Source organism: Streptomyces sp. NPDC048484 (assembly GCF_040651415.1).
Taxonomy (GTDB): domain Bacteria; phylum Actinomycetota; class Actinomycetes; order Streptomycetales; family Streptomycetaceae; genus Streptomyces.
Window position 1 is genome coordinate 1 of record NZ_JBEZJY010000039.1, and the last position, 56373, is coordinate 56373.

General features: G+C 70.6%; 64 protein-coding genes, 1 tRNA gene and 1 pseudogene (1 of these 66 only partly in view). 38 read left to right on the forward strand and 28 right to left on the reverse strand.

The genetic code is table 11. From position 1 onward, the window contains the following. The first annotated feature begins 546 nt into the window (after positions 1–546). The 4 genes from AB0D14_RS32465 to AB0D14_RS32480 all read left to right on the forward strand — a co-directional run bounded on the left by AB0D14_RS32465 (position 547) and on the right by AB0D14_RS32480 (position 6303). Positions 547–1206: a hypothetical protein gene (locus AB0D14_RS32465; RefSeq protein ID WP_362786277.1), complete on the forward strand. Its 660-nt coding sequence runs from the start codon at positions 547–549 to the stop codon at positions 1204–1206. Between the two features lie 7 nt (positions 1207–1213). Next, positions 1214–2734 carry a DNA polymerase Y family protein gene (locus tag AB0D14_RS32470; RefSeq protein ID WP_362786278.1) on the forward strand — a complete coding sequence of 507 codons (1521 nt, stop codon included), beginning with the start codon at positions 1214–1216 and terminating at the stop codon, positions 2732–2734. Beyond that, positions 2727–5876 (forward strand): error-prone DNA polymerase, encoded by a 3150-nt coding sequence (locus tag AB0D14_RS32475; RefSeq protein ID WP_362786280.1) that lies wholly within the window; start codon positions 2727–2729, stop codon positions 5874–5876. Before AB0D14_RS32470 ends, AB0D14_RS32475 begins: the two co-directional genes overlap by 8 nt. Before the next feature lie 352 nt (positions 5877–6228). Further along, a tRNA-Trp gene (locus tag AB0D14_RS32480) sits at positions 6229–6303 on the forward strand. Here AB0D14_RS32480 and AB0D14_RS32485 read toward each other — a convergent pair. Beyond that, positions 6294–6542 (reverse strand): hypothetical protein, encoded by a 249-nt coding sequence (locus AB0D14_RS32485; protein WP_362786281.1) that lies wholly within the window; start codon positions 6540–6542, stop codon positions 6294–6296. The genes AB0D14_RS32480 and AB0D14_RS32485 overlap by 10 nt on opposite strands. Positions 6543–7175: 633 nt before the next feature. Beyond that, positions 7176–7532, reverse strand: a complete 357-nt coding sequence (locus AB0D14_RS32490) for a hypothetical protein (RefSeq protein ID WP_362786283.1) — start codon at positions 7530–7532, stop codon at positions 7176–7178. Positions 7533–7714: 182 nt separating this feature from the next. Between AB0D14_RS32490 and AB0D14_RS32495 the strand changes: the two genes are divergently transcribed. Together AB0D14_RS32495 and AB0D14_RS32500 are read left to right on the forward strand one after the other, a co-directional pair. Beyond that, entirely contained in the window at positions 7715–8029 is a 315-nt protein-coding gene (locus tag AB0D14_RS32495; RefSeq protein WP_362786284.1) for a hypothetical protein, read from the forward strand. Between the two features lie 160 nt (positions 8030–8189). Further along, positions 8190–8879: an HNH endonuclease family protein gene (locus tag AB0D14_RS32500; protein WP_362786431.1), complete on the forward strand. Its 690-nt coding sequence runs from the start codon at positions 8190–8192 to the stop codon at positions 8877–8879. A gap of 47 nt (positions 8880–8926) precedes the next feature. Here the strand turns inward: AB0D14_RS32500 and AB0D14_RS32505 are convergent. The 5 genes and pseudogenes from AB0D14_RS32505 to AB0D14_RS32525 all read right to left on the reverse strand — a co-directional run. Beyond that, positions 8927–9218: pseudogene (locus tag AB0D14_RS32505) on the reverse strand (transposase); the annotation flags it as partial. A gap of 81 nt (positions 9219–9299) precedes the next feature. After that, positions 9300–10187, reverse strand: a complete 888-nt coding sequence (locus AB0D14_RS32510; protein ID WP_362786286.1) for a terpene synthase family protein — start codon at positions 10185–10187, stop codon at positions 9300–9302. 190 nt (positions 10188–10377) lie between these two features. Then, entirely contained in the window at positions 10378–11409 is a 1032-nt protein-coding gene (locus AB0D14_RS32515; protein WP_362786287.1) for a hypothetical protein, read from the reverse strand. A 247-nt stretch (positions 11410–11656) separates the two neighbouring features. Next, on the reverse strand, positions 11657–12595 hold the full coding sequence (locus AB0D14_RS32520) for a hypothetical protein (RefSeq protein WP_362786289.1): 939 nt from the start codon (positions 12593–12595) through the stop codon (positions 11657–11659). Between the two features lie 161 nt (positions 12596–12756). Further along, a complete protein-coding gene (locus tag AB0D14_RS32525) occupies positions 12757–13089 on the reverse strand; it encodes a hypothetical protein (RefSeq protein ID WP_362786291.1) in 333 nt (110 codons plus the stop codon). A gap of 1161 nt (positions 13090–14250) precedes the next feature. On the opposite strand from AB0D14_RS32525, the gene AB0D14_RS32530 reads away from it, so the two are divergent. Further along, positions 14251–14919: an isochorismatase family cysteine hydrolase gene (locus AB0D14_RS32530; protein WP_362786292.1), complete on the forward strand. Its 669-nt coding sequence runs from the start codon at positions 14251–14253 to the stop codon at positions 14917–14919. Positions 14920–15133: 214 nt separating this feature from the next. Here the strand turns inward: AB0D14_RS32530 and AB0D14_RS32535 are convergent, their stop codons facing one another. The 19 genes from AB0D14_RS32535 to AB0D14_RS32625 form a co-directional block, all read right to left on the reverse strand. Continuing rightward, positions 15134–15742, reverse strand: coding sequence for a hypothetical protein (locus AB0D14_RS32535; protein ID WP_362786294.1), 609 nt, complete (start codon positions 15740–15742; stop codon positions 15134–15136). Beyond that, positions 15739–15966, reverse strand: a complete 228-nt coding sequence (locus AB0D14_RS32540) for a SpaA isopeptide-forming pilin-related protein (protein ID WP_362786296.1) — start codon at positions 15964–15966, stop codon at positions 15739–15741. The genes AB0D14_RS32535 and AB0D14_RS32540 overlap by 4 nt, the downstream gene beginning before the upstream one ends. Positions 15967–16187: 221 nt before the next feature. Then, complete coding sequence (locus tag AB0D14_RS32545; protein ID WP_362786298.1) at positions 16188–16679, reverse strand: hypothetical protein; 492 nt, start codon at positions 16677–16679, stop codon at positions 16188–16190. A gap of 118 nt (positions 16680–16797) precedes the next feature. Then, complete coding sequence (locus tag AB0D14_RS32550; protein ID WP_362786299.1) at positions 16798–17286, reverse strand: hypothetical protein; 489 nt, start codon at positions 17284–17286, stop codon at positions 16798–16800. Positions 17287–17318: 32 nt separating this feature from the next. Next, complete coding sequence (locus AB0D14_RS32555) at positions 17319–18191, reverse strand: DUF317 domain-containing protein (RefSeq protein ID WP_362786300.1); 873 nt, start codon at positions 18189–18191, stop codon at positions 17319–17321. Continuing rightward, positions 18188–19417, reverse strand: coding sequence for an ATP-grasp domain-containing protein (locus AB0D14_RS32560; protein ID WP_362786302.1), 1230 nt, complete (start codon positions 19415–19417; stop codon positions 18188–18190). The genes AB0D14_RS32555 and AB0D14_RS32560 overlap by 4 nt, the downstream gene beginning before the upstream one ends. Positions 19418–19469: 52 nt before the next feature. Further along, a complete protein-coding gene (locus tag AB0D14_RS32565) occupies positions 19470–19772 on the reverse strand; it encodes a hypothetical protein (protein WP_362786303.1) in 303 nt (100 codons plus the stop codon). 32 nt (positions 19773–19804) lie between these two features. Beyond that, the gene (locus tag AB0D14_RS32570; RefSeq protein ID WP_362786304.1) at positions 19805–21037 is read right to left on the reverse strand and encodes an MFS transporter; all 1233 of its coding nucleotides are present in this window, start codon (positions 21035–21037) and stop codon (positions 19805–19807) included. Next, positions 21034–21552 (reverse strand): regulator, encoded by a 519-nt coding sequence (locus AB0D14_RS32575; RefSeq protein ID WP_362786306.1) that lies wholly within the window; start codon positions 21550–21552, stop codon positions 21034–21036. Before AB0D14_RS32575 ends, AB0D14_RS32570 begins: the two co-directional genes overlap by 4 nt. Continuing rightward, a complete protein-coding gene (locus AB0D14_RS32580) occupies positions 21549–22391 on the reverse strand; it encodes a winged helix-turn-helix transcriptional regulator (protein WP_362786308.1) in 843 nt (280 codons plus the stop codon). Before AB0D14_RS32580 ends, AB0D14_RS32575 begins: the two co-directional genes overlap by 4 nt. Before the next feature lie 41 nt (positions 22392–22432). Then, complete coding sequence (locus AB0D14_RS32585) at positions 22433–22846, reverse strand: hypothetical protein (RefSeq protein WP_362786310.1); 414 nt, start codon at positions 22844–22846, stop codon at positions 22433–22435. A gap of 10 nt (positions 22847–22856) precedes the next feature. Then, on the reverse strand, positions 22857–23300 hold the full coding sequence (locus AB0D14_RS32590) for a hypothetical protein (RefSeq protein WP_362786312.1): 444 nt from the start codon (positions 23298–23300) through the stop codon (positions 22857–22859). Then, positions 23297–23779, reverse strand: coding sequence for a hypothetical protein (locus tag AB0D14_RS32595; RefSeq protein ID WP_362786313.1), 483 nt, complete (start codon positions 23777–23779; stop codon positions 23297–23299). Before AB0D14_RS32595 ends, AB0D14_RS32590 begins: the two co-directional genes overlap by 4 nt. A 99-nt stretch (positions 23780–23878) precedes the next feature. Further along, on the reverse strand, positions 23879–24232 hold the full coding sequence (locus AB0D14_RS32600; protein WP_362786315.1) for an SH3 domain-containing protein: 354 nt from the start codon (positions 24230–24232) through the stop codon (positions 23879–23881). Between the two features lie 148 nt (positions 24233–24380). Next, complete coding sequence (locus AB0D14_RS32605; RefSeq protein WP_362786317.1) at positions 24381–25124, reverse strand: hypothetical protein; 744 nt, start codon at positions 25122–25124, stop codon at positions 24381–24383. A 17-nt stretch (positions 25125–25141) separates the two neighbouring features. Then, entirely contained in the window at positions 25142–25840 is a 699-nt protein-coding gene (locus AB0D14_RS32610; RefSeq protein WP_362786319.1) for a hypothetical protein, read from the reverse strand. 18 nt (positions 25841–25858) lie between these two features. Next, positions 25859–26344, reverse strand: a complete 486-nt coding sequence (locus AB0D14_RS32615) for a hypothetical protein (RefSeq protein WP_362786320.1) — start codon at positions 26342–26344, stop codon at positions 25859–25861. Then, positions 26341–26892 (reverse strand): DUF4913 domain-containing protein, encoded by a 552-nt coding sequence (locus tag AB0D14_RS32620; RefSeq protein WP_362786433.1) that lies wholly within the window; start codon positions 26890–26892, stop codon positions 26341–26343. The genes AB0D14_RS32615 and AB0D14_RS32620 overlap by 4 nt, the downstream gene beginning before the upstream one ends. 240 nt (positions 26893–27132) lie before the next feature. After that, on the reverse strand, positions 27133–27888 hold the full coding sequence (locus AB0D14_RS32625) for a site-specific DNA-methyltransferase (protein ID WP_362786322.1): 756 nt from the start codon (positions 27886–27888) through the stop codon (positions 27133–27135). A gap of 514 nt (positions 27889–28402) precedes the next feature. On the opposite strand from AB0D14_RS32625, the gene AB0D14_RS32630 reads away from it, so the two are divergent. The 16 genes from AB0D14_RS32630 to AB0D14_RS32705 all read left to right on the forward strand — a co-directional run bounded on the left by AB0D14_RS32630 (position 28403) and on the right by AB0D14_RS32705 (position 42274). After that, positions 28403–29530: a C40 family peptidase gene (locus AB0D14_RS32630; protein WP_362786324.1), complete on the forward strand. Its 1128-nt coding sequence runs from the start codon at positions 28403–28405 to the stop codon at positions 29528–29530. Between the two features lie 90 nt (positions 29531–29620). After that, positions 29621–29986 carry a hypothetical protein gene (locus tag AB0D14_RS32635; protein ID WP_362786326.1) on the forward strand — a complete coding sequence of 122 codons (366 nt, stop codon included), beginning with the start codon at positions 29621–29623 and terminating at the stop codon, positions 29984–29986. 164 nt (positions 29987–30150) lie between these two features. Beyond that, positions 30151–30468, forward strand: a complete 318-nt coding sequence (locus AB0D14_RS32640; protein ID WP_362786328.1) for a DUF6112 family protein — start codon at positions 30151–30153, stop codon at positions 30466–30468. Then, entirely contained in the window at positions 30468–31160 is a 693-nt protein-coding gene (locus AB0D14_RS32645; RefSeq protein WP_362786329.1) for a hypothetical protein, read from the forward strand. The genes AB0D14_RS32640 and AB0D14_RS32645 overlap by 1 nt, the downstream gene beginning before the upstream one ends. Before the next feature lie 37 nt (positions 31161–31197). Then, a complete protein-coding gene (locus AB0D14_RS32650; RefSeq protein WP_362786331.1) occupies positions 31198–32571 on the forward strand; it encodes an ATP-binding protein in 1374 nt (457 codons plus the stop codon). Between the two features lie 80 nt (positions 32572–32651). Continuing rightward, the gene (locus AB0D14_RS32655) at positions 32652–34124 is read left to right on the forward strand and encodes an SCO6880 family protein (RefSeq protein ID WP_362786333.1); all 1473 of its coding nucleotides are present in this window, start codon (positions 32652–32654) and stop codon (positions 34122–34124) included. A 92-nt stretch (positions 34125–34216) separates the two neighbouring features. Continuing rightward, positions 34217–34678 carry a DUF6238 family protein gene (locus AB0D14_RS32660; protein WP_362786335.1) on the forward strand — a complete coding sequence of 154 codons (462 nt, stop codon included), beginning with the start codon at positions 34217–34219 and terminating at the stop codon, positions 34676–34678. A gap of 28 nt (positions 34679–34706) precedes the next feature. Beyond that, on the forward strand, positions 34707–36221 hold the full coding sequence (locus AB0D14_RS32665; RefSeq protein WP_362786337.1) for an ATP-binding protein: 1515 nt from the start codon (positions 34707–34709) through the stop codon (positions 36219–36221). Positions 36222–36270: 49 nt separating this feature from the next. Next, positions 36271–37023 carry an HAD hydrolase-like protein gene (locus tag AB0D14_RS32670; RefSeq protein WP_362786339.1) on the forward strand — a complete coding sequence of 251 codons (753 nt, stop codon included), beginning with the start codon at positions 36271–36273 and terminating at the stop codon, positions 37021–37023. Positions 37024–37491: 468 nt separating this feature from the next. Next, entirely contained in the window at positions 37492–37998 is a 507-nt protein-coding gene (locus AB0D14_RS32675; RefSeq protein WP_362786341.1) for a hypothetical protein, read from the forward strand. 58 nt (positions 37999–38056) lie between these two features. After that, positions 38057–38638 carry a hypothetical protein gene (locus AB0D14_RS32680; protein WP_362786343.1) on the forward strand — a complete coding sequence of 194 codons (582 nt, stop codon included), beginning with the start codon at positions 38057–38059 and terminating at the stop codon, positions 38636–38638. Positions 38639–38693: 55 nt separating this feature from the next. Beyond that, a complete protein-coding gene (locus AB0D14_RS32685; protein WP_362786345.1) occupies positions 38694–39203 on the forward strand; it encodes a hypothetical protein in 510 nt (169 codons plus the stop codon). 73 nt (positions 39204–39276) lie between these two features. Beyond that, a complete protein-coding gene (locus AB0D14_RS32690; protein ID WP_362786346.1) occupies positions 39277–40284 on the forward strand; it encodes a hypothetical protein in 1008 nt (335 codons plus the stop codon). Continuing rightward, positions 40281–41033 carry a hypothetical protein gene (locus tag AB0D14_RS32695; protein WP_362786348.1) on the forward strand — a complete coding sequence of 251 codons (753 nt, stop codon included), beginning with the start codon at positions 40281–40283 and terminating at the stop codon, positions 41031–41033. Before AB0D14_RS32690 ends, AB0D14_RS32695 begins: the two co-directional genes overlap by 4 nt. Beyond that, positions 41030–41587, forward strand: coding sequence for a hypothetical protein (locus AB0D14_RS32700; protein ID WP_362786349.1), 558 nt, complete (start codon positions 41030–41032; stop codon positions 41585–41587). Before AB0D14_RS32695 ends, AB0D14_RS32700 begins: the two co-directional genes overlap by 4 nt. Positions 41588–41644: 57 nt before the next feature. Further along, the gene (locus AB0D14_RS32705; RefSeq protein WP_362786351.1) at positions 41645–42274 is read left to right on the forward strand and encodes a hypothetical protein; all 630 of its coding nucleotides are present in this window, start codon (positions 41645–41647) and stop codon (positions 42272–42274) included. 10 nt (positions 42275–42284) lie between these two features. Here the strand turns inward: AB0D14_RS32705 and AB0D14_RS32710 are convergent, their stop codons facing one another. Continuing rightward, complete coding sequence (locus tag AB0D14_RS32710; RefSeq protein ID WP_362786353.1) at positions 42285–42671, reverse strand: hypothetical protein; 387 nt, start codon at positions 42669–42671, stop codon at positions 42285–42287. Between the two features lie 103 nt (positions 42672–42774). On the opposite strand from AB0D14_RS32710, the gene AB0D14_RS32715 reads away from it, so the two are divergent. Beyond that, on the forward strand, positions 42775–43698 hold the full coding sequence (locus tag AB0D14_RS32715; RefSeq protein WP_362786355.1) for a hypothetical protein: 924 nt from the start codon (positions 42775–42777) through the stop codon (positions 43696–43698). A gap of 273 nt (positions 43699–43971) precedes the next feature. Next, the gene (locus AB0D14_RS32720) at positions 43972–44721 is read left to right on the forward strand and encodes a glycosyltransferase (RefSeq protein WP_362786435.1); all 750 of its coding nucleotides are present in this window, start codon (positions 43972–43974) and stop codon (positions 44719–44721) included. A gap of 93 nt (positions 44722–44814) precedes the next feature. Here the strand turns inward: AB0D14_RS32720 and AB0D14_RS32725 are convergent, their stop codons facing one another. Then, complete coding sequence (locus AB0D14_RS32725) at positions 44815–45741, reverse strand: hypothetical protein (protein WP_362786357.1); 927 nt, start codon at positions 45739–45741, stop codon at positions 44815–44817. A gap of 364 nt (positions 45742–46105) precedes the next feature. Between AB0D14_RS32725 and AB0D14_RS32730 the strand changes: the two genes are divergently transcribed. The 13 genes from AB0D14_RS32730 to AB0D14_RS32790 all read left to right on the forward strand — a co-directional run. Further along, complete coding sequence (locus AB0D14_RS32730; protein WP_362786359.1) at positions 46106–46240, forward strand: hypothetical protein; 135 nt, start codon at positions 46106–46108, stop codon at positions 46238–46240. 72 nt (positions 46241–46312) lie between these two features. Next, a complete protein-coding gene (locus AB0D14_RS32735; RefSeq protein ID WP_362786360.1) occupies positions 46313–46600 on the forward strand; it encodes a hypothetical protein in 288 nt (95 codons plus the stop codon). Between the two features lie 38 nt (positions 46601–46638). After that, the gene (locus AB0D14_RS32740; RefSeq protein WP_362786361.1) at positions 46639–47097 is read left to right on the forward strand and encodes a hypothetical protein; all 459 of its coding nucleotides are present in this window, start codon (positions 46639–46641) and stop codon (positions 47095–47097) included. Further along, entirely contained in the window at positions 47094–48284 is a 1191-nt protein-coding gene (locus tag AB0D14_RS32745) for a hypothetical protein (protein WP_362786363.1), read from the forward strand. The genes AB0D14_RS32740 and AB0D14_RS32745 overlap by 4 nt, the downstream gene beginning before the upstream one ends. An 18-nt stretch (positions 48285–48302) precedes the next feature. Continuing rightward, entirely contained in the window at positions 48303–49553 is a 1251-nt protein-coding gene (locus AB0D14_RS32750; protein WP_362786365.1) for an MFS transporter, read from the forward strand. 288 nt (positions 49554–49841) lie between these two features. Beyond that, entirely contained in the window at positions 49842–50063 is a 222-nt protein-coding gene (locus AB0D14_RS32755) for a hypothetical protein (RefSeq protein ID WP_362786436.1), read from the forward strand. A gap of 193 nt (positions 50064–50256) precedes the next feature. Next, positions 50257–51399 carry an AAA family ATPase gene (locus tag AB0D14_RS32760; protein ID WP_362786438.1) on the forward strand — a complete coding sequence of 381 codons (1143 nt, stop codon included), beginning with the start codon at positions 50257–50259 and terminating at the stop codon, positions 51397–51399. Beyond that, on the forward strand, positions 51396–53195 hold the full coding sequence (locus AB0D14_RS32765; RefSeq protein ID WP_362786367.1) for a hypothetical protein: 1800 nt from the start codon (positions 51396–51398) through the stop codon (positions 53193–53195). The genes AB0D14_RS32760 and AB0D14_RS32765 overlap by 4 nt, the downstream gene beginning before the upstream one ends. A gap of 226 nt (positions 53196–53421) precedes the next feature. Then, the gene (locus tag AB0D14_RS32770) at positions 53422–53895 is read left to right on the forward strand and encodes a hypothetical protein (RefSeq protein ID WP_362786369.1); all 474 of its coding nucleotides are present in this window, start codon (positions 53422–53424) and stop codon (positions 53893–53895) included. A gap of 100 nt (positions 53896–53995) precedes the next feature. After that, positions 53996–54424 (forward strand): hypothetical protein, encoded by a 429-nt coding sequence (locus AB0D14_RS32775; protein ID WP_362786371.1) that lies wholly within the window; start codon positions 53996–53998, stop codon positions 54422–54424. Continuing rightward, positions 54421–55260 carry a relaxase/mobilization nuclease gene (locus tag AB0D14_RS32780; protein WP_362786373.1) on the forward strand — a complete coding sequence of 280 codons (840 nt, stop codon included), beginning with the start codon at positions 54421–54423 and terminating at the stop codon, positions 55258–55260. Before AB0D14_RS32775 ends, AB0D14_RS32780 begins: the two co-directional genes overlap by 4 nt. 13 nt (positions 55261–55273) lie before the next feature. After that, positions 55274–55969 carry a hypothetical protein gene (locus tag AB0D14_RS32785; RefSeq protein ID WP_362786375.1) on the forward strand — a complete coding sequence of 232 codons (696 nt, stop codon included), beginning with the start codon at positions 55274–55276 and terminating at the stop codon, positions 55967–55969. A gap of 23 nt (positions 55970–55992) precedes the next feature. Then, on the forward strand, positions 55993–56373 hold the 5' portion of the coding sequence (locus AB0D14_RS32790) for a hypothetical protein (protein WP_362786376.1). It continues 378 nt past the right edge of the window; 381 of the gene's 759 nt are visible here — the first part of the coding sequence; its start codon is at positions 55993–55995; the stop codon falls past the right edge of the window.

Genomic DNA, 56373 nt, shown 5'->3' on the forward strand with positions numbered 1-56373 from the left:
CTCCACTTCGACGAACACCGTGCCTTCACCTCCCCTCGCACGTCACCACTGACGGCCGCGGCTTGACTTCTTAGGACCCAGAGATGTCTCTCAGACGACCTTTCCGCCCGCGGCTGACGCCAGAGCCACGCTCCGGGCGAAGAGCCCTGCGTGACCATCGCAGGCGTAGAAGCGGCGGCCGTCATCGGGGCCGGCGCTGGGCTCGAACCACAGCACAGCGGTATGCCGGCACGAGTGGTGGTCACAGTCGTGGGGGTCGGTTATCAGCTCCGCCAATCCCATCCGCGCGTGAGTCATGCCTGGAGGCTAGCCGCGGACCGTCACGTGCGGCGTTGCGGGTCAGGCGCGAGCGTGATGGCCATCCTGTGCGCCGCCGCTTCGCGTTAGCTGCGTTAGACCGGGGCCGGTTCGGCGCTGCGAGTGAGGCCGTTCACGACTGCCGCTCCTTTCGCCGGAGCGTCAACCGCAGCCGGTCACGGCAGCTCGTGCGCGTGGCGTGGCATTCGCCCGCTTGCATTTCCCGCACAAGGAATCGAACATGTGTTCATGCACGGTGTTTCGCCTGGTGAGCGAGAGGCTCCGGAGGCGACCGGGGTCGAGTCCGGCGTGCTCTCCAGCCTGCTTCCGGGCGGGAAGCTGCCCCGGGGCGCGGTGGTGAGCGCTGGAGGCGACCTGCCCCTGCTGATCGCGTTGGCCGCCGAGGCGGCCGGCGACGGCGGCGCCTGGGCAGCGGTCGGCTTGCCGCAGCTCGGCGGACTGGCTGCGGCGGATGCCGGTCTGGACCTGGCGTGCGGGCTGGCCGTACCGGAGCCGGGGCGGCGCTGGCCCGAGGTGCTGGCGACGGTGTGCGAGGCGGCACCGGTGGTCCTGCTCGGCCCGGTCGGACAGGTTGGCGTACGGACCAGCCGCCGCATCGCCGCACGTCTGCGGCGCTCCGGTGCGACGTTGCTGACCTGGCAGGACTGGCCGGAAGCACAGCTGCGCCTGTGGGTGACCGAGGCCCGCTGGGACGGGCTCGGGGACGGCTTCGGTCTGCTGACCGGCCGCCGCGTCCGCCTGGTGGTTGCCGGTCGGGGTGCGGCGACGCAGCCGCGGCATGCCGCGGTGTGGCTGCCCGGCCCGGACGGCTCGGTGCAGCTGATCACTGAGCCGTCCGTCGCCGCGGACTCGGATGTGGTGCCGCTGCGGCCCGTGACTGCGGGGTGAGCCGGCCGTGCGTGTCCTGGCGATCTGGATGATGGACTGGCCGGTGGTGGCCGCGGGTGCGGATCACGCCGAGCCGGTGGCGATCATCGCGCGGGAGCGGGTGCTGGCCTGTTCGAAGGAGGCCCGCAGGCGGGGCGTGAAGCGCGGGATGCGGGTACGCCAGGCATCCGGACGCTGCCCCCATCTCAAGCTCCTGGACCGGGACCTCGAAGCGGAGACGCGGGCGTTCGAGCCGGTGCTGCGGCTGCTGGAGAAGCGCGTCGCTCCGCACATGGAAGTCCTGCGGCCCGGCCTCATCGCCCTGCCCTCCCGCGGACCCGCCCGGTACTTCGGCGGCGAGCCCGCCCTCGTGGGGCACATCACCACCGTGCTCACCGGTACCGGGATCGAATCGCGTACCGGAGCGGCGGACACCGTGTTCGCCGCCGCCCTGGCGGTACGAGCCGGGCAGGTCGGCCAGCTGGTGCCGGCCGGGCAGAGCGCGGCCTTTCTGGCCCCGTATCCCGTGGGGGTGCTGGGCCGCCCGCGGCTGTCTCAGCTGCTGCCCCGTCTGGGTATCACGACCTTGGGGGCGTTCGCGGCGCTGCCGGGCGAGCCGGTGCTGGCCCGGTTCGGGCACGACGGCGCCGCGGCCCAGCGCACCGCCCGCGGCCTGGAGGCCCGGCCGCTCAACATGTCCGGGGCGGAAGCAGACTACAGCGTGGGTAAGGCGTTCGAGCCGGCCGAGGACAATCTCGAGCCGGTCGCGTTCGTCGCCAAGGCCCTCGCCGAACGGCTTCACGCCCGCCTCGCGCGGGCCGGTGCGGTGTGCGCCAGGCTGCAGGTCGAGGTGGGGCTCGCGAGCGGGCTGCGCTTGTCGCGGCTGTGGCGGCACGAGGGCCGGCTCTCTGCGCTGGCGGTGGCCGAGCGGGTGCGCTGGCAGATCGCCGCCTGGGCCGAGTCCGGGCAGCTCGATGCCGCCGCGGCGGGGATCACCGCGCTTCGGCTGGTCCCGGAGGGGCTGTCGGCGGCGACCGGCCGGCAGTCGTTGTTGTTCGGGCCGCGGATCGCGCCGGAGGAACTGGAGCACGCCGCGGGGCAACTGCAGGCGATGCTCGGCCACCGCGCGGTGGTGCGCCCAGAACTCGCCGGAGGCCGCGGGCCGGGCGAGCGGATCGTGGACATCCCGTACGGCGATGCGCGCTCGCGCCCGCTGGTGGAGGGGACGTGGCCGGGCCGGCTGCCGGCCCCGCACCCGGCCGTCGTCTACCCCACTGCGCGCCCCGTCCTGCTTCTCGGGGCGGATGGCGGCCCGGTCGGGGTGAGCGGACGCACCCTGCTCACCCAGGCCCCGGCCGCCCTGTCCGTCGACGGCGGCGCGCCGGTGGCGGTGACGGGGTGGACGGGGCCGTGGCCGGTGCTGGAGGACTGGTGGATCCCCGCCCGGGCCCGCCGTCTGGCGCGGTTGCAGGTCGCGTGCGCGGACGGTCGCGCCTGGCTGCTGCACATCCAAGACGGCCGGTGGGCGGTGGAGGCGCTCTATGGCTGACCACGGCCGCGGGAAGGTGCTGCACTTCCCCCGTACGCGCGCCTCGCCGGCGCCCGGCGGCGCCTGGGCGGAGTTGCATGTGCACTCCGCCAGCTCGTTCCTCTTCGGCGCCAGCCATGTGGAGGCGCTGGTCGCCGAGGCCGACCGCCTCGGTATCGAGGCCCTGGCGATCACCGACACCAACGGGCTCTACGGCGCGAGACGTCTGGCGGAGGCCGCGAGCGAGTGCGGCCTCGGCACCATCTACGGCGCCGAACTCACCCTGGACCAGGGCCTCGGGTCGATCGTGGTGATCGCCGGCAGCCTGGTGGGCTTCACCCGGCTGTCCGCGGCGATCAGCGCCGGGCAACTGGCCGGAGCCAAAGGCGCCCCCGTCTACGACCTCGACGCGCTGTCGGCTGCCGCATACGAGGGAGAGTGGGCGATCCTCACCGGCTGCCCCGTGGTCGGTAATGCCGCGTACGACAGCGACGCCATCCACACGCGGATGGACCGGCTGGCCGAGCTCTTCGGCCGCACCCATCTGCACGCCGAACTCGTCGATCACCGCCTGCCTGAAGACGGACCGCGCAACGCCGCCGTGCACGCGGCGGCAGAGCGATGGCGGCTGCCGGTGGTGGCCACGAACGCGGTCCGCTACGCAGCCCCGCGCAACGCGCGGCTGGCCGCGGCGCTGACCGCGCTGCATCGCCGCAAGAACCTCGACACCGCGATCGGGGAGCTGCCGCCGGCCCCGACGGCGCACCTGCGCACCGCCGAGGAGATGCGCATCCTCATGTCCCGCTACCCGCAAGCCGTCGCGTCCGCCGTCGACCTCGCCCGCAGCAGCGTGATCGACTTGAGGAAACTGCGCCCGCAGCTGCCGGACTTCGACGTGCCCGCCGGCCACACCCCCGACAGCTATCTGCGCCGCCTTGCCGAAGAAGGCTGTACCCGCCGCTACGGGCCGCGCACCGACCCGGCAGCCGGGGCGGCGTGGAAACAGCTCGAATACGAGCTGTCCGTGATTATCGATATGGGCATGCCGGGCTACTTCTTGATCTGCTGGGACATCACGAGGTTCGCGACCGAGCAGGGGATCTGGTGCCAGGGCCGCGGCAGCGCCGCGTCCTCCGTGGTCTGCTACGCCCTCGGGATCACCTCTGTCGACGCACTCAAACACGGCCTGCTCTTCGAAAGATTCCTGCACACCGAAAAGACCGACCCAGACATCGACATCGATTTCGAGAACGACCGCCGCGAGGAAGTGATCCAATACCTGTACGCCAAATACGGTAGGTCGCGCTGCGCCCAGGTGGCGAACCTCATCACCTACCAACCCCGGCTGAGTGTGCGGGATTCAGCGCGCGCGCTCGGCTATCCGATGGCCCGGATCAGCGAGATGACCCGCCATATTCACCACGATCCACCCGGCCCCGAGGCCGGCATCCCCGACGACGTACGTTCCCTCGCCGGACAGCTCCATACGCTTCCACGGCATTTGGGTATCCATGTCGGCGGGATGGTGCTGACCCGCCAGCCGATCGGGGAAATCATGCCAGTCGAGTGGGCCACCCGAGAAGGCCGCTCGGTACTGCAAGGGGATAAAGACGATGTGGCCGCCGCTCAACTCCTGAAAATAGACATCCTGGGGCTGGGCATGTTGGCCGCCTTGCACACCGCGTGCGATCTGATTGCCGAACACCACGGAATCATCTTGGACATGGCTACGATTCCGCAGGATGATCCGGACGTGTACGCCATGATTGCCGCAGGCCGGACGATTGGCGTTTTCCAGGCCGAGTCGAGGGCCCAGGTCTCGACGTTGCCGCAGCTGCAGCCACGGCGTTTCGAGGATCTCGCAGTGGCCGCCTCGATCATCAGACCGGGACCTATTCAGGCGGGGTCAAAACATCCGTATCTGCGGCGGCGGGCCGGTCTGGAGCCGGTAACCTATCCGCACCCGCTGGCCGAGCCGGCGCTTTCTAAAACGCTGGGAGTGGCGTTGTGGCAGGAGCAGGCGATGGCTCTGGCTATCGACTGTGCAGGTTTCACCCCGGGCGAGGCGGACCGCCTCCGTAAGTCGATGGCCGCCAAGCACTCCCCGGAAAGGGTGGCACAGCTGCGTGGGCGACTGCTTGCCGGTATGGCCGGCAAGGGTATCGACCGTGCTGCCGCCGAGCGCATTGTGGGCATGATTGAAGCCTTTTCGGATTATGGATTTCCGCAATCTCACGCGCAGTCGATGGCGGGCATTATTTACGCCAGCGCCTGGGTAAAGCACCACTTTCCGCACGCAATGCTGGCGGGAATTATGGCGCATCTCCCGATGGGTTTCTACGACTCCCAGACCCTCATCCAGGACGCCAAGGCGCATGGCATTGAGGTCCGCAGCGTCGACATCCAGCGCTCCGCCGCGCACGCCACACTGGAGCCGCACGCCGATCAGGCGGAGCGGCGGCCGGCGATCCGCCGCGGACTGACCTCCGTGTCCGGGGTCAGCGAGGTGATCGCCGAGCGGATCCTGACCGCACGCGCCGCCATGGGCTTCCGCTCGGTGGCCGACGTCGCCCGCCGCACACGGCTGTCGGCGAAGCTGATGGAGCAGCTGGCCACCGCCGGGGCCTTCGATGGCCTCGGCGTTGACCGGCGTACCGCGCTCTGGTCGGCCGGCGCCTACACCGGCGAGACCCAAGACGCCCTTCCCGGCTTGGGTGACCTGGCACCCGCGCCGGAGCTGCCGGTCATGACCGCGGCCGAGGCCACCGCCGCCGACCTCGACGCCTCCGGCGCCAGCGCCACCGCCCACCCCGCGCAGCACCTCCGCACCCTGCTGGCCTTCCACGGGGCGCTGCCCGCACGCGAGGCCCGCGACATGGCCGACCAGAGCCGGGTACGGGTCGGCGGACTGGCCAAGTACATCCAACGGCCCCCGACGGCCAAGGGAGTGGCATTCGGCGCCCTGGAGGACGAGACCGGCATGATCAACCTGATCTTCTCGCCCCCCGTCTGGGAACGCACGCGCGAGATGATCCTCGGCGCCCCTGCGGTACTGCTGGAGGGGCACATCGAGCGTGACCGCGGCTCGGTCAACCTGATCGTGCACCGCGCACACGCCCTGGCGGGCCCCGCTCGGGCCCACCGGCCGGGGCGGTTCAGGTGACGATCCAGAGCCAGCGAAGCTGCGGGTGTACCCTCCGCGCCCGCAGCAAGGTCATCGTGATGCCCGCCGGGAATAAGGTGCGGCGCTGCGGGTCGGACCCGAGCACGCAGGGTTCCTGGGGTTCGGATCTGTCTGGGTGGTCGGCCCGGGGCGGGTGATGTGAAGGAGGGTTGAGACAGGATGGGGAGGACGGCGGCTCACTGAACTGGTCGGCCCCGTTCCGTGCCTTCGGCGTCGGGAGCTACCGGAGCCCGACGGACGCCATCCCTCTGGACGCAGTGCAGCCCATAGACCGCTGAGGATGCCCGAACACCGACGAGTCCAAGTAGGCAGCTGCACGGCTACGATCCCGGCGGGCGGGCGCAGTGGTCGACGCGCGCGGTCTCCACAATCGCGAGGACGCCGGTTCGGATCCGGTCACCCAGCCCAGCCGATCTCGCGGACCTCGATCGCGCCCGCGTGCGGCATGTATTGGATCCAGCACCGCGAGCCGAACGCCTCCCGGATCTCCTCAACTGAGCCCGCGTCCCGCACGTCCGGGAAGGCGTACGGGTCCCGTCGTACGACGCCGACGAGCACGAGGACTTCGTGCCGCGCCTCGTCGGTCGGCAGCTCGGCCATCACCTCGACGGCAAGCTCCTCGAACACCGTGCCGCACCTGTGCATAACGCCCCCTTGTGATCCACAGGGACGTCACCGTAAGGCGAGGAGTTGGGGAACGTGCGTGCCTGTGGATAACGCGGCATCGCCGCCCCTGTCGGGCACAACAGGGGTAGCACCAAGACAGGGCGTAGCGCAGGTAGTTGTCGCGCCGACTCCGCATGGCACGAGGCCGGTCCGGGTCCGGCCCCGCCGCCCCTCTGGTTGTTCTCCTGGGCCCGGGTCGCAGCCACCGTGGCGCACCGCGCAGCCCCCGCAAATGAGAAGGATCCCAACAAGGAGCCGGCGGGTAATGACGTCGGCCACAGCTTCAAGCCGTCGAATCCTCACCCGCACTTGTCCGTGCTGGCAGAATCTCATCGCGTCAGGTGCTGAGCGGCAACATTCGCCACCTTCAGGGGCGCGCTATTGCTCCTGGCCTGGCGCTTCTGCCCCACCGCGAACGAGCCACGAAAGCCAGGCCAGTTGAGAAAGCTGGCCACAGACGGTCTCCAACGACCTGGCAACCGTGCTGATCGGCAACCCACCACACGCCAGACGCAGTACGACAGGACGTCAACAGCCCCTATGCCGGGCCGACTTAACAGCCTGGCAGAGGGGCCTGCGTCTATGGCTCGGTCCAAGGCACCGCGCCTACGGCTAGTGCCTGCCGGTGAAGAACACCGAGCGCAGCTTGAGCCTGTCGGTGGTGGGGTTGCCGTGCGGGCGCAGGGTCCAGGAGTCGCCCGTGCAGTCGGGCTCGGTGAACACCATCACCCATTCGTCCGTGCCGTTCTGCGGCGCGAAGGCGGGCTCGGAAGCGCCGGGGTCGGCCACCTCGGCGAGCGTGGTGCAGCCGGGACTGACCGGGTCGTGGAGGGTGACCGACTGGGGTTCCCCGTTCAAGCCGACGAACGAGTAGGAAAAGTCGCCGGTCGCGGCGCTCGCGGACGTCGGCACGGCAAGGACGAGGGCGAGTGCGCCGAGGGCGGCGGCCACGGTGGTGCGAAGACGCATGCAGAGCTCCCTTGTGCGGGTGTGCGTACCGGCCAAGCCTGTCCCGGCGGGCCTGGAGGCAGGCTCGGTCCGGCCGCGGTCACCCTCAAGGGGCACGCAGGAACGATCTTTCCTGGGCCATGTGGGGTACCCGTAGGGAAAATACGAAGGCCGACGGGGGAACTCCGGCTAGAACACGGGACGTGATCAAGAACCTGATGCGGTACGGCCTGCCCGTGCTCGCCCTTGCCGCCTTGCCCCTCCTCACCACCACGGTCCCGGCCACCGCTCACACGACGACCGCGGAGGGGCTGGCCACCACCCAGACCGCGGTCGGAGCCGCTGGCATGACCGCAGTGCGGGAGCGGTTGCCGTTGTTCGAGGCCATCGACCGGATCCCGGTCGCGGAGGAGCACCGCGCGGGCTATAAGCGGAACCTGTACAAACACTGGAACCGGGGCCTGAACGCCACGGACGGCTGCGACACCCGCGTTATCTGCACACTCAGACCGGGATAGAGCACAACGTCCGTGGTGCGTAAGGACCTTAGCGTGTCGGCAGCTTTTGATGCACGTGAGGCACAAGGGGTGCCTCTACGAACTGAGGAGCAGGGGCGGCGTGTCCGGGAACGAGAACTGATCGTTCTTACGTTGATCGCCGTTTCCCGCTTCCATGGAGATGATCTTCGTGTACGTGCGTCCCCTTCTGGCTGCTGTGCTGAGCGCCGTAGCGGTTGTTGCCTTGTCCACGGTTCCCGCCCAGGCCAGCTCCGCGGCTGCGCCGGGTGCCCCGGGTGAGACCGTCACCACGACCCTGTACGCGGCGGTCGACGCACTGCCTGTCGCGGATGAGAGCCGAGCCGGCTACGAGCGCTCCAAGTTCCGGCACTGGATCGACGCTGATGCGAACGGATGCAACACAAGGAAGGAGACCATTTTGACCGAAGCCGTGGTCGCGCCAGAGGTGGGCCCGCGTTGTTCGCTCACCGGCGGGGTCTGGTTCTCGCTGTACGACCAGGTGACGGCTGAGGACGCGGCGGGCCTCGATGTGGACCATATGGTTCCGCTTGCCGAAGCGTGGGACAGCGGTGCCTCGGCGTGGACGGCAGCAGAGCGCCAGGGGTACGCGAACGACCTGGATGATCCGCGCAGCCTGATCGCGGTCACCGCCAGGTCCAACCGGCAGAAGTCTGACAAGGACCCTGCGGATTGGCTGCCAGTCAAGGGCTACATCTGCACCTACATCACCGACTGGGCCACCGTGAAGACGCGCTGGGGCCTGGCTGCCGACAGCCGTGAGAAGGAGGTTCTCACCCGCCTTGCCTCCTCCTGCGCGAACGAGCCGATCACAGTCGAACTCGCCCGGTGACGACGGGTGGTGGCCCCTCTCGCGGGGCCACCACCTTGGCGCCGGGCCACGTCGGTCAGCACGGTTTGGGAGCGTGTGCCGTTGCGGGGGTTGCCGCTGTGTTCTTGCCGGCCGCATCGTGCTTGTCATAGCCGAGGTGGTCGCTGATCTCACCCTCCAGGGCGGACTCCAGCAGCCGCTTGTCAGCTGCTGCAGCAGCCCGCCCCTGCCCGTCAGTTGGAGGCCCTCGGCCTGGGCGCGGCCCACCAGCTCGTCGATCAGCTGGGCGTCCACGGCCTTCGCCGGCACCGCTTGCGTGGGTTCGACGGCTTCGGACTCGGACACGTTCTCACTGGTCATCGATGCATCTTCCATGATCGGGAGTTACACCGAACGTTTTTACAGACCCTCAGCAGGCCCTTGATCATCAGCTGTTCGCCGTCACACTAATGCGCTCACCAGCCGCAGGAGGCTGAGGCGGTGTGCCGAGCCGGGGTAGCGCGTGGTGGAGAGGCCGATCTGGCACTGGAGACTGCCGTCCACGATGCTGGCCAGGATGGTGGTGAGTGGGCCGGGAGGTGCGTTCCGCAGTGCTGTGACGAGGTGGTTGTAGCGGTGGGTGGCGTGTGTGATCGCCGTACTCAGGTTCTGGCCGGTGCGGGCCGCGTGGAAGCGTACGAAGTTGGACGTGACCGGTTCGGTCGGGCCGGCTGCGATCTCCTTGTCCAGCGACGCCAGATCGTTGGCGATGTATACGGCCTCGACGGCCTGTTCGACTCGGTGCTCTTCGTCCGGGGCTGGCAGACCACGGGCGGCCCTGCGGCAGTCGATGTACGGGGTGGTAGCGATGGTGGCCAGCCGTTGGGTGTGAAACTGCTCCGGTGTCATCGTCCGTATGTCCTGGTGCGGTTCGGCGACCTCGGCAGCACATGTGTCGGCGATGCCCGCCTCAACCCGTGCGGTTTCAAGGCCGTGAGCTCGCATATCGCTCAGGAGGGCCTCGTAGAAGATTCCCAGTTCACCCGCGCGGATGGGGTGCCGGGAGCGGAGTTGGTCGGCAAGAGCCACCAGTTCGCTGCGTGAGCCGTCGTCCTGGCACCAGAAGAAGACGATGTACTTGGCGCCCAGCAGGCTTTCCCAGGCAGCTGTATCTGCCGGTGCGCAGTGACGTTCGAACGATGCGGCCCAGAACGCTCCCGAGGCGTGCGAGCTGACGCCTCGGTGGCAGGAGCAGTGTCGCAGGGACCATGTGAGCAGTTGCTCGGCGAGGGTTTCGTGTCGTGGGTCGGTCAGCTGGGCGCGGTAAGGAGCCAGAGGGTCCTCGGCCATCTGCTGTCTCCTTCCTAGGGGCTCCGGTGAGGAACTCCAGGCAGACGTCGCCGGTCTTCAGCTCCTCGGCGAGGGTGGCGAGCTCGATGCCACGGCCGAGGCGTTTGTGTTGTGCGCAGGGTGTAGTCCACCGCCGCGGTCAGGGCCGGTCGTGCCTGCCCGGCCGCGTCGGCCCAGGCGTCGGGACTGTTCACTGCTGCTCCTTCGCGCGGTGGTCAAGCTGGTCCCACCACCACGCGATGGTGGGGATGGGCAGCGCTGGTCCCGGGTCTGGTCCGTTGCCGTCGGGGCCGACAGTGACCCGGGCGAGGAGCGCGACGTGCTGCTCGTCCAGTCCCTGCAGCTTGTAGCGGGCGCTGGTGCCCCACCAGTGCGTGAATCCGGAGATCATCCGTCCCAGGTCGACCAGGTAGCGGCACAGTGCGTCCGGGGCTCGTCGGCTGACTTGTACCCGTAGAGCCACAAAGAGAGCCATCACCCGATTACGCCACTTGATCGCCTGGGGCAGTGCTTTCTCAAGGTCGCCGTTATGGCGGTGCGCCAGTTGGACGACCAGTCCGGTCTCAGCGACACCGTGGGCCAACTCCTTGGCGAAAGAGAAGATGTCGTTGTCCCAGCCGGTGAGAAGCAGGGCCATCTCGGTTAGGGCGCGCACGGCCGGGTCGGCGAGCTGGTCGTCCGTGAGTCGGTAGTCATGGGCGATCTCGGCGTAGGCGAAGCTGACCTGGCAACCGATCGAGGTCAGGCGGATGGCGATGGCTTCGTTCAGGCCAGGCGGCGGTGTGTCGGCTCTCCTGGCCATCGCCCAGAGTTCGCCGTTCCAATAGGAGCGCCAGGCGCTCGAGATCCGCGCCAACTGGGCGGGGGTGGCGAGCACCGCGAGACGTGCGAGCAAGTCCGCGCCGGCGACGGCGAGCGGGTCGTCATCCAGCGGTGGGGAGGCTGGGGCGTCCAGCAACCTCTGGACCGCTCCCTGGCGGCAGTACATCGAGCGTAGCCTTTCGGCTTGGTAGGGCAGATCGACCTGGCCGTCGATGGAGAACCCCCAGTAGATAAGGTCGGCGGCGACCTGCAGCCGTTCCAGCGCCGCATCCGGATAGCACATCCCGACCATCAAGCCGACCTCGATCCGTGCCATCTCTTGGGGATCGCCGAGCTTGTAGCGGTCCAACCAGGCCGCCGCGCGCTCGTGAACCACATTGGAGTCAGGGTGGGTCTCCACCGGGATCGGACACCACAGCCTTAGCCGCGCTTCTCCCCTCTCCGCGCCGTCCCTGACAGACGTCCCGTTCATCACCATGCGTCCTTCTGTTGAAGGTAGGACGTGACCGCATGACCACGCCTTCGATCCGTCGCTCGGCACAGGCCGCCTCCTTTGTGAGTGGATCCTTCCGCGACCAGGGCCGTCCGACTGCTGCGCTTCCGCGATCGCTATACGGCGCCGATCCTGTCCTTCCGTTGCCTCCTTCCTATGGGTGCAGGGCGCACAGGGCGAAGAGGGTCGTCAGGTGGGTGGACCCGAAGTAGAGGGGTCTGCGGCCGAGCCGGAAGTAAGGCTGTGCCGGCCAGGACCCGTCGGGCAGCTGCAGGGCGGCCAGGTCGTTGAGGCGCCGGCCCTGGCGCTGCGTCTGTCCCAGGTTTTCTGCAGTGGTGATCAGGAGGGCGAGGTCGAGGGGGGTGCGAGGGGAATCCGCCGTGTCGCAGGCATGGTTCAGCCGTGTTCCGAGGCGTTCCGCGCAGGCAGGGGACAGTCGGCACAGCCGGGACGCCGTGTGCAGGAAGGCGTACGGGGAGGGGTAATAGCGGGTGCCGCTGAGGTAGCGGCCCGAGGCGAGGTGGTCGTGGACCAGGTCGAGGGTGGCCCGGCCCACCGAGTCGGTCTCGTGACCGGTTTCCGTGTCGGCCAGGAGCAGTGTGTACAGGACGTTGCAGCACACGACGGCGTCCTGCTTGTGCCCGCGAGGTGGTGCCTGGTGCTCGGCGCCGTCGTCCCAATACACCATGACAGCCAGGGGGCGTAGTGCCTGGTCGTGCGGGAGGGCCGGGGCATATGCGCGCCGCAGTTCCCGTGCATGGCGCCGCAGCCGTGTCCTGGGCAGCATGCGGCATTCGTAGAGCGCGGCAGTGGCGACGGCCGTGCAATCCGTGTCGGCGGCGAACTGCCGTGCCTCGGGAAAGAACCGGTAGCGGTCGTGCCACCGGCCGGATTCGATCTGCCGGGCCAGTACCGCGGGAAGATGCCGTGCACGCTCGGGCAGCGGCCGGGGCAGATGTGCCAGTGCGAGCATCGCGGTGAACGCCTCGTTGTCGGGGGCGAAGCCCAGGTCCGCGCTCAGACCGCGCCGCAGGTGACGGCGGGCCTCAGCAGGGATCACCGTGTCGCGGAAATCCGCGTCCGGCGAAAGCACCGCGGAGGGAATCCCGGTACTGCCTGTCTCCCTGCACAGGAAATCCCAGGCCCGCTCCACGCTCTGGCCCAGATCGGTCGGGTCTTGTACTCCTGCCGCGTTCGGATACGCCCCGTAGTCTTCTGGGACACCCCCGTGTGCTCGCGTGTCGGCCGAGCGCGTCATGGCCGCCTCGCCGTGTTTCGGCACAGTTCGCGGGGTGGCGCGAAGTGCCGGCTCTCATCCGCAACGTTGAGGAGCGCAACGTCCTGGTAGCCGTGGACGGCAAGCCGGTCCCGCACCTGTTCGACGAGTACGCCGGGCTCGGAGGCACCGGAGGTGACACCCGCTGTCGCCACATCGTCCAGCCACGCGGCGTCGATCTCCCCGGCGGTGTCGACCAGGTACGCGCGGATCTCGGCTGCCAGTTGCGGCAGTCGATCCGCGGACAGCGACCGCGCGCCATCCAGGGTGCCGAGCCCATCGAGCAGTCGAGCAGCAGGTGGGGCTGCCATGACGGACTCTCCCTGTCATCTGGGGTACGAGGCGTCTTTCCAACCACGCCCCGCTGCACGGCCGTCAACTGCCGTGGGGATGTCCAGTGCACCGCGTGACCCACGACGCCCCCATCCCCCGGAGCGAGGGAAAGCGTGAACGCGTTGAAAGCCCGCGCCCTTGTGAACACCAAGCGGTGCAGCAGACCCGGCCACCGCGCCCCCGCCGCCCCGAGCTCACACAAGGCGCAGCCCACCCGCGCCGTGTCGCGTACACGACCTCAAAAGGGCACGCCCCGGAGATCCTCGAAGCACAAAAGGGCATGCCGGTCGGCTGCGTGCGCGTGCGCGGTGTCGCAGCCCGACTCGCCCGTGCTGAAGCGACACTGCCCCCTTGCGCCCGAGCAGCGGCGGCCCACCGGCCGCCGCTGCCGGGCTGCAGTGGGCTGCCATTGCAGGCGGTTAAGTGACCGGGCGATCTCGCTCACCCGGTCATGACCGACACGGTACGGAGGCAGAGCGGCCCACCGCCACCGCTGCCCGAAGCGCCTCCGCCGCCGAGTGCGCCGGACGGCGGAACTCCTTACGACTGCGGTGGGTGAAGACCCGCGGGCATGGGCCACGATGGTGGCCCATACACCGCTGAGTCGAGTCGGGCGCCGTCGGACACCGGGCCTGACTACGACCCAGCACGGCTCAGAACCGGGACCGGAAACAGGACCACGTGGGTGCGGATGACGCGACGGACGCAGTAGCGGCCCGTAAGGGGACAAGACCGTGAGGCGGAAGTACCGTGTCCCCAAAATGAGACGGTCGGGATTGCGCAGGCCACAAGGGCCGAACGGGACACTCCGTTAGCGAGCCTACATATCAAGACCCGTGGCCGAATCTCAGGGCCGATGGCCACTCGTGAGACACCGCAGGTCAGCGGCCTGCTCCGGTCTGCTCCCTCGGAGACAGCCCGGGGTTCGGCCATGATCGTGAGACTGGACGGCTGGCCACGGCCTGAGGCACCGCGAGAAGCCGCAGGTCACAGCACCGCGACACGAATCCTGAGCCCCTACATCATCGTGTGGGATCTCAAATTTCATACCGGAACATCACGGCTGATGTCAGATGGATGTCGGATCCGACGGAAACGGACCAGGCGGAACAGCCACGACGACTGACAGGGACACCGCTGTGCAGGACACCGAGACGCGCCTCCACGCGTGGCGCATCGAGGAGAGGGAGTACCGCCGCCAGGAGGAACGGCGCGGGCGCCGCTTCGCGTACCCGGGCATCACGCCCGACCGCACCGCGCTCGTGGTCATCGACATGGTGCCGTTCTTCGTCGAAGCCAACCCGTACGCTCGCGGCATCGTGCCGAACATCCGGCACCTCGCCGACCGGCTCCGGTCGGCCGGCGGAGCCGTCGCCTGGGTGCTGCCCGCGCGCACCGAGCGCACTGCGGTCGGAGACGAATTCCACGGTCCCGAGGCAGCCGAGATGTTCCGCAACTCCGGCGGCACCGGGCCGCTCCCCGGTCGGCTGTGGCCCGGCCTCGCCGGCGACATCTTCGTGGAGAAGAGCGCGCCGAGCGCCTTCTTTCCGGGCCGATGCCAGCTGCCTGCGCTCCTCGCAGAGCACGGCATCGACACCGTCCTGGTCACGGGCACGGTCACCCAGGTGTGCTGCGAGTCATCGGCCCGCGACGCGTTCACGCTCGGATACCGGGTGGTCATGGTGGCCGACGCCAATGCGACCGGCCGCGACCAGGACCACAACGCCACGCTCGCCACGATCTACCGCTCCTTCGGCGACGTGCGGCCCACAGCGGAAGTCCTCGCCATGATCGGGACAGCGCCATAAGGCCACCGCCAGCGCCGGGGCCTGGGGCCTGGGGCCTCAGCGGTGGCACGAGGAGCAACTCCTCCATAACGCAACTGCCGTTTGCCGAGCGGCGATCAGCAACTGTCTTCTGTCCAGGACAGCGACACCAGCCGAATAAGCCCACCGGCCAGGTGCACCAGTGCCCTCGGAACCGTGTGATTCCGAGGGCATGGTGGCTGCAGGTCGGGATGTGTCAGTCCTGAAACGGGCCGTTGGGGTCGTCGGTCTGGCGGCGTGCTGCGAAAGCAGTGCCTGTGCCGAGGGCGAGGAGAAAGCCGGCGCCGCCGAGTAGCCAGAGGGCGGCGTCGGCACCGGTGCGAGCGAGTGTGCCCTTAACGATGGGGGTCGAACTGCTCGACCTCGTCGGGTTGACGACTGCGGAGCCGGGCGGCGCGGAGGAGGTGCCACCGCCCATGTCCTGGGCCGGCTGGTCAGGTGCGGGCTCGCCGGTGGCCGACTGGCCGGACGGCTTTTCGGTGGAGCTGGGCGTCGGTGTGGTGGTCCTGGTATGGGTGAGGGTCACGGTGACCGGGCTGCCAGGCTTCGCGGTGAAGCTCGTCGCGAGTGCGGAGGGGGCGTAGCCGGCGGGCGCCCTGGTCTGCTTGGCCCAGAAGGGTGTGCCAGTGCGGCTGTTGACGGGCAGCTGGGCGGAGGCGGTGTCGGTGGAGCCTGTGGTGAGGGTGACGACCGTTGTGTCGCCGGTGCCGATATTGACGGTGGCTCCGGGCAGCAGCTTGCCGCTCTTGTTGTCCTTGGCCTTCAGCAGAACCGTCGCGGGCTTGAAGGCATCGATGATCGTCACAGGGGTGTCGGCGCCGGGTGTGACGATGACGTCCTGGTCGGCGGCGACGTCATGCAGCGGGCTGCCGCTGGTGACGTCCTTGAGGCGGTAGCCCCCGGCGTGAGGTCCTTGAAAGCGAGCTGTCCCTGGGCATCGGTCTTGCCGTTGGCGGCTTCCTTGCCCGCGGAGTCGAACAGGGTGAAGGAAGCGCCGTCGAGCACGTCGCCTCCGGGGTCCTTCTTCAAGATGGCAACGCCGCCGGTCTCCGCCTCGGCCGCGTTGCGCGGAGTCGAGGACGAGGACGGTGTGGGCTCGGTGCTCTGGGCCGATGCGGTCGGTGCCCAGGACAGGCTGCCGGTGACCGCAGCGGCGACGGCTACAGCGGCCGGGAGGGTGCGAGCGGAACGGGTGCCGCAAGAAGGGACTCTCCCAGGGATACGGGTGGGAACAGGTGGCGGTGGCGAGCTCAGCGGGATCGGCCCGGCGTCGGTCTCGGGGGCGGGGCGGCCGGCCCGCTCGCCGGGCGGGAGGGCGCGGTGATGGCGGAGCGGCGGGCGGCGGCACGGACGAGTTGCTGTTGCTGCTCGACGGGCAGCTGCTCGATGCCGGTCAGTCCCTGGGCGATGACAAGTCCGAAGGGGGATCCGGCGTCGAGGCCGGCGGCCTGGACGATCTGCGCTGCGGCCTCGGCTTCGACCAGGATGCCGTAGGAGCTGGGGATGCCGAGCATGTGCTCGGCGTGGTCGCGGGCGCCGTCGAGGAGTTCGGTAAGCGGGACATCGTCGTTCAGGCAGTCCTCGACGATGTCGAGGAGCGTCAGCGTGGCGCTGTGCAGCCGGTCGCGGAAGTCCGGGTCGGTGAGCCAGAAGCCGTTCGGGCCCGGCGGGGGCGGGACGTGGACCGCGGCGGTAGGCGGCGGTGGTCGTCGGTGGGAGGGGAACCAGCGAGGTGGAGACATCCACAACTCCGTGGCGAGGTGGTGGTCAGCGGGTGCGGGGTGAGCTGGTGCTGGGAGTGGGCTGGGCGACCGGCCGGGCAACCGGTCGGGAGACGGCCGGCGGGGGCGGGACGGGGATTCAGCGGGTGCGGGCGCCGTTGCGGGTGATCGGCGGGACGGCCGCGCTGAGCGCGGTGCGGCTGGCCGTGCGGCCGGGCGCGGACGCGGTCCAGGCGCCGGGGAACCAGAGGGCGGTGTACTGCTCGATGGCGTCGCGCAGCCCGGTGGCGACGGCTCCCTCCCACGGAGGCCGTCCAGGGCGGTGATAGGTGCCGAAGGTGCCGTACTGCTTGGTGTTCGGCCGGGTGTTGGTGGCCTCGTCGCGGCGGTGGAACGTTCCGTGGTCCACGAAGCCGAGCGCCACCGCGTCGATCGCGCCGCGGTCCGGGTGGACGACCGCCAGGCGCAGCCCGCCGTAGGTGTCCGCGTGGATGGTGCCGGTGAAGTCGATCCGCAGCCGCAACGGTGCACCCGGGACAGGGGTGGCGAAGTAGGTGTTGCCCACGACGGTGTGGTCGTGGAAGGGGAGGCACAGCTCGGCGAAGAACTCAGGGCTCTGCAGGGACAAGAAGGGCTCTCCAGTCGGGGGTTGGGCCGCCGTCAGCGGCGTGGGCCGGGCAGCGCCGGTCGGCTGGTGGTGCTCCAGCGCGGGACGCTGGACGCGGGCAGCGCGGCCGGACGGCGGGATGTGACGGCCCGCTGCACGTCGAGCGGCGTGGGGGCCGGCGGGCCGGGCGGAAGGATCGGAGTGAGTTGGGCCATGTCCTTGAGGTAGCTGAAGGTCTCCTCGCGCCATCGGGGCAACGGGGCTGGGTCGGCGACGCACTGGGTGACGGCGGTGAGCAGGGCGACGGGGGTGTCGGTGCTGGCGGTGGCGTACCAGACGGGCCGGTCGATGGACTTGCCCGCCCACAGCTGCCAGCGGGCCTCGCGGGTGGTCAGCTCGGCTTCCGGATCGAGGTGGCCGGTGGTGAACTCCATGCCGGCGCGCCTGTCCGGGGCCTGGACGGCGAAGACGCCCCAGCGCGGGCGGTCGATCTCCCAGCCCTGCTGCAGGAGGGGGACGACGGCGAGGAAGGGATCGTGTTCGTCGATTCCGGCGGCCGGCCGGGCGAGGTAGGCGTCCGGCCCCTGCTCGTACGCCGTGGCGAGGACGGTGGTGAATGCCTGGACGAATTCGGTGGGGACGCGGTCGTTGAAGCAGACGCCCCACGTCGGCGGGCCGAAGGAGTCCTTGTAGGCGTTGATGCGCCAGAGCCCGTCGTCCTCGCCCTCGGGCAGGTAGCCCAGGCGGACGCGCCGGTCTGGGGCGCTGACGTAGGCGTTACCGAGGTCGTCATGCTGCAGTTCCCAGCCGAGGTCGAGCAGCGGGGCGAGGGCGGGGTCACCGGTTCCGGTGGTGGAAGCGAGATGGCGCGGAAAGACGTAGACGTCGCCGTCGACGTCGAGGCGCGGATCGGGCCGGGCGTTCATCGGTCCGCCCCCGTGGCGACGGTGATCTCGTCGGCGGCGGTGTCGAGGCGCTCGGTGACCTCGGCGGTGGTGCGGCCGGTGACGATGAAGAACCCGGCCCGGGCGGTGAACAGGTCGCCCTCGGGCGGCAGAAGGAGCCTCTCGCCGATCTCGCGGATCCACTGGACCTGCCGCAGCCACGGGGTGTGGGCGGCGAAGGGCTGGGTGATGTGCCGTGCGGTGAGGGTGCCGGAGGCGTCCGGGTAGAGCATGCGGATGCCCGCGGCCTCGCTGCGGGTCGGGGTGAGGTCCGGTGCCCGCCCGCAGGCGAGGTCGGCGGCTGCCTTGGGCAAGTCGATGCCGGTGGCGAGGCGGACGAGGTGGCCGATCATGTCGCCTCCGATGCGGGCGTTGACCTCGATCAGCCGGGGCCGGCCGTCCACGAGGCGCAGTTCGACGTGCTGCACGCCGTCGGTGATCCCCAGGGCCTTGACCGCGGCAGCGGCAGCCGGTGCGACCTGGGCAAGGAGCGGGTCGGTGGCGTCGACGGTGTGTCCGGTCTGGTCGAAGTACGGTGTGGGGCCCAGTCGCTTGCGGGTCACGGCGACCGCGGTGGTCACGCCGCGGTGGGTGACGCACTCGACGGAGATTTCCGGTCCGTCGAGGTACTCCTCGACCAGGACGCCCGTGTCCTCATGGCTGCGGCTCGCACCGGCCGAGGCGAACGCGAACGCGGCGGGCAGTTCTTCGGGCCGGTCGACGCGGATCACGCCGATGGCGCCGGCGAACGCTGCGGGCTTGATGACGGCCGGGTAGCCCAGCGTCATCGTCGCAAGGCCGGCCTCCGGCAGGGTCCGCGCCTTCATCGAGGCGGCCGACGGCACCCCGTGGCGGGCGAACAGGGCGCGGGCGGTGGCCTTGTTGCGGCAGCCCCGCATCACCTCGACGGACGGCGCGGACAGACCGAGCGCGCGGGCGAGGCGGGCGGTGGGGACGAGGTTGAACTCGTCCCAGGTGAGGGCGCCGGCGAGGTCGTGGCGCTCGGCCAGGGCCCGGCCGCCGGCGAGTAGCGCCGTGGGGTCGGTCAGGTCGACGACGGCGTGGTCGACGATGAACGGCTTCTCCCACAACGGCTCAGCGCCGGTGAGCAGGACGACGTCGTACGCGGCGGCCACCTGCTCCAGGCAGTAGCCGCGAAAGGTCTCATCGCCGGGGGAAACGACGAGCACGAGGGGGCGAGCGGACAAGGAGGGGTTCTCCGTATCGGTGGACGGCAGGACGAGGGCAGGGAGGGGTGTCTCAGGCGGCACGGCGGCGGCGCAGCTCGAACGCGTCGGCCCAGTGGGGGTGGTCGTCGAGTAGGCGGCGGGCGTAGAGGGCGGTGAAGTTGTTGTCCAGTCCGGCGACGCCGTTGGGGAGTTGGCGGCGCAGGTCTTCGAAGAGGTTTTTGAGGCTGACCCGTGGGGTGCCTTCGGTCAGGCGGCGGGCGGCCATGTGTTCCAGGGCGCGGTAGACGTGCGGGTGGTGCGCGTCGAAGGCGTGGAACTGTTCGGTGATGGTGCGACCGCTCGCGCGGTTCGTCCCGGGGACGGCGGTGGGCATGGGGTTCTCCACAGGCTGGGGACGCGACCAAGTCAGGTGCGCAGGGCGGGGTCGGTGCGCAGGCGGGTGAAGGCGCAGAGCAGGCCGAGGGCCTGCAGGGTGGCGCAGGCGGTGATGACGTGGCCCAGTGCGTCGGGCGGGGTGAGTGCGGTGAGTACGCCGGCGACGGGGAAGGGCAGCAGGAGGATGAGGATGGTCGCCGACAGGGTGCTGCCGAACTTTTCCGGCGGGATCAGGCGGGAGCGCAGGGTGCGCAGGACGACCGCCAGGCCGCCGTCGGCTGCCATGAGGACCGCGATCAGGATCAGGTAGGACAGGTAGTCGGGGGCCTGGGCGGCGGCGAGACAGGCGAGCGAGGCGAGGGCCGCGCAGGCGGCGCCGACCGGCCACAGGCCCAGGCGGTCGAGCGCGAACCGGCAGATGGTGACGCTGAGGAGGGTCGCTGCGGCGGCGGCGGACCAGACCAGGCCGACGGCCGTGGTGGACTGCCCGAAGTGCTGGACGACGATCACCGGGCCGGCCGCCTGGAGAAGCCCGGTGGCCAGGTTGGACAGGGTCAGCCCGGTCACGAGCCAGCCGAGCGCGGGAAGGGCGCGGATGGTGCGCCATCCGGTGAGCGGTCCGGAGGTCTTGTGGTTCTTGGGTGCCCGGGCCGGGGCGGCGGGCGAGGGTGTGCGCAGGGCGAGCAGCGCGGCGAGCAGCGAGAGCACGGTGGTCACCGCGAGCATCGGCAGTGGCCCGGCGAGCAGGAGCAGTCCGGCGAGGGCCGGGCCGGTCAGGGTCGCGGTCTGGTCGATGCCGAGCAGGACGGCCTGGACGCGGTGGGCACGCCTTCCCGCTCGTCGGCTGGCGGCGGCGCCCGCGGTCTCGGTCGCGATGTAGCTGAACTCGGTGAGCACACCGGTGGTCGCCGCGAGCACCATGACGGTCGCGCTCGCCACGGTGCCGGTCGGGTGGAGGTGGAGCAGGAGAGCGCCGGCGGCGAGGGCCAGCGCGCGTGCCAGGGAGGCGAGGTGGAAGACGACGGCCGCCCCGCGCCGGTCGACGATCGCTCCGGCCCACCCGAACGCCGCCAGGCGCGGGATCCACTCCAGGGCGAACGCGGCGCCCGTCAGCGCGGCGGAGTTCGTGGTGGCCAGGACCAGCAGCGGGATGCCGTAGGTGGACATCGCGAACGCGAGAGCGTCCGCTGTGCGCGGCAGGTAGATGCTGCGCATCAGCCCGTCGGTGTGGCGTGTATGCCGGGGCGTGACGGCACCGTTCACGCGGCCGGCTCGGGCTCGGACACCGGTGCGACCTGGGGGTTGCCGGCCAGCCACTGGAGCAGCAGAGCGCGGGGGCGGGCCAGGTCCGCCTCGGCCTCGGCGCTGGGCAGGCGCGCGGCGGACGGCAGCGAGCGGCCGTCGGCGCGCTCGGTGGCGAGCGAGGGTGCCAGGAGGTCGAGGACGTGGCGGATGCGGCTGCTGAACGCGCAGACCGGTGCCGGGGAGGCGTGGTGCCGGGCCCAGCGCGCCGCCGCGTCGTAGAGGTCCGCCAACTCCGAGCCGGTGTCGGTGAGTTCCAGGCCGGCGCCGGGCGCGGTCCGGACGAGAGCGTGGGCGCGGGCCGCTTCGGTAGCGCGACGTAGTTGATCCGAGGAGAGGTCGGGGAGGGTAGCGGCCAGCCGTCGCGGTGGTATCGCCCCGTTGTCGTCGATCTCGGTGACCAGGCGGATCAAGGAGCGCGAGGCCAGCAGGTCGACCGCGGTGCGTACTTCGGCAGGAGTGAAGAGGAGGGTCATCGGCGCGGACCTCCCGCCGGGATGGCGGCCTTCGGGCGGGCGGTCGTGGCATGGGAGAAGAGAGCGCGGTGGTGCCACGCCGGAGAGGACTCACCTGTCCCTGCCTGTGGGAGCGCCGTAGGGGCCGGCCGGGACTGGCTGCTGACCCACGGCCTCGGAGCGGGTTTGGCCTGCGGGTGCCCCCAGACCGGGTGGTGGGCCGCCTGGGTGAGGGGCTGTCCGGCGGACCAAGCGGACATAGCGCCGAGAACGGGGCCCAGCCCTTCGCCCGCGGCGGACAGCCGGTAGGGCCGGCCGGTGCCCTCGGTGTCGACCAGGCCGTCGGTGACGAGCTGCCGCAACGGCGGGTAGATGTTGGTCCAGTCGCTGCTGGGCATCACGATCCGGGCCAGGGCCCGCCCGCTGACCTCCTCGCGGGACTTCAGCACCCACAGGATGGCGGCGGCGTGCCGCCGGGTGAGCAGGGTGAGGCTGTCCTCGATCTGCTCGATCGCGGGCAGCGGGCGGTCCGCCGTCTCCAGGTGGTCCTCGGCCCAGGTGACGATCACCGGCAGGACCGGCAGCAGGGCCGCGCCACGCTCGGTGTGGCTGTAGGTGACGTGCCGGGAGGTGTGTCCGGTGCGCTCGACGAGACCGGCGTCGCACAGCGTCTTGAGCTTGGGGTGGAGCTGGCCGCTCTGCAGCCAGGACACCTTGGCCGCCAGTTCGGTGTAGCGCAGCGGCGGGCCGGAGAGTGCCAGCAGGATCCTCACGTTCCAGCGCGGGGTGATCATGGCGAGGGCCTCGGTGACCCGGGCGATGTCGGCGTCGGTGTCGGGAGGCAGAGCAGTGAGGGCCAAGGGAGGAACTCCTGGGTGAGTAAAGGGAAATCGCCTGCGGGTCAGCGGCTGTGCGCCGTGTTCTGGGCCGGCAGGGACGGAGCCGGCAGCGGCGGCGAGGCAGTCGGCGGGGACGGCGTGGGGGCCGGGACGCGGGCGAGGCTCTGCAGAACGGCGGCGACCGACTTGGCCTGGACATCGCGGATCGCGACTGCTTCGGCGAGCCGGCGGGAACCGTCGAGGAGGTGAGAGACCTCGTGCCGGCCGATCTGCCGCTCAGGGTGGATGAGCCGGGCGAGGTGCTCGCGGTGGACGTCGATGCTGCGCTCGGCGAGGGCAAGGTCGTCGTGCATGCCGAGCAGAGCGGAGAGCAGGCCGGGCGGCTGGTCCTGGGCGTGGGCTTCGAGGTCGGCGAGCGGCGCGCCGTACAGGTCCTCGATCCGTCCGGCTATCTCGGTGGACGTGAGGTGGGACAAGCGGGCACCTTCACGGTCGGCGGGCCCGGGCCGCCCCGGCACGCGTAGGTGCCGGGGCGGCCGACGGGGACATGACGGCGGTGGCACTGAGCTGCGTCGTGCGCACGGGCCGGGCCTGTTGGTCGGGCGAAGGCATGGTGCGCAGCAGCTCGCCGAGCGCGGTCCGGTAGCCGTCGCGGGCGTCGAGCGCCGCCTCCAGCCACTGCGCGTCGACGCGGAGCTTGTCCGCCGACAGCTCGCCCATGTCGCGCTCCGGGTCCATGTCCGCGTGCACCCGGTCGCGGACATGGGCGACCTGCTCCTCGGTCAGCGCCAGGAAGGAGCGCAGTTCCAGGGCGCGGGCGAGCGCGGGAGAGGCATCAGGTCCGACAGCCGCCTCGTACAGCTCAGGGACCGGGGACCCGAAGACCTTCAGCAGATCGGCGTCCATGGTGCTGGCCCTGGACCGGCTCATCGGGCGGGCCCTCCCGCCCGCCACGCGGACGTCGGTGCGGGTGTACCCGGGGGGCGTTGGGGAGCGCTGGTCTGCACCGCCGGCCCGGTCCTGGGGCGAAGGCGGGCGAGCCGTTCGGCGGCGAGGTCCTTCTTCCCGGGAGCGTCCGGGTCAAGGAGCCACCGCACGACCAGGGCCCGGCCATCGCGTGCGGTGACGGCGGCGTTCACGCGGTGGGCAAGGCCTATCGTCGGGTCGTCGACCTCGCTGGGCTGGGTGTCCAGCGCGGCCAGGAGGTCGTCCTCCGCGCGGTCGAGCACGGACTGGGCCTGGACGAGAAGGCCGTGCCACTTGACGACGTCGGTGGCGTCAGGATTGGCGGTCGGCGCGGCGGCGACCGCGGCCTTCAACTGGTCCATGCCCATGTCGAAACGTGCTTCGATCCGTTCGGTGAGCACGCCCACGACATCCTCAGACTCAGCGGATATACCGTCGGACAAAAGAAGACTCCTGTTCTGGAAAGGCCGTTTCCTAGGGGAATGTGAGGGGGCTGCTGTACCCGGCGGCTCAGCCGCTTACGGGCACCTGCTGCATTCCGGTCAGTCCAGGCACATTCGGACGTCGCGGTAGACGTATGTGCCGGAGACCCAGCCCTTGACGCCGGTCGTCTTGTCCGTGATGTGGAGCCAGTTGCCGCTCTTCTTGGCCACGCTGAACTGGTGGCTCTTGTAGAGCACGCCGAGCGCGGTGGACTTCGAGCTGGCCTTGGACCGGATGGTCACGGCCTTGGCGTGCACCGCGTACGGCAGCGGCGGCAGGTCGTGGCAGCCAACCGCGGGGACGGCGGTTGCTGCGGTGGGTACGCTGGCCGCGCCGGCGCTGGTGGCGGACAGCGCCGGCAGCGCGAGTGCGCCGAGCACCGCCGCGGATACGGCAATCCTGGTGGAGCGCATGCGGAAGAAACCTCCGTGAAGGCATAGGGGTCGTTTGGAAGGGCGCCGCGGATGTTGTCCCGGCGGCTGTATAAGAGTCCGGAGAATCGCCGGTTTGGCTAACCGGCGATCGTCGGCTATGTTCCGCCGCCCGCGCCGGCCCTGGCGCTCAGCGCGAGCGGCCTGGCGGGCGCGGAGCCGGGGCCTTCGCCACACCGGCCGGACGGACGGCTGCGGCTTCCGGGCGGACCGGCCGGAGAGGACCGGCCTTGCCGGAAAGCCGGTCGTCGCACCACTGCAGGGCAGCCTCCTTCGTGTCGAAGCCGCCCTCGCGCAGGGTGTGCGTCCATGCGTCGGTGTCGACTTCCTCGACCACGACGCGGAAAGGGCTGGGGCCTGGCTCGTTCAGGGCGCGCAGGGCCACGACGGTGACCATGTCGTCCGGGTCATCCGCGGTGTAGGAGTAGCCCATGGCGTAGTGGTCGCCGTCGTCCGCGAGACGCTTCTCCAGCGCACGCGTCGCCTCGTCCGCAGGCGGTGGCCCCAACTCGGGGTCGAGGACGATGGCATCGGGCGGGCAGCCGCGGTGGACGAGCCAGGACTGCGCCATCGCGGGCAGCGGCAGCGGGGCCTGATCGAAGCTGAACGCCTGCTTTCCGTATTCCCGTTGGAGATGTACGGCGAGCACCTGGGGCATGCCAGGGCGCCCCCAGGTGGCGGTGCGATCGAAGAGGACGTAGTAGCTGTGCGCACCGTCATGGTGTTCGGCGAGGGGAACGAGCATGTCCTCGTGGACACCGACCTTGCGGTAGAAGTCGAGGTACCTCTCCTCGTCGGCGCCGAAGTCGTCGAGGTCGAAGTTGACTTGCGGTAGGGGCTTCCGAGCCGGGGCCGGTTCGGTGGGGGACAACAAGGGCCTTTCGGTGGAGTTCAGCGCCGCTGTGGCGAGGTGGACGGCGATGCGCCGGGTCGTGCCGGGAGCTTGGGCGCCTGGGCCGTGGGCGCCCGTCGGGCGGCGGACAGGGCGGCGCGCCCGGCGTCGGTGAGGGCGACTGGCTGGCCGGCGTGCACGGGGTGGCCGGTATCCCTCACGGCCAGGCCGGCGTCCTCCAGCCGCCGCAGCTTGGCGTGCGGGATGCGGGTGCCGGAGGCAGTGGTGACGGACATCCGGGCGGTCAGCAGGTGTTCGTAGAGCTTGGCGCCGCCGGCGATGGCGAGCAGCGCCGCCTGATCGTCCGTCGAGAGCGGCTTCGAGCCGGGTACCGAGGCTGCCGTGGCGGCCTCGACGGGTTCCAGGGCGGCGATCACCTTCTCGGCAGCAGCGTCCCGCGCGTCAGTGGCATCCTCCAGCTGGTCCACGGTGCGGTCGATGCGCGTGAGCAGGGCGCCGTCGACGTCGAACTCACCGCTGGACAGGCGGTTGAGGAGGCGGAGGTAGAAGGTGACGCCGGTCTGGGCTTTGGTCAACTCGCGGTGCCGGTCGACCAGGTGGGCGTGTGGCTCATCGAGGACGCCGCGGTCGCGGTGGGCCCACAGGGTGTCGATGCCGTGGCCGGTGACGGCTTCGAGGCGGTGGTCGAGCGGGGAGACCGCACGCCGACCTGGTGTCGGCGCGGGTTCAGGGGGCATGGGCGACGCTCCGTGCGTTCAGCGGATGGGGTGGTGCGCGGGGTCCTGTGCGGGGCGGGGCAGCCCCGGCAGTGCGCTGGGCGGCGGACCGGGCCGGGGCACGGGAGTGCGGGTCGTCAGCTGCGGAGAGCGGGAGCGGGCCGCGTGCGTGCGGGCGCTCAACGGCCGGCGGGTCATCCCCAGCCGGCGGCCGACCTCGTCGTAGACGTCGTTGCCCGCACGCGGCCGGATCGCGACGACGTGAATCTCCTTGTGGTGCGCGGACTCCGCGGGCGCCGGGCGGACGCCGTAGACGATGCGCCAGTCCTTACGCGAGTCCACGAACAGCTTGCGGTAGCCCTCCAGGTCACCGTCGAGGCGCAGCCCGAAGCGCTGCGCGTTCACGACCTCCTGCAGGTAGGTGAGAGTGAGGTCGCGGATATCGCTGGGGGCCTGGAGGAGATCGGTCAGAGCACGGGGATCGAAGCTCAGTGCGAAGGCGGGCTGTCCCACTCCCGCGTTCATGACGTCGGCTCGTCCGGCTCGGCAGGACCGGCGGCCTCCGCCGTGACCGCCGTCTCCGTGCGCACGGACGGCGGCGGGCCGGGCAGGAGACGGTGCGCGGGCCGGTCGGGAGAGGTCATGCAGGCCGACAGCGGGCCACCCGGCGCGCGGATCGCCGCCACGCCGTGGGTGAGGAAGTCCCGGTGCCACACGAACAGGCCGCTCAGTCCGGCTTCGGAGTCCTTGTGCTGCTGGTAGGCGAGCCACAGGGCGTGGAGCCAGGCCACGACATCGTCGTGCTCCCGCCACTGCAGACACCAGGGCGCCGCGGTGGTGACCTCCGCCCCGTACACCGGGAGGAAGAAGTCGTCGACCCAGTCCGACAAGGCGTCGAGTTCGTCTTCCCGTTGCTCCCCGTCGAGTTCCAGGATCGGGCGGGGCTCCGGCGGAGCGGCGGCAGGCGGCCCGCCGAGCCCTGGCATGCCGAAGGCGGCGAACGGCGATCCGCCCGGCTCCGGAGCGGACCCAAGGTGGTCGAGCTGCTGCGCCTGTTGCGCCGACTGCTCCATGAGCCGCCGGACGCTCGCCTCGATTCCCTCCAGCTGCGGATCCGGAATGCGAACCGGCTCCAACTCCCCATCATCAGAGGGCTTTATGGATTCGGACATGAAAAGTTCGGCCTCCTACGAGACACGGAAAGAGAGAAAGACGGAAGCGGCGACGCGCGGAGCGGCCGGCGAGTTACAGATCCGCTTCGTCGGATTGCCGACCAGGGAGCCGGTCGCCTTGACGGGAAGGTCGCTCGTGGCTCAGGCGGTGAGGGTCACGTCGTCCTGCGTGAGGGTCTCGCGGATCGTTTCGGTGAGCCGGTCGGCCGCGATCGACGCGTAGTGCTCGGTCTTCTCCACGCCGATGAAGTCCCGGCCTTCCAGCAGGGCGGCCACCCCCGTGGAGCCGGAGCCGGCACAGAAGTCGAGCACCGTGCCGCCCGCGGGGCTGATCTTGACCAGCTCGCGCATCACGGAGACAGGCTTTTGGGTGATGTGCCGGCGCTTGGACCCCGACGGCTGCGAGGCGCTGTAGAGGCCTGGGAGGTAGACCGGGTTCGCGGCGGCGTCGATCTTGCCCTTGGCGCCCCAGACGATGTACTCGCAGTCCTGGCGAAACTTGCCCTTCTGCGGCCTGCCCTGCGGCTTGTGCCAGGTCAGGAGGCCCAGCCACAGCCACCCGGCGGCCTGGAAGGCATCCGTCGTAGCCGGCAGCTGGCGCCAGTCGGTGAACAGCAACGCGGTGCCGCCCGTCTTCGTCATACGGTGCGCCTCGGTCATGATCTGGGTCAGCCAGAGCGTGTACGAGCGCTGATCCATGTTCTCGCCGGTGAAGTCGGGCAGGGCGTGCTGGGCCTCAGCGGAGGTGTACTTCTGCTTCGCGGAGCGGGTGGTGCGCTCCTTCGCGGTCCTACCGCCCGAGTTGTACGGCGGATCGGTGATGACGGAGTCGACACAGTTGTCCGGCAGGCCGGCGAGAACGCTGAGGGCGTCGCCCTGGTGCAGGGAAAAAGGCAAAGAGGAACCCCTATTCGGGTGCGGAATCGTGGAAGGAACTAGCCCCTCTCGCGCAGGAGTCCTCGCGGGCCGTAAGCGGGCATGCAGAAGCCCGGGGCCGCAGACCGAGGAGGGCGAGGGGGAGTCCAAAAACTGTAGAGGCGAAAGCGCCGACGACCAAGAAATACTCATCCGGGGTGCCGGATTCCGGCACCTCACGCCGACTTTTTGGTCAACCGCCGATTCGCGCCTACTGTTTTTGAACCGCCCGGCGCACACCGCCGCTGGCTACTCCCCGCCACACCTCACGGAGGTACCCCCTTGCCCCGGCACACCTAGCTGACGGCCCGGCCACGCAAAGCGAGCGGCAACTCGCCCGTGCCGGCCCGCCACGATCGCCCACCCCGGCCGCCGCGCCCTTCCACCACGCCTCGCGCACGCGGCACGCCGGACACCGCACTCCGAAGGACACGCTCATGACGTCTCGCTACCCGCCCCTGCCCGAAAACGCTGACCGGCGAGCGGTCCGCTCCGCTTGAGGGCGCTCGCCGCCGGTATCGGCGTCGTCTTCCTCTCCCCACTCCTACTCGCCGGCACGGCCATGATGCTGGCCTCCTCCGCCGACGCCGTGCAGAGCAATGGCTCCTTCAGCAGCTGCCTGACCGACATCGACACGGACAAGGTCACCGAGCAGGTCACCAAGATTCTCGACGGGGCGTCCGGCAAGAGCGTCCACGTCGAGGGCCTGGACCTGCCCGCCGAGCAGGTCCCCAACGCCCAGACAATCGTGGCCACCGGCCTCTCGCTCGACGTCCCCACAAAGGGACAGATCGTCGCGCTCGCCACGGCGATGCAGGAGAGCCGGCTGCGCAACCTCGGCTACGGCGACCGCGACTCGCTCGGCCTGTTCCAGCAGCGCCCCTCCCAGGGCTGGGGCAGCGCCCAGCAGATCCGCGACCCCGTCTACGCCTCCGAGCAGTTCTATAAGCACTTGCTCAAGGTGAGCGGCTGGCAGCAGATGACCGTCACCCAGGCCGCCCAAGCCGTGCAGAAGTCCGGCCTGCCGGACGCATACGCACAGTGGGAGAACCTGGCCACCGCACTGCAGGACGCCATCGCCAAGACCTTCCCCGGCGACGACGCGGACGGCGTGGACGCGGGCCAGGGCAAGCAACCGTCGACCGGTACGGCCGGCTGCGCTCCGGGCCAGGACGGTTCCGGCTTCGGCCGCATCCCCGAGGGAAGTGTCCCGAAGGGCTACGCGATCCCCAAGGACGCCGATCCGAAGGCGCGAAAGGCCATCGAGTGGGCGATGCACCAGCTCGGCACGCTCTACCAGTGGGGCGGGTCCTGCACGAACTCGCATGGTCCTGACCCGATGGGCCGCTGCGACTGCTCCAGCCTGATGCAGCAGGCATACGCCCACGCCGGCGTCACGCTCACCCGCACCACCTACACGCAGGTGGACGAGGGCATGGCGGTCTCGGCGACGAACCTCAATCCCGGCGACCTGATCTTCAGCCGCGGCAGTGCCGCCCGGCCCGAACACGTCGGCATGTACCTGGGCGAGGGCCTCGTCATCGAGGCGCCGCGCACCACCAAGCCCGTCCGGATCACCCCGATCAAGGACTGGACGATCCTCGCCGCCCGCCGCGTCATCTGACCTGGGTCAGGCCGCAGCCCCTGCGAGCCGCCTTCACCAGAACCTCGCCGACGGCCAACTCCCCCTCTCTCAACACCACGGAGCATCCACATGACAGTCCACCACCGCGTCCGGCGCGCCCTCGCGGTCGGCTCGCTGGGCCTTGCAGTTGCGGCCGGAAGCCTCGCCGGCGCCTCCACATCCCAGGCGGGCGACACCGGCCACACGACGATCTCGTGCAAGGCGGTCAAGGTACGCACGGATCCTTCGAAGAAGGCCACCGTCGTGGGCATCGCCTACCGGCACGACAAGATCGCCTACGACCAGTTCGCGTACAAGCGCGCCGAGAAGACCTGGTACACCCGCGGCACGGTGACCCGGAAGTCCGACGGCAACAAAGTCCGCGGCTACATGATCTACGACTGCGCCAACCCGTACCAGTCGAACCCCGCGCCGAAGCCGTCGATCCCGAAGTAAGACGCCCCGGCCGCCCTCCCTGGCCGTAAACCGAAACGCGTCTTCGCTGTCCCCGCCCGATCCGTCCCTACCCGGCTGGGCGCCCGCACCCGAGGCCGCGGCCTCCCCCTTCTCTTCTTTCGGTGCCTGCCCGGCCAGCGCATGCAAGGAGTCCCGCCACACTCATGCCCATATCTCTCGCAGACCGAGCCGTCGTCTACCTCGCCTACGACCCAGGCATCTCCCCCAAGGGCGGTGGCCTGCCGGGCCTGTCCGTCCTGAAGAACGTCGTCAACTCGATCAATCTGTTCGGCATCGTCGCCGTCGTCGGCGCCCTCGCCATCTCGCTCGGCGTATGGGCCTGGGGTCACCACACCGGTGGCCACCAGGCCGAGGCCAACGGCAAGAAGGGCGCGGTCGTGGCCGCCGGTGCCGCCCTCGGTCTGGGTGCCGCGAACGGAATCGTGGCCTTCTTCTCCGGCCTGGGATCGCAGGTCCGCTGATGCGGAAACGACTTCCCTCCTTTTCGCTGTCCTCGTACGGCGCGGGCTGGACAGCCAACCGGCGCATCGCGATCGTCGCCTGCGTCGTCGCCGTCCTGCTCGCCATCGCCGCCCTCGTCGCCCTGCTGACCGGCGGCGGCAACGGCCACCAGGCCCCGGACGCCGCCGCGCCTGCCCCGGCTGGCAGCCCGTCCTCCTCCGAGGCCGCCCCGAAGCCGTCCGCCGGATCCGGATCCGTGGCCAAGCCGCCGCAGATCGCCGAGCCGGTCGCCTACGCCACGGCGGCGGCCCGGATGCTGTGGTCCTACGACACCCGCGGCACCAGCCGCGGCCAGCAGCTCGCCGGCATGCGCGCCTGGATGACCCCGGAAACCCAGTACGCCGACTGGCCGTCCGTCTCCGGTCAGGTGCCCGATCCGGTGCTGTGGTCGCGGATGGCCGACCAGGACCAGCACGCCACCGCCGACGTCACCGAGGGCCACTTCCCCTCCGCGTTCAAGGCGGCGCTGGCCGACGACCCGTCCGCGATCACCGAGGCGTACATCTACGTCGTCACCGTCAACGGGCGGCAGCAGATCGCCTGGAAGAAGGGCGGCGGCGGAGCCGAGGAACGGGCCGTGACCCTCGCCGTACAGTGCCGCCCGAACCACGACTGCACCCTGGCCGCCATCGCACCGAGCGTCACGCAGTGACCCGCGCCTGAGACAAGATAAGGAGGAGTAACTCCTCGTGGGTTTCTGTGATTTCCCCCTGGCAGACCAGCTGTGCACCGTCGGTGACGCGGTGGACTTCGCCTCGGACCCCGGCAAGGCCATCGGTGACTGGATGGCGAAGTCCGCCGGTGAACTGGCCGCCGCCGCAGCCGATCTGGCCGCCGAGGCAGTCGACACCACCACGAAGGTGGACCTCAACGCGACGTGGTTCGTCGACAACTACGAGATGCTGCTGCCGCTGGGCCTGGTCCTGCTCGTCGCCACGTTCTGCGCGCAGCTGGTGCGAGCCGCCGTCCGGCGCGACGGACAAGCCCTGGCACAGGCGTTCACCGGCACCATGGGCGGCGTCCTGTTCGCCTTCTGCGCCATCGCCTTCACCACGGTCGCCGTCGAAGTGGTCGATGCCGTCAGCGACGGCCTGTTCAAGACCGCGCACCTGGACATCGAGTCCGCCGTGCGCCGGATCGTCAAGGTCGACCAGATCGGCGCCCTGGCCGGTCTGGGCTGGCTCGTTCCGGTCGTCACCGGCCTCGGGGCCGCCATCGGCGCCTTCCTCTACTGGTGCGTCATGATGGTCAGGAAAGTGGGCATTCTCGTCATGGTCACGCTGGCGATCTTCGCCGCCGCCGGCGGCGGCTGGGAGGTCGCCCGGCGCTGGCGCAAGGGCTGGATCGAAGCCACCGCCACCCTGGTCGTCTCCAAGCTCCTGATGACCGTGATCTTCGTGCTCGGTGTCGCCGCCATGGGCAAGACCGAGGCCAAGGACGGCATCGCCGCTCTGGCCGATGTCATGTCCGGCATCGTGATCATGGTGCTCGTCCTGCTCTGCCCGTACGCCGTCTTCAAATTCGTGCACTGGGCGGCCGATGGCACCGACGGCGAGTCCATCCACCGGGCCGGCGGCGCCGGAGCGCAGATCGCCAGGGCCCACGCCGAGAAGGCCGGCCGCAAGGCCGCCTCGGCGGCGGCCACCGCCGGAACCGGTGGCGCGACAGCCGGAGCAGGCGCCGCACCGCAGGGCCCCGACGCCGGGGAGGGCTTCCCCGGCGATGTCGCCACCAACCCGACCGGCCCAGGCGGCGAGGGCAAGGAAAGTTCACAGGGCGACGGGACGGGCGTCTCGCCCGGTGGCGATGGCGTCACGTCCGCTCTGGAGAAGGCGGTCCAGCCCGCGCCGACGAGCGTGTCCGGCGACACCAGCGGCCAGGTGGGCGGCAGTCCGGGGCCGGGCGGCTCCGGGGCGAGCGCCGCGTCCGGCCAGGGCGGCGGATGGCAGTCCGCTCCGCCGGCCACCACCCCGCCGCCGCAGGGCGCACCCCCGTCCTCCGGCGCACAGAACGCCCCGTCCAGCGGGCCGGCCTCACCGCCGCCGCCTCCGGCCGGCCTCTGATCCTCTGTCCGACTCCCGGGGCGGGACGTGCACGCCGCCTCCCGCCCCCGGGTTCCACCCGCGTCTTCAGGACCCGCCCCTTGACTGATCTCTCCGTCGCCCCGGTCACGGTGAAGTTCCCGCACCGGTCCCGTCGCGGCATCCTCCTCGGCCTCTCCCTGCCCCAACTCGTCCTCGTCTCCTGCACGTTGGCGCTGCTGCTGATGACGGTGGTCTCCACCGGGCTGCTCGGCGCGATCGTCCTGGCCCCGTTGTGGGCGGCATCCGGTGCGCTCGTCGCGATCCGCCGGCACGGCCGCTCGCTGATCGACTGGGCGCCGGTCGTCGCCCGCTACGCGCACCGCCGCCGCACCGGTCAGACGCTCTGGCTCGCCCGGCCCGTCACCCGGCCCCGGCAGGACGGCGTCCTGCACCTGCCCGGCACCGCGGCCTCCCTCAAGGTGGTCACCCCCGGCGACTCCGCCAACCAGGCTGCGGCCGTGCACGACCCGCACCAGCAGACCCTGACCGCCATCGCCCGCGTCAGCAGCCGCGCCTTCGTTCTCCTGGACCCCGCGACCCAGAACCACCACGTGTCCAGTTGGGGGCGCGCGCTGGCGGGCATCGCCCGCACCGGGCACACCGCCACCGTGCAGGTGCTGGAGCGCACGGTTCCCGACAGCGGCGACACCCTCACCCGCCACTGGACCCGGCACGGGCAGCCCCAGGCCCCGGTCGCCGGGCAGATCTACTCCGAACTGGTCGCCTCGGCCGGTCCCGCCGCCGCCCCGCACGAGACCTACCTCGCCATCTCCCTCGACCTCAAGGCCGCCCGGCGCCTGATCGGCCAGGCCGGCGGCGGGCTGCCCGGGGCATTCATCGTCCTGGAGCAGACCACCGCCTCGATCGCGCAGGCCGCCCGCAACGCCGGACTCCAGGTCACCGGATGGCTGAGCGCGCGGGAGATCGCCGCCGTCATCCGCACCGCCTACGACCCGGGGGCGCTCGCCGCACTCCAGCAGTGGTCCGAGACCGGCCGTGCTGAGGCCGACCCCGCCGCCGCCGGGCCCGTCGTCCAGTTCGAGGAGTACGACCGCCTCACCACCGACAGCGCACGCCACGCGACGTACTGGGTGGAGAACTGGCCCAGGACCGAGATGGGGGCCGGGTTCCTGCACGGGATCATGTTCACGGCCGGCGTGCGGCGCAGCCTCTCCCTCATCTACGTGCCGCAGGGGCTCGAATCCGCGCTGCGGGACGTCCAGCGGAAGAAGGCGGCGATCATCGCCGACGCCAACGAACGCGCCCGCCGCGGACAGGTCGACTCCGAAGAGGACTCCGTCGAGTACGCCGACGTCAAAACACGCGAACGCCAGCTCATCGCCGGGCACGCCGACGTGGCCCTGACCGGCCTGGTCACCGTCACCGCCGCGACCGACGCCCTTCTGGACGCCGCCTGCGCACAGATCGAGACCCACGCCGTCACCTCCGGCGTCGACCTGAGGCGGCTCAACTATCAGCAGCCGGACGCCTTCGCCCTCACCGCGCTCCCGCTCGCCCGGACCGCCCTGTGAGCCGGGCTCATCCCCACCGGCCAGCACCCCGGTCCGCTGCTCTTCGATCACCCGCCGCCGCCCTGGCCCCTCGGCAGGAAGGACCACTACCTTTGACCTCTCGCACACCTCCGGACGACGCGCACCCCTACCTCCGCGCCGCGAGCGCCGGAGTCCGCCACCACACCCGGGCCCTGACGCCATCAGCCGCGAACCCACCCCGGCCCGGCGACCGCCTGCACCTCGACGTGCTGCACGCCCACCTCGCCGCCCTGCTCCAGCTTCTGGACCGGCTTGCCGACAGCACCCGGCCACCCCATCCCGCCGCCGGCCGTCACCTCGCCACCGCGCACACCCACCTCTGGCAGGCCACCAGCGAGGTCCACGCCGCCTTCCACCTGCTGCCCGGCAACACCGTGGCAGACGCGGAGGCGAGTACCTGCCATCCGGAGCAGCTGCCCGAGGGACCGCCCGTGCTGACGATCTGCCAGCGCCACCTCGCCGCCGGGCACAGCATTCGCCGCAAGACCACCCCCGCCGACCTTCGCCCGCACACCACGGCCTGCGGGCGATGAGCACCACCCGCAGAATCGAGGGCCCCCGATGAGCCACCGGCCCGCCCGCCGTACCCGCCTCGCCTCCGCCAGCCCGCTGTTCACCCCCCACGGCACCGACCGCGCCAGCCGCAAGGCCGCCCGCCAGCAACTCGCCGAGGCCACCGCCAAAGCCCGCGCGGAAACCAGCGCCCACCAGAGCGAGACCACGTCCGCCGAGCACCAGATGCCCGCCGCGCTCTACCCGCCCGGCGGACGTCCCGGGCCCGCCTCCGCGCGTAAGAACCGGCTGAAGCTGCCCGCCCACCGCATGACGACCGCCGTCGCCGCCGGCGCGTACCCCTTCCTGGCCGAAGGCGGACTCGGCGCCGAAGGCATCTACATCGGCCGCGACGTCCACGCCGAAGCGTCCTTCGTGTTCGACCCGTTCGCGCTGTACGGCAAGATCGAGGGATTCACCAACCCGAACCTCCTGCTCGCCGGAGTGATCGGCCAGGGCAAGAGCGCGCTCGCCAAGAGCTTCGCGCTGCGCTCGATCGCCTTCGGATACCGCGTCTACGTACCGTGCGACCCGAAGGGCGAATGGACACCGGTGGCGGAAGCCATCGGCGGCCGGTCCGTCGCTCTCGGCCCCGGACTGCCCGGACGCCTCAACCCCCTGGACGCGGCCCCGCGCCCACAGAGCGTGACAGAGGCGGACTGGGCCGGCGAGATCCGCAAACGGCGCCTGCTCCTGCTCGGCTCCCTCGCCCGGACCGTCCTGGGCCGGGACCTGATGCCCATGGAACACACCGCCCTGGACGTCGCCCTGGACGCCGTCGTCACCCGCGCCGCCGACACGCACCGCACCCCGCTCCTCGGCGACGTCGCCGCCGCCCTCAACAACACCGCCGTCCTCAGCGAAGCCGCCGGGATGATGTCGGGCCAACTCGGCGACGCCGCCCGCGACCTGGCCCACGCCATGCGCCGCCTCGTCCACGGGGACCTCGCCGGCATGTTCGACGCCCCCTCCACCGTCACCTTCGACCCCGACGCGCCGATGCTCACCATCGACCTGTCCCGGCTCGGCGGGTCCGGCGACGACACCGCCCTCGTCCTGGCCATGACCTGCGCCTCCGCCTGGATGGAGTCCGCCCTCTCCGATCCCAACGGCGGCCGGCGCTGGATCGTCTACGACGAGGCATGGCGGCTGATGCGCCACGTCGGACTGCTGCAGCGCATGCAGGCCCAGTGGAAGCTCAGCCGCGGCCTCGGCATCGCCAACCTCATGGTCATCCACCGGCTGTCCGACCTGCTCACCGCAGGCGACGCCGGATCACAAGGGCGCGCCCTGGCCGAGGGACTCCTCGCCGACTGCAGCACCCGCATCATCTACCGCCAGGAGACCGACCAACTCCACACCGCAGCCTCCCTGCTCGGCCTGACCTCCGTCGAAATGGACGCCATCGCCCACCTCAACCGAGGGCGTGGCCTCTGGAAAGTCGCCGGACGATCTTTCATCGTGCAGCACCTCCTGCACAGCCACGAACTGGCGCTCTTCGACACCGACGCCCGCATGCACTGAAAAAGCGCCGAGTTCACCCCACACGGCGACGACCGACAGGAACATTTACGTGCCCATCCACATCGTGTGGGACTGGAACGGCACTCTCAAGGACGATCGGACCGATCTCCTCGACGCCGTTAACCACACCCTCTACGGACTCAACACACCGCCCATCGACCTGCACACTTACCAGGCCAAGCACATCGTGCCCATCCGCCGCTTCTACGACCGTCTGCTCAACCAGCCGCTCTCCGAGAGAGAATGGGCACAAGCACAAAAAGACTTCGCCGCCTTCCTGCGTGACCGCCCAGCACGCCTGCGCTCCGGAGCACACCAGCTCCTGGCCCACACTCATGGCCTCGGGCACAGCCAGTCCGTCCTGTCGCTGTATCCCGAGGAACTGCTGCGCACCGAGGTGGACCAGTTGGGCATCGCGGGCTTCTTCACCCGCATCGACGGACGGCGCGGCAGCGACGGCACTAAAGCGGACGTCCTCACCGAGCACCTCCAGGCCCTGGCGGTCCCGCCCTCCCGCCCCGTCCTGCTCATCGGGGACACCCTGGACGACGGGGTTGCCGCACACGCCGCCGGCATCCATGCCGTGCTGCACACCGGAGGGCTTGAGCCGACGCAGCGGCTGCGCTCCTCCGACCTGCCCGTCGTCGAAACCCTCGACGCGGCCGTCGCCGCGGGCATCCACCACCTGACCGCGCCCGACCTGCCATCGGCGGTCGCCCGTGCGGGCCCACTCAACCCTGTACACCCTGGCCCGCCGCCGACCCCGGCAGTGGGCAACTCGCCCACGCCACGCTCGCTCTGAACCTGTGCCCCGGCGGCGCGCAGTCGCCTGCGGCACTCCGTCCCTGATGCCGCAGGCCCGCCAGAAACGGTCTGCGTCTTCGCAGCTCGCCCCCCAGATCGGACCCGGGAGCGAGCACGCGACGTCGATGATCGCCGACCGGGTGTTTCCCGCACGGCCGTCAGCCGGGCCAGCCGAAGCCCTCGCCAGGTCGTGCTGGTCGACGACCTCCTGCTCGAAGTCCTCAAGCTCCTGCTGTGTCTGAGCGCCCTGCGGGGAGGACACATTGCGCACCACGGCCAAGGTCATGAGCACCTCAGGAATCTCGACGGAACGTCGAAATTCTCACCCCAAAGAGTCCCCCGTGGCCTGCCCTGCCAGGCCAAACAGGCCCCGGGAGCCCACAGGAACACCCGACCATAGAGACAAAGTATGTCAATTTCTACAAAGTCGGCATTCTTGACCGGCTCGGAGATACGCAGGACAGGGATGTACGACACCTCCACCTACCCCCATGACATCCGTAGAACCAACCCCGACTGCCTCCGAGCATCGGCGCGGAGCCTCGAAAGGTCCGCAGACCAACTCCCGCAGTCCGTCACCGGCGGACAGGGCGAGGCCATCAGCAACGCGATCGATGCGGCGCTCGCGCATATCACCTGGGAATCGCACTGCATCACCGATGACCTGGCCACCAGTTTCAACGGCAAGGGCGGCGACCGTGACATGCACGCGACGGCCGTCCGCCAGTGTGCAGCGCCCCTGGGGCTCGCCCACCACTACCTGGCCAGGGCCATGGACCACATCAGCTCCCACCATCAATTCTTTGCGCGTCCCACGGATGCGCAGACCGAAGCCCCGGAAGACCTGCTCCTGTTCTTGCAGCAGGACATCGATCACGCTCGCACCGCGATCTACGCCACCGCAAACCAGTTCAAGACCAACGCTTCGCTGCTGGGCAGCCACCCCATCGCCAGCACACCCACACCGAACTGACGGCAATACAGACAAAATGCACCGAGTCCACCCCCGTTGAAAGGCCATCACTTCCCCGATGCCCGACATTGCCGACCCCCGCTACTTCCACCAGCTGGCCCACACCCTCGACCGGATCACCGCGGAACTACCGACCGCCGAGCAACTACGACGCGGTGACGACATCAGCCCGGCCATCCACACGCTGGTCGGCGACACCGGCTGCATCCTGGCGGACATCAGCGCGGAACTGGCGACCAGTTGCCGGCACGAGGTGTACGACCGGCCTGCGCACGGCCCCGCCGAACGCCACGGGACCGCCGCCCTCACCCAGTGCGCGGTGCACCTGGGCGCCGTCCTCGGCCACCTCGGGCAGGTCATCGAGCGGCTCGGATTCCTCCACCAGCACCTCCTGCAGCCGGGCAGCGGCCCACGGATTCCGACTCCGGCCCCCGAGCGTGACACTCTCCACAACCACTTCGGCCAGGTCGCCACACTGCTGCGCACCGGCGCACAGCAGCTGCGCACCACCTCCGAGGAACTCTCCCGGATCCGTACCTCCCCGCCCACGGCCGGTACACCGTCCCCGTCGCCTCCCGCCCCGGCAGGCGGCCCGATCGCAGCCGCCGCGGGGACGCCCTCGCCCGCAGCACGGCGGTAGAGCCCCGATCCGACGCCACGAGGAGTTGCCGCTGCCGTCCGTTCCAGACCAGCGGATGCTGCTGCACGACGTCGCCGACCGGCTCAACTCCGTCGCCGACCAACTGCCGCTCCCCGACCAGGTTCACGGGGGTCCGGCGCTGAGCGAGATCCTGGACGACGAGATCCGCCACCTGGCCCGGCTGCTGGGCTACCTGGCCGGGGAGCACGCGTTCCGCCACCGGGCCGCCGCCCGCTACCCGACGCGGACCACGGCCACCATGCGCCGTACGAGCCTCGCGCTCGCCGACGCCGCACAGCCCACCGGTGCCGCGCTCGCCGCCCTCGGCGCCGCCGTCCGCCACCTCGGCCGCCTCGCCGACCTCACCCACCGGCCCCCGAGTCCCGCCCGCGAGAGAGCGATCACCACCGCGCACCAGGCGCTCGCGGATCACCTCAGCGACAGCCGCACCCACCTCGCCGACGCGGCGAAGCACCTGCGGGCCGCAGCCGACACCCGCACGGTCCCGGCCACCACCGCGCCGCCCCCGCCGACGGCCACCGCCAGAACATCCCGTTCCCGCTGACCCTCTCCCCCGGAGCACTCCCATCCCCACGCATCCCTTTGCCCGGCGCACCGCCCTCTGGCTCACCGCCGCCGTGGCACTCACGCTGACCGCGTCCGCCTGCACCGCAGCCGCCCACAAGGACGCCGACGCCACAGCCAGGGCCGGCCACACCGTCTCCCCCGCGCCGGCCGCCGAACCGGCGCTGACGAAGAAGGCGGCCCTCGCCCAGATCGCCCACTACTCCAAGATCAACAACGCGGCCAACGCGCACACCAACCGCACGCTCCTCGACACCATCGAGGACGGCCCGCTGTACGCGATGTCGGTCTCCGACTTCACGCAGGACGAGGGCCTGCCCAGGGCCGACCGCGAGACGTACAAGCCGTGGTCGTACGACCTCGCCCGCACGAGCGTCTACATCCCCCGCTTCACCGCCGGCCAGGACAAGTGGTACGCCGCCGTCACCTACAGCGGAAAGAAGGACCCCTACGCCCGCGTGCTGATCATGGCCCAGCAGGCCACGTCGAAGCGGTGGGAGATGGTCGCCGCCGTCGACCTCGACAACAAGAAGGTCCCGCAGATCGCCGTCGACGGCCAGGGCTACGCCACCGCCCTCGACGCCACCACCACCCAGGACGTCGCCGCCCCCGTCGACACCTTGCGCGCGGCGGTCGGCGACAACTTCGCCACCGGCGGTGATACCAGCGGAAGGAAGGTCTTCACCTCCTCGAAGGCGTCGAAGCGGCAGATCACGACGCACGACAGCATCGTCAACAAGTTCGGCTCCCGCGGCACCACCGTCTTCTCCGCCGCCACCACGAAGTTCCCCGACAGCTACGCGCTCAAGACCACCGACGGCAGCGCCCTCGTCGTCTTCGCGCACACGCACACCCAGCGCGACGCCGTCTCCGGCCCCGGGCTGGAGATCGTGCCGGAGAAGAAGGACCGCGCCTGGCTCGGGACGAGCAACTCCCCCTCGTTCACCTACACGTTCACCTGCTCCGATGTCGCCACCGTCCCCACCGCGCCGGCCAAGTCGACCCTGATCGGCTACACCTGCCGCCGCAGCGACGCCCAGGGGATGACCGCCTCCTCATGAGCCCCGGCACCCACACGATCCACCCGCCCGAGGAACTGCCCTTGCCGCTGCCCGAGTTCGCCGCCGCGCTCGCCGAGCACCTGCCCGGCCGGTGGCTGCCCGACCCGACCACCACGCTCATCGCCGACGACCCGGCCAGCAACCGGATCTGGGACAGCGGCCCCCTGCCGTACGCCGCGTTCGAGACCGGCGACGTCCGACGAGCTGTTCTGACCTCCCCGCACGGCCTCCAGCTGTACGTCATGCCCCGGCCCCACCGCCCGGAGCAGTACCTGGTGCTGCCGATGCTGCCCGCCGGCACCGGGCACCAGCACGTGACGGGCCTCAGGGCCCCGCGCGGCATCGCCGTGCCCGCCGATCCTGTCCGCGCCGCAGCCGCCGTACGCCGGCGCTTCCTGGTCGACTACCGCCACAGGAGTCTGCCGGCGTGGCAGCGCGCGACTCCCGCCCGTCTCCATATGGAGGTCCGGTTCGGCGCCGACGTCCTCCCGCGGATCACCTGCACCTACGGACGTGCCCTCGCCCATCTCCTGACACACGGCGGCTTCCTCCTCGACCCGGCCACCGGAGAGTGCCATCTGCCGAAGGACGTCTCGGTCGAGCAGGGCGTGCGCCAGTTCCACCGCAGCGTCGGACGTCTGGAGAGTCTCGGCTTCACCGTGGGCATCCACCGCCCGATCCGCCCGGCCCGAACCCCCGAGCGGTTCCTGCCGCCGTCGGCCAACCGGCCGCAGGGCAGGGGCCGATGAGCCTCACCGACGACGCCTTCATCGACGCTCGCCTGGCCTTCTGGACGCGCCACATGAAGGAGACAGCCGCACGCTTGCGCCCGGCGCAGACCGGTCCGGAGCAGACCGGTCCGGAGCCAGCTGACCTCGGCACTCTGCTCGACCAGCTCGTCGCCGTGCACAACCTGTCCTCGGGCCTCGTCGCGGATCTGCGCCAGTCCGCCGACGGCTCCCTCGCGACGACCGACGCGGGACGTGACTATCTCGCCCGGCTGGGCATCGCGCTCGCGCACAGCAACCGTGCCGCAACCCACCTGAGCACGGCCGTGAGCGGCCTCGCCGACGCCCACCGGCCGGGCCCGCGCCCCGGCACCGCCGCTCCTGCCGAGAGCCAACTGGGCGTCATGCTCGGCCACGATGCCGCGCTGCGCAGCCTCCGGCGGGCCCTCGACGCCGTCACCAGCCCGCTCGCCGACGCTCAGCCCGGCACCCGTACCGTCCCGGCGCCCTCCGTCGTCGAGCAGCACCAACGGCCCGCCGAGACCAGCACCCGCCCGGTACGCCGCCGTCCCTGAACCCGGCACCTGCCATCTACCACCGAGGGCCACGCCACCTCCACCTCCACCAAGGCCGTGACGACCCCGGCCGACAAGTTGGGCACGGCCGCCGAAGGCAGCCTCATCACCGACCCCGACCACACCGAGCAGGAACCACCCATGCAGCATCCAGACTTCGAGTTGTACGACAACGTCGGCCGCGACGCCGACCAGATCGCTGCCGCCCGCTACAGCGTCGCCACCAAAGGCGACCTGCTGCGCTGGGCGCGGCGAGACTCCGAGCCATTCGTCACCGCGCACCCGCTGCCCGACGAGCCCCTGCCGAGCCCTGACCTGGCCCCGTACCTCGGCGCACTCCACGCCGCCGAGACTCCTGCCGAGGCCAGCGCCGTCACACAGCGCCTGCTGGACGCCGCCGAACCCGTACTCCGAGCGGTGAGCGAGTACCTGGTTGCCGCCGCCCGCTGGCGCGACCAGCACCGCGGAGCGGAGAAAGGTTCACCGCCCAAGTTGCTGATGGAGGCAGCCAGCCGCAGCCTGTCGGTACTGGCCATCGCGGACGAAGCCGACCTGACAATCCTGCGCGCCGAGTACGATCCCGCGCCGGCACCGGCCCCTGTGCCGCCGGGCCAGTCCCCAGCCACGTCCGGCCTTCCTCCCGCTTCGCCGCGTCGCCCGCCCACCGGCCCCGCCCGCGGCCGGTAACCCCGGCTCCTCAAAGAACCCTCCTGTCGACGCGCTCCTTCATCGCCTGCCCACCGAGACCGGCTACGACGGCATCAAGGTGATCAGCGTTCTCCATGCCGGTGCCGGTCGCCTCGTGAGCGTGGACACCGACCCCCGCATCCAGTTCACCATTCACCCGGCCCACTGGTCCCTCCCAGCTCCCGCGCCGCCCGGCCGCCACCGCCCCGACCGGACGGTCGCCACCGCTGGCCCGGGCCGGCCCCCGTCCCTTCAAGGAGCCCCTCTGAACCGCCCTGCCCATTTCAGCGACGCCGACTGGGCCGAGTACCAGCAGTGCCAAGCCGAGCACGACGACCTCATGGCACAGATCGCCGACCGCGAAGCCCAGATGGAACACGACCTGATCGCCACCCACGACGAGTACGCACTCGATTTCAGTCCAGTTCCGAAGCCGGAAGCCAGCCCCGCTCGCCGAACGCCACCGCCGCACCGCGCGCCGACCTCCCGCAGGAGGAGCCGTGCCCGCTGACGGAACGAGCACCCCACAGGCCCGCGGTGCGGCTCCGCTCGCACCGCTTCCCGACCACCGCAACGTGGACACCCCGTGGTGGCAGGAACTGTGGCGCCGCCACGCGCACATCACCACACCACTGCGCGAGCGTCGGCTGGAGTGCGACATCGAGTTCGGCCTCAGCGCCTACGTCGTGCGCGTATCGCTCCCCGACGACAGTTACCTGATCATCGGCCCGCCTCAGGAGCCCTCCCGCGACCGACCGCCGGGAAACCCGGAGGGCTGGATCGCGACCCGTGAGCACCCCGACGACCCAGCCCTGTTCGAGGTCGTCTACGACTCGGCTCCCTCCGACGACCCCGGTGTCCCCCAGCGGCCCGAAGCCCGCCACGGCGGCAGCTCTCAGCCCCTGATCGAGGCGATCGACCATCGCCTCGCCCAGCTCGGGCTGCTGCCACATCCCGGCTCGCCCACCGGAAACCCGCACGTGCTCCCTGCTCCGCCGACGCTCCACGCGCCCGCGACCCAGGACGTCCCCGACACAGCAGACCGCGCCTTCGTCTACGGCGACGCGCTGCGCGCTCTGATTGACCGGCTCAACGGAGCTGAGTCGCCCGCGGACGCCGCTGCCCTACTGCACCAGATCCTGGAGCCCAACAACGGCCTGCTGGCGCAGCTCGGCGAGTTCTTCGAAGCAGCCGGAGAGAAGGCCAGGGAAGCCGAGGAGGACGACGGCTTCGACCTGTCCTACGACCTCGCCGACGCCGCCGCCGAGATCCGCAACCTCCAAGAGGTGCTCCACGTGGCCGAGGACCGTATGCGGGCGCTGACCCCGCTCGTGCCGGCACCGCGGCTCCCGTCCGCCCCGGCCCGTGCGCCGTCCCGTCCCCCGCGAGTCCTCCCGGCGGCACTGCCGCTGCACACGCGCTGACACCTGACACGGGACAGCGGTCGGCGTGCTTCGCGTCCACGGCGTGGTGCAACAGCTCACGGCCAAGGGCATCGGTGTGAACCTGCGCTACTCGGCGCCCACCACCCGAGCCGCCCTTTCGCCGGTCGCCCTGGTCGGACCGCGCGTAGACGCACCACACGCCGCACCAGAGCGCTCCCGCTCACCGCCCCGGCTGGCACCCCGCGCCCCGCCACGCGCCGCTGATTCACCCTCGTCTTCCCGGAGCCTTCTCTGCCCCCGCACACCACGCCCCTGATCACCGTCGTCATCGCCAGCCGCCTGCGCGAGGACCGGCTCGACTACCTGACCGCCATGCACGCCAGCCTCACCCGGCAGTCCGTGCCCTGGGAAGCCGTCATCGCGCTCGACGGTGCCTCGCCCGACCACCTCCCGGCCGCGCTCGCGCAGGACCCCCGCGTCCGCACGCTGATATTGCCCCGGCCGGTCGGGGCCGCTTGCGCCCGGAATCTGGCTCTCGCCCACGTTCGAACCCGGTACACCAACTGGGCCGACGACGATGACGAGTTCACCGACGACGCCATGTCCGTGCGGCTGGACACCCTGGAATCGACCGGGGTCGGCTGGTGTGCGGGATGGAGTGTGGACCAGTACCAAGACGGGTCGAGCACTCTGTGGCGGTGCCCCACTCCGCCCGGCCGGCACGAGGCCGGTGATGTGTGGACGTACTGGAAGTCTCCGGCGGACACCATTCCCATCGGGCCGACCACGATCCTGGCCCGCACCGACCTCGTACGCGCCGCGCCGATGGGGGGCCTCGTCCAGGGCGAGGATTACTGCGCGGCCCTGGGCGTAACAGCTCTCGCCCCCGGATTCCTGCTGCCGGTCCCTGTGTACAGATACCGCAAGTGGAACGGGCAGATGACGGCCCAGGCGGGATACGGCCAGCTGGAGGCGGCGGCCCGGGAGCATGCCTGGGCATACGGCCGCAGCCTGCGCGCCGTCCTGCGCGACGGCAAGGATCTAGGATCCGCGGTCTCGTGAGCAATTCCGCGTGATCATGAGCAATGCCCGAGCAAATCCGGGTGATCATGAGCAGCGGTTACGTTAAGTAATCACCCTGCGGGCCGCTGGCCCCTACGGCTTATCGAATCGACGCCGGAGCTGCGCAGGATCCACGCCGTTCCAGTACCGATCGAGGATTCCCGCTAGGTCGTCGTCAGTAAGACCCTCCGTTGGGAGTCCCACCGCTTCCCTAGTCTGTTCGGCCGCAACCAAGAAGTTCGCCAAGGTCCCGGCCGGAAGGGCGCCGAGCGGGAAGTCGTGCGGGTGAGGATCAGGCCAAGCATGTTGAACGAGGGGGGAAGATGCCAGATTCGGTGCCAATATGTCGGCGACTCCCGCAGCCTCTGTCGGCACAAAAGTCATGATCAGCACGACCGTGGCCACCGCCAAGTAGGCGTATCCGGTGTTGTCTGGAGCGACCTCCATGTCAGGCACCGAATCCCCGGATGACATCAGCCACGACGTGATCCCCATGCCTACATGGGCTATGGGTTCCTCGGAATGCATCAGCAAAATTCGGCCATCATGAAATGGCCTGGGAGAGCTGACCATTGCTCGATAATCGGCCCTCGTGAAGGGGTTCTGGTGCGCTGCACGCGTGAGGGCGTACGCCATCCATGACTTGGACGCCCAGGTGGCCAGGGTTTGGAGATTTCCCTCCGCGAGCTGCAGCGTGGCCCCGTCAAAGATGAATTTTGCGAGGATGGCCTTTGCCTCGTCCTCCAGGTGACTCATCCAGCCGCAGTTGCAGTCTTCACATACCGACACCGTGACATTTGGTAGCCACTTCGCATACGGGACCGGGGTTACCGAAACCGCCTGGTAACGACCGCTCTGGTCTTTCCGGAGCACGGTTCGCCTTCGTTGTATGCGCTCCCCATGGGTGTCCGTGAGGAGTGTCATTGCTCCCTCGGTCTTGTGCAGCCACTGGGCCCACACATGCTCCTTTGTCTTCTTCCCCCGCTCCCCGCAGAAGGGGCAGTCAACGAACTTGCCCATGTCGATCTCCGATCCAGTGGAGGTATCGAGAATGCATTCCGCACCGCCCTGCGCCACTGGTGCACTTAGAGACATTGCTCCATACGGTCACGGCTCACGCAGACATTGTCTCGCGACGCCAGCCGCTCAGCCGGTCCTGTGTCTGCTCTTCAGTTCTCGAACAAGTTCCAGAAGTCTCATCATCGACGACTGCACTATGACAGGCGGCACTGGAATCCCTACCGACCGTGACCTTCGAAGCCCCCGCGCCAACGGGATTGCTCACCCAAGACGGACAAGACCAGTGCTCACCGATCCCGGATTTTCAGCATCTCCCCAGGACGCGCTGCTCACGAAGTCACGGGACCTACAAAGGACATGGTCCATGGCTGAGGCGCAGATCATCCTGTCGTACAGCCAGGAGTCCGGAATCGTCGCCGTCGCTTCGGGCGAGCGGTACCCGTGGGCGCACACCGCGCTCGCGGAGAGCGGCTTCCAGCGGGACGACGAGGGCGTCTGACACCTGTCTGCGGACGGCACCCAGACCACGGTGGTCGATCTGGTGACGTGCGCGAGGCGGCACCGCGCCAGCGTGCACACGAGCAGCCGGCGGTTCATCGGCGACGCCGCAGCCCTCGCCCGTCTGGCCGACGCCGTGATCGATACCGAGGCCCTGGTCGACGAGATCGTCCACGGCGGTTCCGTGCCGGAGCAGGAGCGCCGTGCCCGCGCGTGGCCTGCCATCGAGACGTGGCTCACCGACGGCGGAACGTTCTTGCGTCAGGCCCGCGTCAGCGCACCCCACCGCCGCCCGACCCTCTCCGTCGCCGCGCCGGCTCGCTCCCTCGCCGCGGCCCGTCCCGCGCACCGCAGCCACTGACAGTTCCACCCCGACCACGTGAGGAGAACCCCGCCCCCTTGGAACCCGGTACCCACTTCGCCTTCGGCGAACACGACACCCACTGCATCGTCGCCTCCTTCACGGCCGCCCTGCCCGCACACCTCGCCCACTGGTACCTGGAACGTGAGCAGTTCGAGCCCGTCCCTGGAGAATCCGGGCTGTACCGGCTCAGCGAGCCCGAGCGCGACGGTCCCCGTCGCACCCGTCAAGCCGTCCACGACTTGCGCCGCCAGGGCTACACCGTGCAGGCCGACATCCGCCTCGACCCGTCCCTCTCCGCCATCCCGCCACGCCCGGTCCGGCCCAACGGACTCCAGGAGCACCGCAGCCGCCTCGCTCAGGCCGGCGCCGGCCGGACGACGCAGCGCGCCACACCGCCCACCACCTCCCCACCATCGGCCCGGCCGATCCCGCCGAAGCCCACCTACGCTCCAACCGTCCACCCGACGGTGGCGGGCGGCGGGCGGTCCCGATGACACCCACGAGCAACCCGGTCCCCGACGGCCCCTTGCCGGCGGCGCCCGAACTTTCCAACGCTGCACGCGACTTCCGGCTGCGGATGGCGGTCATCGACCGCGAGAGCGAAACCGCGCTCGACCTGACACGCGACCGCTACGGCCGCACCGTCCACGCAGGCGCCGCGGCAGCCGCGCGAGCCCACCGCGACAAGACGGCGGTCAAGGCGTACACCACCCACCTCGCCCCACACGCCGAAGCATTGCTCGATACCGCCCACCGCGTGCTCGACGAGCTGCCGCCCGCCCGGCACCTGGCCGGGTGGCGGGCCGTGCTGGACGGCCTGGCCGCCTCCGCCACCGAGATCCGCCGGGCCCTCGACCGACCGGCCGCCCCCGGCTCCCCTGCCGACCGTGCGCAGCACTCGGCCCTGTGGCCACACCTCACCGCGTGGGCGGACCACAGCGTCATCGCCGGCAACCTCGCCGACCAGCGCGATGGCCAGCACCACAAGGCCCCGCTGACCGGCGAAGAACAGCAGATGTGGACCGAGAAGGCCCAGGCCGCGCAGCGGCGCGGTCAGCTGGAGCTGACCGAGTCGTGGTACGCCGCCGACGGGCAGCCGATCACCCTCGCCCACCTCATCGAGGACGACGACGCGACGCTGGTCGCGCTGCGAGGCGACCCGGGCACACCGGGCTGGCAGGTGATCGGGCACTACGCCCACGAATACGAGGCAGGGAAGGTCCTGCCCGTCCCGGTCCCGCCCGGCGTGCTGCGCCCGGACGTCTCCCGGTTCAACCGCCCAGCCCCGGTCCCGGAGGTGTCCCTGCAGGAACTCATCCGCGACGCCGTCGAGGCACAGCACGCCGGCGATGCGTCCAACGCACTGCTCAGTGCCACCCAGCGGGGCTACGACGCGGGCCCGATGGTCCGTCTCCAGGAACTCCTCGAAACCAGTGGCCAGTTCGCCGGCGCGCTGGAGACCGTGCAGGGCCGCCAGATCGCCGCCCGCCTCTCAGCGCTGGGCCGGCAGATCGAGTTCCTCACCCGCGAAGTCGAGGACGCGGCCGAGGACCTCGGCGCGACCGTCGCCGTCCTGCCACCGCACCGCACCCCCGTGCTGCGCACCCGGCCCCGCCCTGCGGTGGACACCACACCCCCCGCGCCGCCGCACCTCGCCGGCACGCCCGCCCGCCACCGCTAAGCACCGAGAAAGCACCCGTTGTCCCTGACCGCACCCCCGGCACCGCGCATCACCTACCGCGCGGTGCTGGGCAGCCCGTACGTCGCCCGTCTCCTCGGCGGCACCCTCACCGGCCGCCTCCCCAACGCCATGGCGCCGGTCGCCATCCTCCTGTGGGCCACCGCGAGCGGCAGCGGTATCGCCTTCGGCGGGTTGCTCAGTGCCCTGTACGGGCTGTCCTCCGCGCTGGCCCAGCCGGTCACAGGACGCCTCATGGACCGCCACGGCCAGAGCGCGGTGCACCTTCCGGCCGCCCTGCTCAACTCGGCCCTCCTGGTGGCCCTGCCCGCGTCCGGACCGTACGGCGGACCCACTCTCGCCACGGCCCTCGTCATCGGCGGCGGTCTGACCATGCCTCCCCTCGAGGCCGGGCTGCGGGCGCTGTGGCCGAGCGTGCTGCCCGACCCCCGGCTGCGGCACGCCGCGCTCGCCCTCGACACCGGCACGCAGGGCCTGCTGTACATCGTCGGCCCCCTGCTCGTGGCCGCGCTCACCTCCGCGTACAGCCCCGCCGTCGCGCTCACCGTCACCGCCGCCCTCGGCCTGGTCGGTACCACCGTGGTCGCCCTCGCTGCGCCATCGCGGCGCTGGCGACGGGCATCATCAACCAGCTTGCAAAGTCCCTCAGTTCGCCGGTTGACCAGCCCCGGCCTGGTGCTGCTGTTCGTCTCTCTCACCGGCATCGGGTTCGCGATCGGCGCGATGAATGTGTGGTCGATCGCCATGGCCGAGCACCATGAGCAGGACATGCTCTCGGGCGTCATCCCTGCCGCGTTCTCCACCGGCAGCTTGTTGGGCGGCCTCGTCTACGGACGCCGCACCTGGACCGGCACCACCGCCAACCGGCTGATCGCCGCTGGTTCCGTGTTCCTCGCCGGGTGGCTCCCGCTCGTGGCGCTGCCGGGCCCCTTGGCGGCCACCGTCGCGGTCGCCGTGCCCGGTGCGTTCCTGACCGTCGTGGTCGCCTGCGCCTACGTGACCACGGACGCTCTTGCTCCGGCGGGCCGGACCAGCGAGGCGTACGCGTGGCTGATCCTTGCGATCGGCGTCGGACAGTCCGCCGGCACCGCCCTGGCCGGACGCCTCGCCGAGCATCCGCTCGCCAGCGCCGCACTCCCCGCCGTCGGCGCGGCCTTCGCTCTGACCATCCTGCTCGCCGCGCGCCGACGCCTGGGCCCCACCGGACAGCCGCCGCGCGGCCGACTTCGAGGCCGGCACACGACGCCCTGACCAGGGCCCAACCCCACCACCTTCCAACTCTTTTGAGGAGAACCATTCATGGCTGTTGTTGGTACACCCGGCTATCAGAACGTGCGGAAAGGCGAGTCAGGTAGCTGCGGGGCGGTGAGGCCCGCCCTGGAGCATGTCGGCAGTCATTGCCCATCGTTCGTGGTCCAGCCACGCACCGTTGATGTGCTGGAAGCTCCGGGCCCGCCTCGCCTTCGCCCAACACCCCACCGCTTTCCCGCCACCACCGATAGGAGATCCGCCTTGCCCGAAGCACCAGCAGAGCCGTTCATGACGATCCGGCACACCATCACCGGCGAGATCACCACCACCGGCTACAACGCCGCCGCCCGGCGGATCCTGCTCCAGGCCGGCTTCGAAGAGACGCCAGGCTGCGCCTGCCGAGCGACGGAATGCGGTACGGAGCGGACGCACGGGCCTGCTCGGCAGCCAGCGAGCTGCTCGTCGCCGACCATCCCGTGCACCTGGACCAAGCCCTCAATCGGCCGGTGAGCGCCGACGGTACGCCCCGGTTGGCCCGCTCGCCGATGTCGGCACAGTCCGTGATCCACTCCGAGAGCGGCCAGCCTCTCCAGCGCATCGCCAGTCTCGCCCGCACCCGCACCTGTTGAAGGACCTCGTTTTGACCACACCCGGAACGCCTACCGGTCCAGCACGCACCAAGGGCGGCGAACTACGGGCCAAGGTGGCCCGACTGCTGACCGACCGGCCGGCGGACACGCTCACCATCGGGGACATGGCCAGGCAGCTGGGCCACTCCCATGGTGCCGTCCGCAATGCCGCCTTCACCCTGGTGCGACGCGGCGAGGCCGACCAAGGCGGAACCGGACAACCGGAGTTCCGCGCGAACGCGAAAACCGCCGCAGCCGCGCAGAGTGCTGTGATCAGCCCACCGGGCACCCACTCTCCCCGCGCCCAGGCGGCCACGGCCCGCACGACCATTCCCGCAGCAGCCACGCGCAGGCAGACCGGCCCGATCCGCCGCGCGGGGGGCCAGGTCTACCACCCCCGGGAGCTGGCCGATCTGCCCGACGTCGAGGCGTTGAATCGCTTGCGCGACGCCGACGTGCCGGTGCTGCTCTACGGCCCTCCGGGCACCGGCAAGACGAGTCTGGTCGAGGCGGCGTTCCCGGACCTGCTCACCGTCGCCGGTGACGGCGACACCACGGTCGGCGACTTGATCGGCGAGTACACACAGGACGACGCGGGAGCCTACGTCTTCCAGTACGGTCCACTGGTCACCGCGATGACCGAGGGCCGCGCCCTGCTGATCGACGACGCCACCTTGATCTCACCGAAGGTCCTCGCGGCGCTCTATCCCGCGATGGACGGGCGCAGGCAGATCCAGGTCAAGGCCCACAAGGGCGAGACCATCAAGGCCGAGCCGGGCTTCTACGTGGTGGCGGGCCACAATCCCGGCGTCCACGGGGCGGTTTTGACAGAGGCGCTGTCGAGTCGGTTCAGCGTGCAAATCCAGATCGGCACGGACTATGACCTCGCCCTGGCGCTGAGGATCGATGCCCGGGTGGTCCGGGTCGCCCGACACCTCTCCCACCAAGTCGAACTCGGCGAGCTGGGCTGGGCCCCCCAACTGCGAGAACTGCTCAGCTACCAGAAGACCGAGGCCGTCCTCGGCACCAAAGCCGCGCTCGCGAACCTGGTCGGCATCGCCCCTCTGGAGGATCGCGACGCCGTCGCCGCCGCCGTCATCAAGGCTGCCGGCGTCAAGGAGGTCCGCCCCCTCACCCTCGGCAAGCAGCTTTCCGCCTCGGCCGTCCGGCAGCCCCCGGGCAGCACCGGCTCCGCGCACCGGGGCCGCTCGCGATGAGCGCCCACCACCACGTCCAGTCCCACGCCACCACGCCGGACGACGACGCCGACCTCGCGCGATGGGACGACGACGGCGCCCCGCCCGCACAACCCCGTTCCTCCCCGGCCGCGTGGCTGCGCGTGGGAGCCGAACTCGGCGATCGGCTGGTCGCCCTCTCCGGCCGCCAGGACCTCCTCGTCACCTGCCGCCCCGGCACGCGCAGCGGCGCACCGGCCGCGTTCTTCCCCACTCTGGGCGAGGTCGAGGTCGACGCCGGCCTGTTCGCCCCGCTTAAGCCCCACGAGATCCATCCGCGGATCGTGGGCGACGAGGAGCGGTATCCCGCCGCCTGGGGAGTGTTCGTCCACGAGGCCGCGCACGCGGCCCACTCCATCTGGACGGCGCCTGCCGGAGCGAACCCCCGTGTCGTCGAGGCCGCGCTCCTGCTGGAGGAGAGCCGTGTCGAAGGCGCACACCTGATCACGCGGCCCACGGACCGCACATACTTGCGCACCAGTACCCGAACCCTGATCATGCCCGACATCGCCCACCCCACCCTCCAGGGCATCGAGCACGCCGCCGCCGCGGCGGCCCTGGTCCTCGGCCGCCGTGACGTCGGCATCCTGGACGCCGGCGAGACCCGGGCCGTCGCCGATCTGTGCGAAAAGGTGCTGGGCGCAAACCTGCTGGCCACACTCACCCGCATCTGGACCGCAGCCCACCAGTGCGCCGACCACGACGCCACGACCATGCTCGCGCACGCTCAGAAATGGTGCGACGCTCTGGACACCGCGGCCCCCGCCCTGCCCGTGCCGGAGAACCTCACCGATCTGCTGTCCGGCGCCGTGCGGGTCGTCATGGACAGCACGGCAGCCACCGACGCCGCCGACCTCGCGGCACAGGCCGCAGCGACCAACGCCATAGCCACCCGGTCAAGGGCACAGGCCAACGACCGCGCCCAGCAGGCCAGTCGGCGACGCCAGGCCGCCGCCACCGCGAAATCCGTCTTCAACTCCGGCGGCGCCACCGTCACCCCCGACGGCACACCCGCGCCCTACAGCAACCCTGTCACCGGCACCCGCCGGCCCACCGCCGCCGAGCAGAGTGCCGCCGCGCGCCTGAGCCGCGCCCTGCGTGCCGCCGCCTACCGCGAGCGGACCGAGGAGCGGACCACCAGCCCCACCCCGCCCGGCCGCCTCAACATGCGCGCGGCCCTCGCCCGCGACGCCCAGCGCGCGGCCGGATCGGTCCCCACCGCGGAACCGTTCACCCACACCCGCCGCCGGAACTCCCCCACCCCACCACTGCGCGTGGGTATCGCCGTCGACGTCTCCCGCTCCATGCGCGCCGCCTGCGCACCCGTCGCGTCCGCTGCCTGGATCGTGGCACGCGCAGCAGCCCTGACCGACCCCGACTCCCTAACCGCCACCATCGCCTACGACACGCACCTGACCGCACTGAACCGACCCACCCACCGGACACCGGAGCGCGTGACAACGTTCGGCGCCAACGGCAGTAGTCACAACCTCGCCAACGCCCTGGACGCGCTCGACCACGGCCTCGAACTCAGCCGCCCCGGCACCGGCCGCCTCCTCGTGATCGTCACCGACGCCGTCTACACCCCCGACGAAACCGCCCAAGCCGTCACCCGCGTCAAGCAGCTCACGACCGCCGGCTGCGCCGTACTCCAGCTCACCCTCACCGCAAAGTCCCACCACTTGCCGGGGACCACCTTGCTGCACCTGCCCCAGCCCTCCAGCGCTCCCGTCGCCATCGCCACGGCGGCCACAGACGCCATCCGCAGGACACGCTGAGACGACGCAGAAGGCGGAAGCGTCCCCGAGACCACCGCCAAGCACTCCAGACCGCCTACGTCCGCCGCATGAATCGTGCATCTGATGCACGACTCTCCGCAACGACGCAGGCAACCACCCCAACCGCCAACGAAAGGCACTCGATTTGAAGCCCCAGACCAGCAGCCCGACCTCGAACGTAACGCCCATCAAACGGAATTCCCCGGGGGTACCTACGCAGTGGACCGTGGAGCACGCCTGCTCCCACCAAGTCGATCATGACCTGTCCAGCCGTCCTGCCGACAAGCGGGCCGGATTCGCCCGCTGGCTCGCGTCGAAGGACTGCAGCGACTGCTGGAAGGCGGCGCGCGACGGCGACACCGAGTCCAAGAAGGAGTGGCTCGCGGCGAAGCGCGCCGAGGAGCAGGAGGCCGCCGTCGCGTGGGCCAAGCGGTTCGACATGCCGCAGTTGGAGGGCCCGGAGAAGGCCCTGGACTGGGGCGGGCGATCCCGCCACCAGCTGATGACGGCCGCGCACACCGCCCTGGTTGTGGAGGGGAGTTGGGACGAGGCGGACTGGGCGGAGCTGGAGGAGAAGGCCCGCTCCATCACCCGCGCCGGCTGGTGGATAGATCAGCGGGACGCGGAGGGCACCGACGTGCTTGAACTTCTCGACGCCGCAGGCGAGAACGACCGCGGGACGCAAAACCCGTTCCACTGACGGCGGGGGAACATAGCCGGGAAACGCCGGTTAGCCAAACCGGCGTTCCTGCGGACCATTGTTCCTCCCACCCCGCCACCAATTGCGTGGAAGGAACTCCATGTCCCAGCCCCCGCCCACGTCGGCGTTCGCTCCGACACCCGACCCGCTCACCCCCGACCGGAACATCACCCACACCCACTTCCAGGCCGGCGACACCGTCGTCGTCCTGAAGGGGGTGGCCGGCGGTGAACTGTGGGGAGACACGATGCGCGTCGTCGCCCCGTCCTGGCACACCCCGACCGACGAGGACGGATGGCGGCTGCGTGATGCGACCGGCGGCGCCCAGACCTACGTCACCGCCCACCCCCGCTACCTCGTGCACCTCTCGCGCCGCTGCCCCGACTGCCTGATCTACCTGCGGGCCATGGAGGACGCCCTCCTGCCGCGGCACGCCGGGCACGACAACGCGGTTATCGACTGCGGCTGGTACACCATCACCGCCCTCAACCAGCTCGTGCACATCGCCGACATCCGGGGCGGCCGGTGATCCCCCGCATGCTTGAGCGGACCCACACGCCGCACGACCCGCTCGCCGGGGCACTGGGACGGCCCCTCTCACCGAACGATGGCCTGACGCAGTACACGGTCGTCGCCCACTGGCCCGGCCTGGATCACTTCGCCCTGGACGGCGAGCAGAAGACCTGGACGTCCGTCCAGTGGGCCGAGCACCTCGAAGACCCGTACCTGGAGCATCCGTTCGCCGCGAGCCCGGATGGTGACCGGCGGGCGATTCTCCACCTCGACGTCCGGCTTCACCCGGACGACCGGGAGCTGACCGCCTCCGAGTGGGCTGAAACCGCTCACCGGCTCGCGCGGGCCGCCGGCATCGAGAATCCCGGCACGGGGCACGGCTGCCGGTGGATCGCCGTTCAGGCGCAGCCCGGACGCCTGGACCTGATCGCCAACCTGATCCGCCTCGACGGCGCATGGCACGCCCCGCCCGCCGACATCATGCGGCGCCTTACGGACGAGGCGCGCCGCATCGAGCAGGACCTCCGCCTGATCCCCGCCCGTACCGGACCCACGACGCGGCCCGTCATCCGCACGGCGCCCACGGCGTCGGACCAGCTCGCGAGCGTCCTTGCGCAGCTCTCCGACGAGCAGGTTGGCCCGCTGGCCACGGTCCGCGGACTCGTCGAGCACACCGCGTACCGGATCGCCCGCCAGCCCGGCGCCGCCGGCACGGCGCACGGGCTGGAGCTGATCGCCCGCCGCCTGCATGCCATCCAGCAGGACCTGGACAGCACCGCCGCTTGCCTGGTCCAACCCCGGGTCACCGCCGCACCGCCCGCGCCCCGGCACACTGCCCGCCGATCACTGTAGGAGAAACGTCTCGTTGCCCCGTACCGACCGCTTCCTGGACATCCGCCGTGACCCGCACTCCGACGAACTCCTCGCTCGCGGCGGGGACTCCGAAGCGCACAGCGTCCTGCAGCGGGCAGGTTTCATCGACGTCGTCCGCCTCCACGAGGTCTACCACCGCGCCCCCGCCGGCCTCACCCAGGACGACGAGGACCGTCTCGCCACCGACGCCGTCACTCGCCTGCGGGCGGCCGGATACCACGTCGACTGCGACGCAGACTTCGACACCGCTGCCCGTCCGGCCCGTTACCTGCCGCTGGGCTCGTCCGTCACCCATCTCGCCGAGCGCATCCGCGAAGCCACCACCACCGAAGAGGCGGCCGAGGCGCTGACCGAGCTGACCGCCGCCCACGACGGCATCCTCGCCGCCCTGCGCGAAGTCCTCACTGCCACCGCCGAATTCCACGAAGGGCTCGGAGGAGCAGCCGATCAACACGTCGCCCGGCGCCTTCGCTACCTGGACGAATGGCGCGTTCGCTCGCTTTTGAACGATCTCTCGGCCACCCGCAACGCTCTCGCCGACCGGCGCGCGCCGCACCCCGGCCGCAGCACCTGCACCGGGGAGGTCCCCACCACCGAACGCGAGCGCTCCGCCGTGTGTGCCTGCCCGCCCCCGCCTCTCACGCCCCCGGCTCCGCCGCCCCCGGTGGCCGCCGGACTGCGTCGCTGACTCCCACCTCGACCAAGGACACCATGCTCGACCACGACACCTCCGCGCGCCTCGCCTCGTTCGCCGACGTCCTCGCCGGTGAACTCCCCGACACCTGGACCAGCTCCCACCTCCCGCCGGAAGCCAAGGACGATCTAGCCGAACTCGCCGACCGTATCTGGGATCTGGACCTGGTCGCCGCCTCCCTCGCCGAGCATCCGCTCCAGCAGGCCGCCGTCCTGAGCCGCCCCGACGGCGCGCAGCTCGTCCTTGTGGACCGGCATGACGGACGCGACGGGTTCCTCATCGCCGCCGTCGCCCCCCGTGCCCTGCCGGACGAGGCGTACCGCGCCGTCTCCGAGCCCAACGGAATCGCCCTGGCGGACGACCCGTTCCTGAGCGCCGAGCAGGTCAGCGGCGACCTG

Excerpts from the sequence above, each read along its gene's own strand:
- AB0D14_RS32700 (WP_362786349.1), top strand. The coding sequence starts at position 41,030 with ATGAGCCTCACCGACGACGCCTTCATCGACGCTCGCCTGGCCTTCTGG.
- AB0D14_RS32565 (WP_362786303.1), bottom strand. The coding sequence starts at position 19,772 with ATGCCCACCGCCGTCCCCGGGACGAACCGCGCGAGCGGTCGCACCATC.
- AB0D14_RS32675 (WP_362786341.1), top strand. The coding sequence starts at position 37,492 with ATGTACGACACCTCCACCTACCCCCATGACATCCGTAGAACCAACCCC.
- AB0D14_RS32555 (WP_362786300.1), bottom strand. The coding sequence starts at position 18,191 with ATGAACGCCCGGCCCGATCCGCGCCTCGACGTCGACGGCGACGTCTAC.
- AB0D14_RS32465 (WP_362786277.1), top strand. The coding sequence starts at position 547 with ATGCACGGTGTTTCGCCTGGTGAGCGAGAGGCTCCGGAGGCGACCGGG.
- AB0D14_RS32685 (WP_362786345.1), top strand. The coding sequence starts at position 38,694 with ATGCTGCTGCACGACGTCGCCGACCGGCTCAACTCCGTCGCCGACCAA.
- AB0D14_RS32500 (WP_362786431.1), top strand. The coding sequence starts at position 8,190 with ATGATCTTCGTGTACGTGCGTCCCCTTCTGGCTGCTGTGCTGAGCGCC.
- AB0D14_RS32635 (WP_362786326.1), top strand. The coding sequence starts at position 29,621 with ATGACAGTCCACCACCGCGTCCGGCGCGCCCTCGCGGTCGGCTCGCTG.
- AB0D14_RS32665 (WP_362786337.1), top strand. The coding sequence starts at position 34,707 with ATGAGCCACCGGCCCGCCCGCCGTACCCGCCTCGCCTCCGCCAGCCCG.
- AB0D14_RS32475 (WP_362786280.1), top strand. The coding sequence starts at position 2,727 with ATGGCTGACCACGGCCGCGGGAAGGTGCTGCACTTCCCCCGTACGCGC.
- AB0D14_RS32545 (WP_362786298.1), bottom strand. The coding sequence starts at position 16,679 with ATGTCTCCACCTCGCTGGTTCCCCTCCCACCGACGACCACCGCCGCCT.
- AB0D14_RS32575 (WP_362786306.1), bottom strand. The coding sequence starts at position 21,552 with ATGACCCTCCTCTTCACTCCTGCCGAAGTACGCACCGCGGTCGACCTG.
- AB0D14_RS32680 (WP_362786343.1), top strand. The coding sequence starts at position 38,057 with ATGCCCGACATTGCCGACCCCCGCTACTTCCACCAGCTGGCCCACACC.
- AB0D14_RS32745 (WP_362786363.1), top strand. The coding sequence starts at position 47,094 with ATGACACCCACGAGCAACCCGGTCCCCGACGGCCCCTTGCCGGCGGCG.
- AB0D14_RS32490 (WP_362786283.1), bottom strand. The coding sequence starts at position 7,532 with ATGCGTCTTCGCACCACCGTGGCCGCCGCCCTCGGCGCACTCGCCCTC.
- AB0D14_RS32485 (WP_362786281.1), bottom strand. The coding sequence starts at position 6,542 with ATGCACAGGTGCGGCACGGTGTTCGAGGAGCTTGCCGTCGAGGTGATG.
- AB0D14_RS32640 (WP_362786328.1), top strand. The coding sequence starts at position 30,151 with ATGCCCATATCTCTCGCAGACCGAGCCGTCGTCTACCTCGCCTACGAC.
- AB0D14_RS32615 (WP_362786320.1), bottom strand. The coding sequence starts at position 26,344 with ATGAACGCGGGAGTGGGACAGCCCGCCTTCGCACTGAGCTTCGATCCC.
- AB0D14_RS32775 (WP_362786371.1), top strand. The coding sequence starts at position 53,996 with ATGTCCCAGCCCCCGCCCACGTCGGCGTTCGCTCCGACACCCGACCCG.
- AB0D14_RS32730 (WP_362786359.1), top strand. The coding sequence starts at position 46,106 with ATGGCTGAGGCGCAGATCATCCTGTCGTACAGCCAGGAGTCCGGAATC.
- AB0D14_RS32610 (WP_362786319.1), bottom strand. The coding sequence starts at position 25,840 with ATGCCCCCTGAACCCGCGCCGACACCAGGTCGGCGTGCGGTCTCCCCG.
- AB0D14_RS32590 (WP_362786312.1), bottom strand. The coding sequence starts at position 23,300 with ATGAGCCGGTCCAGGGCCAGCACCATGGACGCCGATCTGCTGAAGGTC.
- AB0D14_RS32525 (WP_362786291.1), bottom strand. The coding sequence starts at position 13,089 with ATGGCAGCCCCACCTGCTGCTCGACTGCTCGATGGGCTCGGCACCCTG.
- AB0D14_RS32765 (WP_362786367.1), top strand. The coding sequence starts at position 51,396 with ATGAGCGCCCACCACCACGTCCAGTCCCACGCCACCACGCCGGACGAC.
- AB0D14_RS32725 (WP_362786357.1), bottom strand. The coding sequence starts at position 45,741 with ATGGGCAAGTTCGTTGACTGCCCCTTCTGCGGGGAGCGGGGGAAGAAG.
- AB0D14_RS32695 (WP_362786348.1), top strand. The coding sequence starts at position 40,281 with ATGAGCCCCGGCACCCACACGATCCACCCGCCCGAGGAACTGCCCTTG.
- AB0D14_RS32645 (WP_362786329.1), top strand. The coding sequence starts at position 30,468 with ATGCGGAAACGACTTCCCTCCTTTTCGCTGTCCTCGTACGGCGCGGGC.
- AB0D14_RS32620 (WP_362786433.1), bottom strand. The coding sequence starts at position 26,892 with ATGGAGCAGTCGGCGCAACAGGCGCAGCAGCTCGACCACCTTGGGTCC.
- AB0D14_RS32600 (WP_362786315.1), bottom strand. The coding sequence starts at position 24,232 with ATGCGCTCCACCAGGATTGCCGTATCCGCGGCGGTGCTCGGCGCACTC.
- AB0D14_RS32510 (WP_362786286.1), bottom strand. The coding sequence starts at position 10,187 with ATGGCCGAGGACCCTCTGGCTCCTTACCGCGCCCAGCTGACCGACCCA.
- AB0D14_RS32755 (WP_362786436.1), top strand. The coding sequence starts at position 49,842 with ATGACGATCCGGCACACCATCACCGGCGAGATCACCACCACCGGCTAC.